Raw genomic sequence first — 56,403 nt, 5'->3', positions numbered from 1 at the left:
TTCCAGTCACGCCTGAGGACGAGGGCCTGGCCCTGCGCGTCGAGCCCGTCGGGCTCGAGACGGAGATGCAGCGCTCGTACCTCGATTACGCGATGTCCGTCATCGTGTCGCGCGCGCTGCCGGACGTACGGGACGGTCTCAAGCCCGTCCACCGCCGTGTGCTGTACGCCATGTACGACGGCGGCTACCGGCCCGAGAAAGGCTTCTACAAGTGCGCCCGCGTCGTCGGCGACGTCATGGGCAACTACCACCCGCACGGCGACTCCTCGATCTACGACGCGCTGGTCCGCCTCGCGCAGCCGTGGTCGATGCGGATGCCGCTGGTGGACTCCAACGGCAACTTCGGCTCTCCGGGCAACGACCCGGCGGCGGCCATGCGGTACACCGAGTGCAAGATGGCGCCGCTGTCCATGGAGATGGTCCGCGACATCGACGAGGAAACCGTCGACTTCACGGACAACTACGACGGCCGCTCCCAGGAGCCGACCGTCCTGCCGTCCCGCTTCCCGAACCTGCTGGTCAACGGCTCGGCCGGGATCGCGGTCGGCATGGCCACCAACATCCCGCCGCACAACCTCCGCGAGGTCGCGGCCGGCGCCCAGTGGTATCTGGAGAACCCCGAGGCCTCTCACGAAGAGCTGCTCGACGCCCTGATCGAACGCATCAAGGGCCCCGATTTCCCGAGCGGCGCCCTGGTAGTGGGCCGAAAAGGCATCGAGGAGGCCTACCGCACGGGCCGCGGCTCCATCACGATGCGCGCGGTCGTCGAGGTCGAGGAGATCCAGAACCGCCAGTGCCTGGTGGTCACCGAACTCCCCTACCAGGTCAACCCGGACAACCTCGCGCAGAAGATCGCCGACCTGGTGAAGGACGGCAAGATCGGCGGCATCGCGGACGTACGCGACGAGACCTCGTCCCGTACCGGCCAGCGCCTGGTCATCGTCCTGAAGCGCGACGCGGTCGCCAAGGTCGTACTGAACAACCTCTACAAGCACACCGACCTGCAGACGAACTTCGGCGCCAACATGCTGGCGCTGGTGGACGGCGTGCCGCGCACGCTGTCGCTCGACGCGTTCATCCGCCACTGGGTGAGCCACCAGATCGAGGTCATCGTCCGTCGTACGCGCTTCAGGCTGCGCAAGGCCGAGGAGCGCGCGCACATCCTGCGCGGCCTTCTGAAGGCCCTGGACGCCATCGACGACGTCATCGCACTGATCCGGCGCAGTGACACCGTCGAGATCGCGCGAGAGGGCCTGATGGGCCTCCTGGAGATCGACGAGATCCAGGCCAACGCCATCCTCGAGATGCAGCTGCGGCGCCTCGCCGCCCTGGAGCGCCAGAAGATCGTCCAGGAGCACGACGAACTCCAGGCGAAGATCACCGAGTACAACGCGATCCTCGCCTCGCCGGTCCGCCAGCGCGGCATCATCAGCGAGGAACTCGCCGCGATCGTCGAGAAGTTCGCCGACGACCGCCGCTCCAAGCTGGTGCCCTTCGACGGTGACATGTCCATCGAGGACCTCATCGCAGAAGAGGACATCGTCGTCACCATCTCGCGCGGCGGCTACGTCAAGCGCACAAAAACGGACGACTACCGCTCCCAGAAGCGCGGCGGCAAGGGCGTACGCGGCACAAAGCTGAAGGAAGACGACATCGTCGACCACTTCTTCGTGTCGACGACGCACCACTGGCTGCTGTTCTTCACCAACAAGGGCCGCGTCTACCGGGCCAAGGCGTACGAGCTGCCGGACGCCGGCCGGGACGCGCGCGGCCAGCACGTCGCGAACCTGCTGGCCTTCCAGCCGGACGAGGCGATCGCCGAGATCCTCGCGATCCGTGACTACGAAGCGGCGCCCTATCTCGTACTGGCCACCAAGGGTGGGCTGGTTAAGAAGACGCCGCTTAAGGATTACGATTCTCCGCGTTCCGGCGGCGTCATCGCGATCAACCTCCGTGAAACGGAGGCCGGTTCCGATGATGAACTGATCGGTGCTGAACTGGTTTCGGCCGAGGACGATCTGCTTCTGATCAGCAAGAAGGCGCAGTCGATCAGGTTCACGGCGACCGATGACGCCCTCCGACCCATGGGTCGTGCGACCTCGGGTGTGAAGGGCATGAGTTTCCGTGAGGGCGACGAGCTGCTCTCGATGAATGTTGTTCGAACGGGTACGTTCGTGTTCACCGCCACCGACGGTGGGTACGCAAAGCGGACGCCCGTCGACGAGTACCGCGTCCAGGGTCGCGGTGGCCTCGGCATCAAGGCCGCCAAGATCGTGGAGGACCGTGGATCGCTCGTCGGCGCGCTGGTGGTCGAGGAGACGGACGAGATCCTCGCCATCACGCTGTCGGGCGGTGTGATTCGTACGCGGGTCAACGAGGTCAGGGAGACGGGCCGTGACACCATGGGCGTCCAACTGATCAACCTGGGCAAGCGCGATGCCGTCGTCGGTATCGCTCGGAACGCCGAGGCCGGTCGCGAGGCCGAGGAGGTCGACGCTGTGGACGTCGACGAATCGGACGAGGCCGACACGGTCGTCGGCACGACGGACGAGGGCGACGAGTCCACGGCCGAGTAGGCGAGGAGTGAGTCATCGTGAGCGGAGCCACGGGCGCCGGATCGACCGGTACGGAGACGGACGGCGGCCGTGGCCCCGCCACGGACGCGAAGGACTCCCAAGCGTCCCATGACTCCCAGGGATCCCAGGGGGGAACCGTGACGGACACCCGAGGCGCGCAGACGCCGCAGTACGCGGCGGGCGCGGCGCCAGGCGGCGCGCCGGTGCCCCCGGCTCCCGGTTCGCCGTTGCCCGGCGAGCGGCAGCCTCAGCAGCCCGCTCAGCCGTATCACCCGCCGCAGGCCTACCCGACACAGCCGCCGCCGCCGACGGCCGGCGCCGTCCGTCGGCCGCGCACCGGGGCGCGTACGACGCCCCGTACCCGTAAGGCACGCCTTCGGGTGGCCAAGGCCGACCCCTGGTCGGTGATGAAGGTCAGCTTCCTGCTCTCCATCGCGCTCGGCATCTGCACGATCGTCGCGGCCGCGGTGCTGTGGATGGTCATGGACGCCATGGGCGTCTTCTCCACGGTGGGGGGCACGATCTCCGAGGCCACGGGCTCGAACGAGTCCAACGGCTTCGATCTGCAGTCCTTCCTGTCGCTGCCGCGCGTGCTCATCTTCACGTCGATCATCGCGGTCATCGACGTCGTCCTCGCCACCGCGCTCGCCACCCTCGGCGCGTTCATCTACAACCTCTCGGCGGGCTTCGTCGGCGGCATCGAGCTGACGCTCGCGGAGGACGAGTAATCGTCTTCGGGGCCTCTTGACGGTGTGAGCGCATCCTGGTCAGGGATGCGCTCCAACACTGTCCAGGCCGGCAGGAGGCCACCTCGGATATCGATTTTGGGACTGACCCGGAGGTGCGCTAATCTTCAGAGGTCAGCGCGCGGGACGTACACCGCAGAGCGCGGCGGGGCTATAGCTCAGTTGGTTAGAGCGCATCCCTGATAAGGATGAGGCCACAGGTTCAAATCCTGTTAGCCCCACAGCAGTTAAGTGCCAGGTCAGAAGCCCGGTGGGTCCACAGGATCTATCGGGCTTCTACGTTTATGGATCTTGTTGCCCTCGCTACTGCGCCGTAACTTGAGGCCACAGGTTGGCATGCTGCCGGCCCCACGCCACGAAGACCCCCAGGCAGTCATGGCTGGGGGTCTTTTTCGTGTCCGGTGGCGTACGCAAGTCCGCCCGGTTGTGAGGCTTGCGAGGAGTGTTCGGCGTCTACGTCAGGTCGTGCACGGGGCGGTGGGGTCCGCTTCCTCCTCGCCCTCGGACGGTGTGTCCACGTCTGCTGGCGGGCGGTGGCGGCAGCTGGGTGAGGAGCCGTGGGCCTCGGCGTGGATGCGTTGCTTCATCGTGGGAGGCAGGTTGCGGCTGAAGGACCAGGTCCAGCGGGACATCGTGGGGACCGTGGCTGTGGGGCTCGTCTTGCGGGCGGCTTCGGTCCGGTGTACCGCGGTGGTCGCATGCGCTGTGGTGACGAGTCCGAGCGTCGTGCACAGAGCGATGAAGGCGGTGATGACGGCGGTCCACAGCTTCATGACCTTGTTCCTGGCCATGGTCCCTCACTTTCGGGTTGGGCGATTTGCGTACTTTCCTCATGATGTGTATGAGGGCCGCGAAGTGGTGGACCGACGCTCGTGGCGCGTCGCTCTTCAGATGAACACCACCCGGATGGACCCAAGAGATCCGTAAAGTGGAAGCAGGCGCCGAAATTTGCAGAATGTAGCGAGTTGTCACTCTGCGGTCGGAGCCGCGGCATCCGCTTCTACGGCTGTGTGCCGGGCGGGAGTTGAGGGCCGACGCAGGTCACCGATCGGTATCGGTCGGTGTGTATAGTCGGGCGCCAGAAGTCCCCTACGTCAAGGAAAGACGAGGTCGCGCGGTGAAGAAGCTTCTCCTGGTCGCACTGGCCGCCATCGGCGGGCTCCTCGTGTACCGCCAGATCCAGGCGGATCGCGCCGAGCAGGATCTGTGGACGGAGGCGACTGACTCCGTGCCCACGGGTTCGTGAGTACCGACGACAGTCTCAGTACAGACCCCGACCGCCCTCGCGGTCGGGGTTTTTCGTTGTCTCCACGTCTGTCGCCATGTCTTCTGGTCCGCGTCTTCGAGTCCATATACAGGAAGCGCTTGTGTCGCCGAAGCGGGGATGACGCGGCGGCGGGCGGGGCAGGATGGTCGGGGCTTCGCGGTGTTCGGGGCGCGATGATGCCGGTCCGCGGAAGCCCGGTGGGTGACGATCCGGGGCTACGACGAGGGGTGGCGCGTGATGGGGCGGCGCACGGTGCGGTGGCGCGGCCGTATGGTCTTGACCTGCCTGGCGGCGCTGTGCGCGGTCGCGGTGCCCGGGCCGGCGCAGGGGCAGACACACGGCCAGGGGAGAGCGGCGGGGACGCCTGATCCATACGCCTTCGCCGAGGACGCCCAACTGGTCGAGGGCGCGTCGAACGCGACCGAGGCCGCACAGCTGGCCCCGGGCGGGACCTATCAGAGCTCCGTCCAGAACAACGAGAAGGTCTACTACCGCCTCCGGCTCGACAGCGTCTCCAACGCGTACGTCTCGGCCACCGCCCTCCCCAGGACGGGGACAAAGGTCGCCACGTCCGACGGCATCAAGGTCTCCCTTCAGGACCCCGCCGGCCGCAGCTGCTTCTCCGGAGACGCCGAAGAAGCCCGGTTCGGGCCCACCGAGAGCCCGCGCCCCCTCACCGCCTGGGCGTCGCGCAGAGTCGGCCCCGACGAGTACGCCTGCCAGACGGCGGGGACGTACTCCGTGGTCGTGGAGCGCACCAGCCGAGCCGATTCCTCGCCGGACGAGTGGAGCCTGGAGCTTCAGTACGTGTCCGAGCCCGCACTCAGGAAGACCGGCCTAACGGCCGCCCCCGAGACCTGGAACTCCGCCTCTCCAGAGCCTGTCAGCGGCACGGCGAAGCCCCGCAGGGGCGGCACGAGTTTCAACGACGCGCGCGCCCTCGATCAGGGCATCTGGAGAGACGGCATCCGGGCCGGGCAGACACTCTTCTACCGGATCCCGGTCGACTGGGGACAGCAGCTCTACGCCACGGCCGAACTGGGCGCGGCCGACGGCGACGGCTTCCTGGGCAACGCCCTCGTCATCTCGCTCCACAACCCGGTGCGTGCCTTCGTGGACGACGCTCGCACCGGATACGACGGCACACCGAAGTCGGCTGCCCTGGAGCCGCTGCCCGCGGTCGCCTACGAGAACCGGTACACCCTAGACGACCAGGTCAGCGGGATGCGGTTCGCCGGCTGGTACTACCTCGCCGTGCATCTCGGCGCCGAGGCGGCCGAAAAATTTGGTGACGGGCCGATCGACCTGATGCTGAGCGTGCGCGTGAGCGGTGCGGCGGGCGCCGAACCGGCGTACAAGGGGACGGCCAGGCCTCGCGGTGTGTTCGATGTCACGGAGGAGGACAACGAGGCGGCGGCGAGCGGAGCCGGGGCGGCTGGCGGGCGTGACGGGGATGGCAGCGACGCCACGATGAAGCTGGTGGCCGCGGGCGGGATCGGCGCGGGGAGCGTGCTCGTGCTGGTACTCGGGGTGTGGACTGTGATCGCCCGGCGGCGGGCGGGACGTACGGCGGCAATGGCCGGCGGTGCCGTCGCGCGAGGGTACGAGCCGCCGCAGGCCCGGTAGCTCGCCGAGGCCGACCACACCGGCTCAGTTCCGGGCCTCGCGGCCTGTCGGGCTCAGATCCGAGTCAGAGCCCAGAACCCGACTGCGAAGCAGACCAGCGCGAGCAGCAGTACCGGAATCGCCACCTGTGCGGGCGGCCCGGGACGCCGGAGCGCGCGCCTGCCACGGTGCCGCGCAACTGGCTGTGGCTGAGGTGGAACCTGAACGTCGCGAGCGGTGTATGAAGCAGTAGAGGCAAAGGCGTGCGGCTGCGACGCGGGGGCCGCGTCCTGGGGGGAGGTCACATGCGCGGGTCCGAACGACGGAGCGTGGGCGGGAGCCGGGAGCGCGAAGGAGCTGGGGGGAGTGGGGGCCTGCTCCGGCTGTGGCTGAGCTGGTTGCTGGGGCTCTGGGGGGCGCTGTGGGTGGGGCTGCCGCTGGTGTCGCTGCGTGTGAGAGGTGGCCGTCCGGGGCTGAGGCGGAGGCGGCAGGTGGAAGCTGCCGGTGTCCGACATCGTGGACGTCGGGGAGGGCTGTGGGGGCACGGCAAAGGGGGCGGGGGGAGGCGGTTCGGCGTCGGGCAGGGGCGTGCCGTCAGGGAGTACGGCGCCCGCGTGGTCCGCAGACGGGACGGGACCCGTCTGCGGATGCGGAGGCGCGATGCCCGCGCTGGTGTCCTGAGTCGCGCTGTCGAGGCCCGGGTTGGTGTGCTGAGGAGCGCTGTTGTGCCCCCGGCCAGGTGTCGCGTTCAGGAGCGGGCCGTACGTGCCGGACTCCGTTGCCGGCAGGCCGTCCGGCTCGGACCCTGCCGGGAGCGGACCCTCCGGGCCGAACCCCGGCGGAAGCGGGCCGAGCTGGTCGAAGATCTCGATGACTTCGTCCTCGGCGCCTGGGTCCGGCAGGAGCTCCCTGGCCGAGGCGAGGGCCTTGCGCGCCCCCGTGGCGGTGCGGAACCGCGCTTGTGGGTCCGGCTGCACCAAGGCGGCCACGACCTGCCACAGCGGCTCGGGAACGCTCTTCGGGGCACCCGGGGTGCCATGCGCCGCGAAGTACTCGATGAGTGCCTTGGCATCGGGCTTGGCGCCCTCCAGCAGATAGAGGGCGACCAGACCCACGGCGAACAGGTCGGCGGGGAAGTCCGGCTCCTCACCGAGCAGTTGCTCGGGTGCAAGGTAACCCGGCGTCCCCACCACGTAGTTGGTCTCCGTCAGCCGTGGCTCGCCCAGACGCATCGCGATGCCGAAGTCGGACAGCCGCAGCCGCGGACGGCCCGTCCCGGTCGCCTCCAGAAGGATGTTGGCGGGCTTGATGTCGCGGTGCACGACCCCCTCCGCGTGCACCGCGGCAAGTCCCGCCAGCAGCTGATCGAGCAGGGTGCAGACGAACACCGGCGGCAGGGGACCGTAGTCCCCGATCAGATGGATCAGCGAGCCTCCGCCGATCAGGTCCATGGTGAACAGAACCTTGTCGTCGTCGGCCGCCCAGCTGGCGGGAGCGAGCACATGCGGGTGATCGATCCGCAGCGCCTGCTCCCGCACGAAGCGCAACAGCGCATGCGCGTCGCTCTGTTGCAGGACCTTGGCGGCCACATACCGACGCCGCCGATGATCCCAGGCACGCCAGACCGCACCGACTCCCCCGCGTCCGATCGGATCGACCAGTTCGTACCGGCCGGCGAAGACCTCACCCATGGTCGTGCGTCGCTCCCCCTTCGGCAGTCGGCACGGCGGCCTCATCAGAGGCCCGGCTGCCTCGCTCCCCGCACCCAGCAAGCTCAACAGGCCTACGGATACGGAGTGTTCAACAGCCGGGCGGCGGGCTCAGCTCTGGTGGGACTGGTAGTGCGAGACCGCATCGGAGGTGCGGCCGGCCCCGTACACCCGGAGGAACTCTGCCAGCTCCGGGTGGCTCGGGGCGAGGGTGTCCGCCGCCTCGATGATGTCCCCCGCAGCCGCCACGGAGCGGAGCAGCGACTGTATCTCGCGTACCACTCGCTTGACCGTGGGCGCACCCGAACTGCTCGACGACTGCGTGCTGTTGCTGAGCACCGATCCCCCCTGCGACTTCTTGATCTCCTCCATGCGCTCAGTGGCCTCGGCCGCGCTCACGCTGCCGTCGGCGACCTGACCGGAGAGGTCCTGCAGCAACTGCACTCGCTGCACCACCGCCGGATTGCCGATCTTGGCGCGCTGACCACTCATCAGCTGCGACAACATCGGTGCGGACAGTCCCAATACCCCCGCCAGACGAGCCTGGTTGAGCCCCAGGTCATCTATGAGCCTACGGAAGAGCGCCCCCAGCGGCTCCCCGTACCAATTCCGCTGCAGCTCCCGCGCTCTTGCGGTTGCTTCCTGCTGTGCGGCGTCCATTCGCGTCTCCCCATCGCTTCGTACCGTGGTTCGCTGAAGCGAACCACGTCGAGCATCTTATGGAGAGTGGTCGTTCGCCGGGAGCCCAATCCTTTTGCAGGATCCTGGGGGTAACCCGGTACTCTGGGCTGCGGCGCTCTTCGGGAGAAGATTCTCCCGGCGGACGCTTCCCATCCGGGGCCTTAGCTCAGTTGGTAGAGCGCTGTCTTTGCATGGCAGATGTCAGGGGTTCGACTCCCCTAGGCTCCACACATTTGCACCCCCCTGACCTGCGGAAACGCAGTCAGGGGGGTGTTTTTGTCCCTATTTCCCGTGCTGACGTGTCAGCGCGGTGATGCTGACGTAAGCCCGCGGTGGCCTGCGGTTGCAGGGCCTGGGGCGGCCTTTGCTCCCCCGCGTGATCCCCCGGGGAGGCGAAGTGCCTTCCGGTTTCCTACTCGTTTGACACACTGGGGTCATGTCCGAGACGACGTACAGCATCGGTGAGGGGCCGGCGACCCGGGTCAGCCTGTCTCTGCCTGAGGGGACCGCGGAGGCGATCCGGGCGCGGGTCGGTAAGCGGGAGTTCTCCGCGTTCATCGCCGCGGCCGTCGAGCGGGAGCTGCGGGGGCAGGTGCTGGACGAGTACCTGGCCGACTACGAGAGCCGCAAGGGGCCGGTGTCCGAGCAGGCGCGGCAGCGGGCGCGGCAGGCGTTCGACGAGGTGTTCGCTGAGGAAGAGCAGTGGCCCGCCGCAGGTTGAGTCACAAGGGGACGTTGGTCCTGGACAGCGAGGGGCTCTCCAAGCTGATCGCCGATGACGAGACGGTGGTGGCCCTGGTCGCGGAGGCGCGCTCGCGGGGCATGGAGGTGGTGATCTGCTCGCTCACCATCATCGAGGCCGTCCACGCCCGTAACAAGGCTCGGCTGAGCTGGCTGCTGTCGGGACTGCGTGTGATCCCGGTGGGCGATGAGGAGGCGAAGGCGGCCTCGGCGCTGCTGATGGGGGCGGGGCTGCATGGTCACAAGTACGCCATCGACGCGGCCGTGGCCGAGGCTGCCCTGCGGCAGCAGCGTCCATTGGCCATGCTGACGTCCTACATCGACGACATGGCCAAGCTCTGCGGCGACCGGGTCCGACTCGTGGCTGTGTGAGGCGGCCTGGTGTGTCCTTCAACCATGGAGCTTCAGGACTTCCGAGTGCGCCGACTGGCAGGTTCCAGCAGTGACTTCGCGGCCTTCGGATGGGAGAGGGCCCGTCATAGCGACGCGCGCCGCCGCTCCCGCAAGATCTTCCAGTGCGTGGTGGACCTGACGGTGTTCTGCGTGCTGCCGCTGGCGGGGCTGGTGGTGTTCTGGGCCGGCGGACCGGGCAGCGGGTCGCTCGTCGGCCTGTCGGTGCTGGAGGCGCTGGCGGTGGCTGGCCTCGGCGTGCAGGTCGTGTTGTACGCCAGGCCGGCGCGCGGTGCGGCCTGAACCCCTACCAGTGACTTACGGCTCCGAGCGCGCCGGTGTGTGGAGCGGGGGAGGGAAGGGTCAGATGGACGAGGCGTTGCGGGCGGCGTTGCTGGCGGCCTTGGCCGAAGGCGCTGGCGGGGAGCCCGGGCGCCGGCTGGTGGAGGAACTGGTGCGGGCCTGGCACAGGACCCGAGTGCCTCCGCGCAAGTGCTTGCCGAGGCGGCTGCCCAGCCCGCCCGCAGGGGGCGGTGCGGTTGAACCGCGGGAGAAGCGGCAGGAGCACACCGCGCTGTGGTGACGGGGCCCGTGCCCCCTCGGCGCCGCCGAGATGCAGCCGGTCGACGCCGGGGACCTATAACCTTCCAGGTTTCCGCCCGTGTGCTTTCGGCAGACGATGAGCGAGCCGTCACCGCGAGGGGTGACGCAGACGGCGAGGCAAAAGGCAGCCCGCGGCGTCTCGTCGTCCCATCGGTCTTGGACAGAGGCGGCCCGGCTGACCTGCTGCTGCCTACGTTCGTAGCAGTGCCAGAACCCACCTGCTACGACGTCGAAAGGACTTCCCAATCGTGTGCCGAGAGGTACATCGATCGCAGCAGACCGCGGTGGTATCGCCTGGGCCTGCGCAGATTGCCGCTGGCACGGCCGGAGTCACGGGGTCTGGGCGCCAGGCCGGCAAACCCGGCCAGGCGGTCGGCGCTGCCGAAGGCGTCCATGTCACCGCCGGTCGCGGCGATGAACTCGGCGCCGAGTTTCGTGCCCATGCCGGGCAGGCTGCGGATCACCTCGGCGTGCGGATGCTCGCGAAACCTGGCCTCGATCAGGGCGTTGAGCTCGGCGATCTCCTCATCGAGGGCCATCACCCCCTTCGCGAGGCGGACCACCATGGCGGCGGCCAGCGTCTCACCGGGCAGCGCGGTCTGCTGGGCCTGGGCAGCCTCAACGGCCGTCCTCGCGAGCGCGGCGACGCCACGGACCTTGCGGTTCCTCAGCCAGCTCTCGATGCGCCTGGCGCCGGCACGGCGGATCGCGGCCGGGGTCTGGTAGCCGGTCAGCAGCATCACCGGGCCCTTGTTGACCAGGTCCAGCGACCGCTCCAACGCAGGGAGGATCTCCAGCAGTCGAGCCCGCAGACGGTTGATCTGGCGCGTGCGGTCGAAGACCTCGGTTCGACGGAGGTCGCGAAAGTCAACAGGCAGACCGCGGCGAGTAGCTGACGGGGCAGGGGCTGGGCCCCGCGAGAGCACGGCGCGCACCGCGCGGAACGGGCTCCTCAACTTGGGGTCACCCGGCCACCGGCGTGGAGGTTACGCAATGCACACGGGCGCTGATGCGCCAGCAACGGGACACTGTGAATCACCCAACTCGCCATCAACAACAGCTACTCGGGGGATATGACGATGCGACGCTTCACTGCGAGAGCGGCGACCGTGGCCGGCGCGGCCATCATGTTGGCAGGGGTCACCCAGGCGCAGGCCGCGGACCTTCCCACGGTCACAGAGAAGACCGTGCAGGTCTCCGGCGCCAGCATCACGGGCTGCTCCCACGCAGGCGGTTCACTCACCACCACGTTCGTGTCAGCGGTGCTGCCGGTCGGGGAGAACGGGGTCGGGTTCGGAGTGGGCAGCTACCGGTGGTCGCTGAAAGTCACCGATGAATGCGCCGAGACCGGCCAGGCCAACCTGCGAGCCCGGTACAGCGCCTACATTCCTGGCGCGGGCACCCACACCAGCGGCTGGTTCACCGTCGCCTCCTCCGGCACGCTGAACATCAGCACCGGCATTGCCCTGGGAGTAGAGTTCGCCGTCTGCGACTACACCCTCGCCGAAGGCAATCAGAACTGTGGCGCCGTCGACTGACCGTTCCACGCCGCGCTTCGCGCCGCCGACCCACCGCCGGTGGAGCGTTGGGCACATGCTCAGGTTGGCGCGATCAGGCAGGAGCGCAGTCATGACCGGATCACTGTCCGGCAGAGGTGGCCAGGGCGACCCTCTTGTGCAGCGGGCGAGCGGCGGCGGCTGGATGAGCTACGCCGCCGACGCGGCCGCCTGTTCCAAGACTTCGGGCCAGGCCGCGAAGTGGGCCCCAGCTCGGCCTCGGTGAGCCCGGGAACGGGCCAAGAGATGATCTTGAGCCTCGCCCAGCGAAAGGCACCCAGAGTTCCTGGCGCACTGCTGCCTGGAGGCACGCGGGGGTTTGAGAGGGGGGTACGTGGGGTTTGCGAGAATGGGACGCCCGGGTGGGTTCTGGCCGAGGTGCAGGTACATGCGGAGAGCGCGCTTATCACTGGCGATGGCTCCGCAGGGCAGGCGGCACGGCCGAGGTGCGAACGGACGCCGTGGTCGCTATGGAGTGCGCGACGGGCGCATGTCGACCTCGGACCCTGAGTGGGGTGCGCGGCGGCCACCCGAACGTGCGGGAACGGGCTTCCGGGATGACGGGGTTCTCTACGCACTGCGATATCCACCCCGGTGGGGTGCCGCCTTCGCCCCTGCTTGATCACCTGCGGGAGGTACCGCTCGCCGGGGCGACTCGGAGGGGCGATGACCAGCCCCACTACATCTGGCAGCGAGGCAGTCCATGAGCTGCACGCGATGCGCCGGCCCGACGAGATCCGTGACCCCACCCTTGGCCAGCCCTTCCGGTGAAGTGACGGAACGAAACCGCTCACCGCACCGTGAGGATGCGGTGTTGGCCGTGGGCGGACAGGGGGCGGGCGTCATGGATGCTGGTGACCCAGGTGACTGCCGCGTACCGGCCGGGGGCGAGCGGCGGCGTGAGGGTGATGGCCCGCCCAGAGGAGAGAGGTGGCGTGCCGAGCTGGTGGGAGACGTCGAACGGCGGCGCAGGCGAGGTGTTGTCGAAGAACGCCTGCAGGTCCTCCTCGGTGACAGCGTCGTCGGTGATGAGGTAGAGGGCGAGTTCGTTGACCTGATCGGGCATGCGGTTGACGTAGCGCACCGGCCGGCCGGGCCGGACCCGGCCATGCAGGGCGAAGTGTGGTCCGCGTCCGGGGACGTCCACGGCGATGATCGTGGCGCAGGGTGGTGCGGGCGAGGTGTCCGTACGCGGTTCGTGGACCGTCAGGCGGCGGACGTACTCCTGGCCCGGTGCCGGTTCGCGGCCCCGCTCGCCTTCGAAGTCGAGGAACTCCAGCAGCAGATACCGGCCGGCATCCAGTTCCACGGTGAAGGCGGTGTCCGTGCCGACGTGGGCGAATCCGCCGCCGTACAACTCGGCGGCGGCCATCAGGGCCTTGGTCGCCTCGATGTTCTCCCGCCCCTCGGTGCTGAAGATCCGTCGCAGCCGGGTGCGGAACACCGCCTCGCTCACGCCGGGCCGCAGCCGGGCTAGGCCGACGGCGCCGGTCGAGGTACTGGTGGTACGCAACCGGACGGCCACCGCTCCCGCGGCGGCCGTCCCGGGAGCGGAGAAGCCGTCCTCTCCGGTGACCACGTGCAGAGGCGTCCGCGGGGCACCCGTGCCTTGCGGAGCCCGTGCGTGCGCGGCGCCGCCCGCGGCCACCGTCGCGCCCAGTGCTGCCAGGCTCACGATGGCACTGCGCCTGCTCGGCTGAATCATGGGAGAGTCCTTCCCTCACTGGGCTGTTGGAGACTTCAGGAAACGGGCGTTCCTCGCTGCGTCAGCGGCTCTTGCTCGCTGGCACGATCGTATTGTTCCGGTCCAGCGGCACGATCGTCTGGTTCCGCTCCAGCGGTACGACCGTCTGGGCCGACGCGGCGCCGACCGTGCCCGCGAGCATTCCGGCGGCCATGACGCTGACGGCGATTGCCTTCTTCGTACGTGTCACTTCGACTCCTCAGATGTGTAGGCGATACAGATACCCTCGCGCCGGCGAGGACGTTTTGACCCAGTGCGTACCTTTGGAGCTGACGCACCGGTACTTGTAGCGGATCAACTGGCCCTTCTTGACCATCACCTTGATCGGTGCGTGGCGGGACATCCCTTCGCGAATGGGTGCCTTGCGCATGGTGTGCGCGTACTGGGGCCCTACGTACTCGCACTCAAACGACGGGGCCGAACCGGCGAGGGCGGGGTTCGCCGTCACCGCGAGGATTCCGGCGGCCAGGACGCCGGCGGCCAACGCCTTCTTCATGCGTGTCACTTCACCTCCTAGGTGTGGGAACGGGGCCGTCGCCGCCGGGTGCGGTTCGTCGCGCCCCCACTCGCGCGTCCCGCGGCGCCCCGGCAGCGACAGCACCGGCCGTGCCCTGTCGATTTCAGTGGCCGACCGGTTTTCTCGCACCCCACATCCGTGCTGGTAGACAAAAAGGTTGGCGGCTCGGCCCCCGCGACACCGGCGGGTTGGCGCGCGGGCGGTCTTTTCGCCGTCGCGGGGGCTGTGTTGGGCTGGGCCGGGCAGCTGTAGGTCGACGGGGAGGCTGAGCCGGGTGGGGCGTCGTGAGAAGCCGATCGATCCTGGGGCGGGGCCGGTGCAGCGGTTCGCCTTCGAGTTGCGCGAGCTGCGCCGGGAGGCAGGCAGCCCGACCTACCGGGTGATGGCCGAGGGAGCGGGCTACTCGATCGCCGCGCTGGCACGGGCCGCCGCAGGCGAGACACTGCCATCCCTGCCGCTGACGCTCGCCTATGCGAAGGCCTGCGGTGCAGACGTGCCGGAGTGGGAGGAGCGCTGGCACCGAGCCGCCAAGGAGCAGGCCGCCCTGCCGCGGGAGGACGACGGTGAGCCGGCACCGTACCGGGGCCTGGCCCGGTTCGAACCGGGCGACGAGGCGTACTTCTTCGGCCGCGGTCAACTCACCGACGACCTGCTCACGTTGGCTCGCCGCCACCGTGTCACGGCGGTCGTCGGAGCCTCCGGCAGCGGTAAGTCCTCCCTCTTGCGCGCCGGCCTCATCTCCCGTCTGCGCCACATCGACGACCCCGCCCTGCGGCCGGCGGCCCTGCGCATCATCACCCCGGGCGACCACCCGCTGCGGACCCACAGCCGGCGCCTGACCCCGAAGCCCGCCGCGGAAACGGACGCCGACACCTGGCTGATCGTCGACCAGTTCGAAGAGCTCTACACGCTCTGCCGTGACCCGGACGAGCGGGCCGCCTTCATCGACCGGCTCCTGACCGCTCAGGACCCCGGCAAGCGCCTGCGCGTGATGATCGCGGTACGCGCGGACTTCTACGGCCGCTGCCTGGAGCACCGAGGACTGACCGCGATCCTGCGGGACGCGAGTCTGCCGGTCGGAGCGATGAACTCCGACGAGCTCAAAGAGGCCGTCGTCAAGCCCGCCACGGCCCGCGGTCTGATCGTCGAGCGGGAGCTGACCGCCCGCATCCTGGACGAGGTCGACGGTGAACCCGGCGGTCTGCCCCTGATGTCGCACGCCCTGCTGGAGACCTGGCACCGCCGCCGGGGCAAGGCGCTGACCCTGACCGCCTACGACGGCGCCGGCGGCGTACACGGAGCCATCGCCCACACCGCCGAAGCCGCCTACCGCCAACTCGACCCCGGCCAGGCCACCCTCGCCCGCCGCATCCTGCTCCGGCTCATCACCCCGGGCGAAGGTGCCCAGGACACGCGCCGCCCCATCGACCGCGCCGAACTCGACCTGGGCGACCCCATCGCCACCACCGCCGTACTGGAACGCCTCACCCGCGCCCGCCTGCTCACGCTGGACGGCGACACCCTCGACCTCGCCCATGAGGCCCTGATCACCGCATGGCCCAGGTTCCGGGAGTGGATCGACGAGGACCGCGAACGGCTACGGGCGCACCGCAGGCTCACCGATGCCGCCCACGCCTGGAGCGACCTCGGCCACGACCCGGGGGCGCTGTACCGGGGTACCCGACTGGCCGCCGCGGAGGAAGCCTTCGCCGGCGCCGGCGGTGATCTCACCGCGCTGGAACGGGACTTCCTCACCGCCAGCACCACCGCCCGTGACCACGAACGGCACGCTGCCGCACGCACCACCCGGCGCCTGCGCCAGTTCACCGGCGCGCTGTCCGTCCTCCTCGTCCTCGCCCTCACCGCGGGCGTGACCGCCTGGGACCAGTACGGCACCAGCGAGCAGCAGCGCCACAAGGCGGTGACCGCACAGCGGGTGGCCCTGTCCCGGCAGTACGCCGCCCAGTCGGGCGAGGTGCGCGACCAGCAGCCCGAGGCGGCGGCGCTGACCGCGCTGAAGGGCTACCGGGTGGCACACACCGTCGAGGCCAGGGGCAGCCTGCTCAGCGCGCACGCCGCGTACTGGGCCAACCAGCTCACCGGCCACACCGCGGAGGTGAACGCGGTGGCCTACTCGCCGGACGGCCGCACCGTCGCCACCGGAAGCGAGGACCGGACGGTCAAGCTGTGGAACGCTGCCACCCACCAGCTGACCGGCACGCTCATCGGGCACGCCGCGGAGGTGTACGCGCTCGCCTTCAGCCCCGACGGCCGCACGCTGGCCACGGCCGGCGACGACTTCACCGTACGGCTGTGGGACCTGCGCACCCGCCGGACCACCGCCACTCTCACCGGGATCGAGTCCCGGGTGGTGTCCGTGGCGTTCTCCCCGGACGGCCGTACCGTGGCAAGCAGCGGGGGCAGCGTGGTCCGGCTGTGGGACGTGAGGTCCCGGCGCACGACCGCCACCCTCATCGGGCACACCGGCTACGTGGTGGCGGTGGCGTTCTCACCCGACGGCCGCACCCTGGCCAGTGCCGGCGGGGACCACACCACCCGGCTGTGGGACGTGGCGACACGGCGGACCACCGCCGTTCTCACCGGCCACACCGAGCTCGTCTCATCCCTCGCGTTCAGCCCTGACGGCCGCACCCTCGCCAGCGGGTCGGACGACCGCACCGTACGACTGTGGGCCGTCGCCGCCCGCCGCACGACCGCCACCCTCGCCACCGACGCCATCACACTGGCGTTCGCTTCCGACGGCCGCACGCTGGCCACCGGCAGCGCCGATGGCTATGTGCGCCTGTGGGACACCGACACCCGTCGAAGCACGGCTTCCCTCAGCGCGAGCATCGTAGGAGCGAGCTCACTTGCCTTCTCCCCGGACGGCCGCACGCTGGTCGCCCCCGCTGACGGCAACACCTCAGCGGTGCGGCTGTGGGACGTGACCACCCACCGTCCGGCGGCCACGCTCGGCGGAGGCAGGGCCGCGGTGGGCTCGGTGGCGTTCTCTCCGGACGGCCGCACCATCGCCACAGTCGACGACGAGCTGCGGCTGTGGTCCGCGAAGAGCCTACGGCCACTGCGCACCGTCGCCACGTCCCTCGGACCCGCCTTCGGCCTTGAGTTCTCCCCCGACGCCCGCCTGATCGCCACCGTGAGCCGGAAGGACGGCACACGGCTGTGGGACGCCACCACGGGTCGCGCGGTGGCCACACTCAAAGGCCACAGCAACACCGTCACCCAAGCGGCCTTCTCGCCGGACGGGAAGACGCTCGCCACCGCGGCCGACGACCGCACGGTGCGGCTGTGGGACACGGCCACCCACCGCACCAAGGCCGTACTGCCCGGGCCCACAGGAGGGTTGTCCACTATCGACTACTCGCCCGACGGGCGGACGCTGGCCACCACCTACAACGGCAACGACTACGGAATCCGCAGCACGGTACGGCTGTGGGACGTGACCACCCAGCGTCCCGTGGCTACCTTCTCCGGACGTGCTCCCATCATTTCCACGGCCGCGTTCTCACCGGACGGCAGGACACTCGCCACCGCCGGAGCAGACTTCGCCGTCCGCCTGTGGGATGTGGACTCCCGGCGGCCGGCCGGCACCTTGACAGGCCACTCCAACAACATCTCCTCGGTGGCCTTCAGCCCCGACGGGCGTACCTTGGCCAGCGGGAGTTACGACCACACCGTCCGTCTGTGGGACATGTCGACGCGACGGACCACAGCCGTCCTCAGCGGCCACAAGAACTGGATATGGTCCGTGGCATTCAGCCCCGACGGAGGCCGCCTCGCCACCATGAGCACCGACGGTTCGGCCCGGCTGTGGAACACGCACACGGACCGGACCGCCCGGGACATCTGCAACCTGGCCCGTGTCCATCACTGGAAACAGTTGCTCCACGCACTACCGCAGGATTCGCCCTGCGGCTGAGCTCGTTGCTACGGAACCGGTCTCTTGCACCGGGTTCAGCAGGGCGACCTTTGAGGCCATCTCCCACCTGGGGCCTCTGGTCTGCCACGGAGAGCTGGATCTCTCCGGTGCTCAGTTCAGCGGCCCGGTGACCATTGAGGCCGCAACGGCCAGCTTCCGATGCACGAGGACGCGCTGGGACTCCACAGCCACGCTGCGTCTGCGCTACGCAACTGTGGATCTCAGTGACGCCGTCATCGAGTACCCGCTGAGCGTTGCCGCCCGCCCGTCCGCCTTCACGTCCGACCGGAGGCAGGTCGATGAAATAGGTCTGGTCGGCGCCGACCCAAGCGTGCGGGTAGCCTCGCTGAGCGGTGTGGATGCGGCACATCTGGTGCTAACCGATGTCGACCTCTCCGACTGCCGTTTCACCGGCACCTTCCACCTCGACCAACTCCGCCTCGAAGGCCGCTGCACCTTCGCTCCCGCCCCCGTCGGCCTGCACCGGCGCGGCGTCCTCCCGATCCGCTGGACACCGCGCCGCACTCTCGCCGAAGAGCACCACTGGCGCGCTGCCACCGGCGCGACCGGCCGGACACCCGCACCCTCCGACAGCCACCCCGCAGAGCTGCCTGCTCTCGCCCCGGTCTATCGCCAGCTGCGTAAGTCATTGGAGGACGCCAAGAACGAACCAGACGCAGCGGACTTCTATTACGGCGAGATGGAGATGCGGCGCAACGACGGTGGCCGACCGCGCGCCGAACGCGCACTGCTCACGCTGTACTGGGCCGTGTCCGGCTATGGCCTACGCGCTTCCCGCGCCCTGGGCTGGCTACTGGGAGCCATGGCCGCCGCCGTCTTGGTCATGATGCTGTGGAGCGTCCCCGAGCACGACCCGAAGCCCGCGACAGCCGGGCACCTGACCGGGCGGGACATCTCACTGACCACCGACAAGCCCACCCCGGTGAACCCTTCCGGGCCGCTGCACACCCGACTCACATCCGAACGATGGGAGAAATCCCTGCGGATCGTCGTGAACTCCGTCGTCTTCCGCTCCTTCGGACAGGACCTCACCACCACCGGCACATATACCGAGATGGCTTCCCGCCTGACCGAACCCGTACTGCTCGGCCTTGCCGCCCTCGCCATCCGCGGACGCATCAAGCGATAGCCCACCCGGTACACGGCAGACGCACCGCACACTCGGTCAAGTGAGACGACGAGGCTTCGTTCGACTCCCCTGGGCTCCACCCCTGAAGACCCCTCCGACCTGCGGAAACGCGGTCAGAGGGGCCTCTCTGCGATTGAAACCGGTGGATACGAGCCGGCACGAACCGGCGGCGTCAGCCGCGCTTGTCGCGCTCCGCCGCCTCCGCCTCGGCCTGCTTCGCCTGAACCTCAGGGTCGAGCGCGTCCTGGCCACTGCCGTCGACCGAAGTCAGCTGACCGTTGTCCGGCACCTCCGTGGCGGCCGGCGGCTCCACCAGCCAATCGGGGTTGGCCTGCTTGTCCCACCACTTCCAGGCGGCGAAGGCACCGCCCGCCAGGACGCCAAGAGCAGCCAGACCCTTCGCGAGGCGCCCGACCCTGGCCTGCCGCTGATGCTTACGGGCCAGCTTCTCGATCTCCTTCGGCGAAACCTGGCCACGCAGCGCCGCCAGAGCCGCCGCGCTACGGGCCGCGGCCTCCTCACGGACAGGCCCTGCCGCCACCCTGGCCTGCTCGATCCTCGGCCGTGAGTAGTCGGCGGCCTGCCGAGCGGCGATACGGGCGCGCAGCGCAGCCTCGTGGGCGGCGTAGTCGACCTTCGGCGGCACATGAGTGCGCGCCTGCTCCAGACGCGGCGCGAGATGGGCGTCGTACTGCGTACGAGCCTGATCGGCGGCCTGGTGAGCGGCGGCCGACACCTTCGGCGCGAGCCGTACGCGTGCTTCATGCGCGTAGTGCGTGGCCCGGTCCTTGGCCGTGTCGGCGTAGGGCGCCACCGCTTCCGCGGCGTGCAGCACGCTGCCCTTCGCCGAGCCGGTCGCGGCGCGCACGCTGTCGATGCGGGTCACGGGATCCTCCTCCTCGGTGGCGTACGTGGGGAATTGGGGAGATCCCCCAGAAAGACACAGTTCACCTTTCCACCCTTATAGGGATCATGCCTGTCGGAGCACTCCCGGGCATTCACGAGCGAGCATCCGGGTCATGCGCGTACCGACTGCATGCACACTCAGGGCAATAAATGATCAATACGGTGCAACAAGGGCTTGCCGACGACAATGCCATGGATTCTCCTGCCATGCGCCCCTTTGGTACGAAGCAGCTCAGAACGGCGACGACGCACGACGGGCAGCGCCGACCATGCGAGGATCGAGAAGTCACAAAGGACAACGGAAGGCAGATCGTGGCCGAGCAGCTCTACGCCACCCTGAAGACCAACCAAGGCGATATCGAAGTGCGGCTCCTGCCGAACCACGCGCCCAAGACGGTCCGGAACTTCGTCGAGCTCGCCAAGGGCGAGCGTGAGTGGACCAACCCCGAGACCGGGGAGAAGACCACGGACAAGCTGTACGACGGCACGGTCTTCCACCGGGTGATCAGCGGATTCATGATCCAGGGCGGCGATCCCCTGGGCAACGGCACAGGCGGCCCCGGCTACCAGTTCGAGGACGAGTTCCACCCCGACCTCGCCTTCGACAAGCCGTACCTACTGGCCATGGCGAACGCAGGCCCGGGCACCAACGGCTCGCAGTTCTTCATCACCGTCTCCCCAACGGCCTGGCTGACCCGCAAACACACCATCTTCGGCGAGGTCACCGACGCGGCCAGCCAGAAGGTCGTCGACGCCATCGCCACGACGCAGACCAATCCGCGCACCGACCGCCCCGTCAACGACGTGGTCGTCGAGTCGGTCGTCGTCGAGACCCGCTGAGACCCGACCCTCCGCTCAGAACCGGCTTCCGCCGCCGAGGCCGGCCGCCGAGGCCAGGCCTACCCGCCCGTATCCGCGGAAGTCAGGACGCGAGTCACAGCCGAAACCAAGGCCAGGGAACCAATGTGCCCCGCCCGTCCGTAGAAGGAAGGGCGGGGCGGTGCATTGGGGTACGCGTCCCTGGGACACCGCCGTGTGCCCGTCGTACCGAGAATGAGGGGACCCCATGGACCAGGTGCCAGGCAGCCCGCAGGGACCGCAGGACGCCCAGAGCCTGCCCACCTGCTACCGGCACCCCGACCGGGAGACCGGCATTCGCTGCACCCGCTGTGAGCGCTCCATCTGCCCCGAGTGCATGGTCAGCGCCTCTGTCGGCTTCCAATGCCCCGAGTGCGTACGAGGCGGCTCCGGCACAGGCCACTCGCCAGCCGCCAGCCAGCCGCGCACCCTCGCAGGCGGCACGGTCACCGAAGATCCCCGGCTCATCACCAAGATCCTCGTCGGCCTCAACCTCGCCTTCTTCCTGGTCCAGCTCTCCGTCGGCAGCAGCTTCGAAGAGCGCTTCGAACTCCTCGGGCTCGCATACGTGCCAGGCCTCGGCAGCGTCGAAGGCGTCGCCGAAGGACAGTGGTACCGCCTCGCCACCGCCATGTTCCTGCACGGCAGCGTCATCCACATCGCCTTCAACATGCTCAGCCTCTGGTGGATCGGCGGCCCCCTCGAAGCAGCCCTCGGCCGCGCCCGCTACATCGCCCTCTACGCAACCTCCGGCCTCGCAGGCAGCGCCCTCACCTACCTGCTCGCCGAACCCAACCAGCCCTCGCTCGGCGCCTCCGGCGCCATCTTCGGCCTCTTCGGCGCAACCGCCATACTCATGCGGCGGCTCAACTACGACATGCGCCCCGTCATCGCCCTCCTGGTGATCAACCTGATCTTCACCTTCGGGTGGAGCAACATCGCCTGGGAAGCCCACATCGGCGGCCTCGTCGGCGGCGTGGTGATCGGCTACGCGATGGTCCACGCACCTCGCGGACGGCGGGCTCTGATCCAGTATGGCGTCTGCGCACTGGTGCTGGTCGCGGTTGTGGTCATGACACTCATCAGGACCGGTCAGCTCACCTGAGGAGCCGGCGTTGTCCACAGACTGTGCCGGATCTTGTGCATGCTGTGTGGGAACAGGTGTGCCCCCTGTCGCTGACCTGGGTTTCCCCAGGCAGGACAAGGGGCGAACAGACTTCCGGATCCCGGTAGGTCAGTCACACCGGCGTCAACGCCCGATGGGTTATCCACAGATCTTCGGATGTTTTCCACCGCTGCTGTGGATTGCTGTGGACGACTGTGGATAACTCTCGTGGACAGTGGGAGCCGGGACGTGCCGTACAGCTTCCCGGCACCTTGGGGCCGCGTTACTTCCACTGCGTCGAAACGGCGAATCCCGCGGCGATGAACCCGAAGCCGACCACGATGTTCCAGTTGCCGAAGGCGTCGATCGGCAGCGAGCCGTCGGTCACATAGAAGACGACGATCCAGGCGAGGCCGATGAGGAACATGGCCAGCATGACCGGGGCGACCCAGCCGCGGCTGGTCAGCTTGATATTGGTTGCCTGCTTCGCCGCGGGGGGCGTGTAGTCGGCCTTCTTGCGGATACGTGACTTCGGCACGAGGGTCTCTCCTGTCGATGCGCTGCGTGGCCGCGCAGGGAACGTTGGCTGGCTCCGGGGCAGCGTACAAGGGGACTCTTAGCGCTCCCCCGGGCGTCCGTTAGCGTAGTGCTTCCGCGGCGTCGAAGGAGATAAGGGTACGTTGAGCAATTCTGCCGACTCGCCCCAGGCGGGTTCCAGCCCTGCGCGTATGCGGCGATTTCGTCCGGTGCGTGTGCTGACGGCGGCTGTGTTCGCTCTGGCCGGGTTGATCTTCTTCACCAGTTTCAATACGGCCAAGGGCACCAATATCCGGACGGATGCCTCGTTGCTGAAGCTGTCCGATCTCATTCAGGAGCGCAGTCACAAGAACGGTCGGCTCGACGAGAGCAACGCGACGTTGCGGGAGGATGTCGAGGCGCTGGCCGAGCGTGATGACGGCAGTACGAAGGCAGAGGACGACAGGCTCGCGGCTCTGGAGGGGAACGCGGGTACGCAGAAGCTCAGGGGCAAGGCGCTCACGGTCACGCTGAACGATGCGCCGCCGAATGCCACGGCCAAGCTCCCGGGTTATCCCGAGCCGCAGCCGGACTACCTGGTCATTCACCAGCAGGATCTGCAGGCTGTGGTCAACGCCATGTGGCAGGGCGGTGCCAAGGGGATCAAGGTCATGGATCAGCGGTTGATCTCCACCAGTGCCGTGCGCTGTGTGGGCAACACCCTGATCCTTCAGGGCCGGGTCTACTCGCCGCCGTACAGGATTACGGCGGTTGGTGACCCGGAGAAGCTGCAGAGGGCCCTCACCGCGTCTCCGGCGATCCAGAACTACATGGTGTACGTCAATGTCTATGGGCTCGGCTGGAAAGTGGAGGAGGAAGGGGCAGTGACTCTTCCCGGCTACTCGGGCACAGTGGATCTCCACTACGCGAAGCCTGTGGAGTAAACGCGCCGGGAGCCGCCGATGCGAGTGATCGTCAGGACGTTAAGCGAACTGTGTATCACTGTGGGCGGCGTGATCGTGCTCTTTGTCGTTTACGTGCTGTTCTGGACGGGTGTGAAGGCCGACAGTGCGATGGACGACCAGGTCGACAGTCTTCAGGACCAGTGGTCGAAGGGGACGGTCGCGGCCGAGGCTCCCTTGGTCGAGAATCCCGAGCCGCCGGCGGCGTACGAGGATGGCAAGCCGTTCGCGGTCATGTATGTCCCGAGGCTTGGTTTCACGTGGAACAAGCCCGTGCTCGAAGGTACGAAAACCAGCACGTTGAAGAAGGGGCTTGGTCACTACGCGAGTACGGCGCAGCTCGGTCAGGAGGGTAATTTCGCTGTCGCGGGCCATCGCCGCACGTATGGGGACCCGTTCAAGGACTTCCCCAAGCTGCGCCCCGGTGACGCGGTGGTGCTGACCGATGGCACGACCTGGTTCACGTACCGGATCGACAACAGGCCGTACAAGACGCTGCCCAGTGATGTCGCGGTCATTGACCCTGTGCCTGGGAAGTCCGGGTATACGCGGCCGGGCCGTTATTTGACGCTGACGACCTGCGAGCCGGAGTGGGGGCGCAGTCACCGGCTGATCGTGTGGGCGCACCTTGATGCCACACAGCCCGTGGAGGCTGGGAAACCTGAGGCGCTGCGCCGTTAGTCTGGTGTGGTACGGCGACGGAAGGGACGGCATGTACGGCTGGATCTGGCGGCATCTGCCGGGAAACGCTTTGGTGCGGGCGCTGATTTCGCTCGTGCTTGTGCTCGCGGTGGTCTATGTGCTGTTCCAGTACGTCTTCCCGTGGGCCGAACCGCTGCTGCCCTTCAACGATGTGACGGTGGACAACCAGTGAGCGCGCGGATTCTCGTCGTCGACAATTACGACAGCTTCGTCTTCAACCTGGTCCAGTACCTGTATCAGCTGGGTGCGGAGTGTGAGGTGCTGCGCAACGACGAGGTGTCGACGGTGCATGCTCAGGACGGCTTCGCTGGTGTGCTGCTGTCGCCGGGGCCCGGCACTCCCGAGGAGGCGGGTGTCTGCGTCGACATGGTGCGGCACTGTGCTGCGACCGGTGTCCCCGTCTTCGGGGTCTGCTTGGGTATGCAGTCGATGCAGGTGGCGTACGGCGGTGTCGTTGACCGTGCGCCTGAGCTGCTGCACGGCAAGACCTCGCTCGTCGAGCACGAGGGGCGGGGTGTTTTCGCGGGGCTGCCGTCGCCCTTCACGGCGACGCGTTACCACTCGTTGGCAGCCGAGCCGGGGACCGTTCCGGCCGAACTGCAGGTCACGGCTCGTACCCATGACGGGATCATCATGGGGCTGCGGCATCGTGAACTGCCTGTCGAGGGTGTGCAGTTCCATCCCGAGTCCGTGCTGACCGAGCACGGTCACCGCATGCTGGCCAACTGGCTGGCCGAGTGCGGTGACCGGGGGGCCGTGGCCAGGTCGACGGGGCTTGCCCCGGTGGTGGGCAGGGCCAAGGCGTGACCGCCCTGCGCCCCGAGCGCGACAGTGCCGCCCCGTACGGTGAGGACACCGTCTACGGGGCCGCTGCCGCGTATGGAGGCGCTGCGGGGCCGGAGCAGGAGTGGTACGACCCCGAGGGGTATGCGCGGGACTGGTACGGGGAGCAGAGGGCCTCGTCGTACGCGGAGCGGCAGTCTTCGGCCTCGTACGACGAGCCGTCGCACGGGGAGCCGTACGGAGAGCCGTGGCAGGAGGAGGCGTACTCCCAGCGGTATGAGCCTGCTCCGACGCCCGATCCGATGCCCCCGATCGATGAAGAGACCGTCGCGCTGCGCGTACCGGACAGTGAGTCCGTGCGGGCGGCCAGGGCTGCCACGCCTGCCCGCTCCTACGCCCCTGCCCCCGCCGCCGGTGGCCGTGCGGCCCGGCGTAAGGCCGCCAAGCGGCATGGGCGGCATGGCGGGGCCGGCGGGCCGGTGCAGGAGCAGTCGGCGGAGGAGCCGGGCGCGACGCCGCTCTCGCGGGTGGAGGCGCGGCGGGCGGCGCGGGCGCGGAAGCCGGGGGCGGCGGTGATGGCCAGCCGGGCGATCGGTGAGGTGTTCATCACCACCGGTGTGCTGATGCTGCTGTTCGTGACGTATCAGCTGTGGTGGACGAATATCCGGGCGGAGGCGCAGGCGGGCAGTGCGGCGAGCAGTCTGCAGAACGACTGGGCGGCAGGTAAGCGGAAGCCGGGGGCGTTCGAGCCGGGGCAGGGCTTCGCTCTCCTGCACATTCCGAAGCTGGACGTGGTCGTGCCGATCGCCGAGGGCATCGACAAGAAGCGGGTGCTGGACCGCGGCATGGTCGGTCACTACGCGGAGGACGGTCTGAAGACGGCGATGCCGGAGGAGAAGGCGGGCAACTTCGGGCTTGCCGGGCATCGCAACACGCATGGCGAGCCCTTCCGGTACATCAACCGGCTTCAGCCGGGCGATCCGATTGTCGTGGAGACGCAGGACCAGTACTTCGTCTACAAGATGGCGTCGATCCTGCCGGTGACGGCGCCGAGCAACACGGCTGTCCTGGACGCGGTCCCCAAGGGGTCGGGTTTCACCACGGCGGGCCGCTACATCACTCTGACGACCTGCACTCCTGAGTTCACCAGCAAGTACCGGATGATCGTCTGGGGCAAGATGGTCGAGGAACGGCCGCGCAGCAAGGGGAAGCCGGATGCGCTCGTCAGTTAAGGACAGATGAAGAGTGGCAGCGACGACCGACCACGAAGAGCAGACCGCCGCGTCGGCGCACTCGCCCGCGCGGCGCCGCCGCCGCGGCCCCGGCCGGATCGCGATGGCCGTCAGCGTCTTCGGTGAACTCCTCATCACGACCGGCCTGATTCTCGGCCTGTTCGTGGCCTACTCGCTGTGGTGGACGAACGTCGTCGCGGACCGCAAGGCCGACAAGCAGGGTGACAAGGTGCGCGACCACTGGGCCGAGGACCGCGGTCCGATCGGCCTGGACACCAAGGACGGCATCGGTTTCCTGCATGTCCCCGCGATGAAGAACGGCGAAGTGCTGGTCAAGAAGGGCACCGCCGCCAAGTCCCTCAACGACGGCACCGCCGGCTACTACACCGACCCGATCAAGTCCGCGCTCCCCCAGGACAAGAAGGGCAACTTCTCGCTGGCGGCGCATCGCGACGGGCACGGCGCGAAGTTCCACAACATCGACAAGCTGAAGAAGGGCGACCCGATCGTCTTCGAGACCAAGGACGAGTGGTACGTCTACAAGGTCTACGAGATCCTCCCCGAGACCTCCAAGTACAACGTCGATGTCCTCGCCCCCGTCCCCAAGGAGTCGGGCAAGAAGAAGGCGGGCCGCTACATCACGCTGACGACCTGCACTCCGGTCTTCACGTCCACGTACCGGTACGTGGTGTGGGGAGAGCTCGACCGGGTGGAGAAGGTGAATGATGAGCGGACGCCGCCGGCGGAGCTGCGTCAGTGAGACTCTGAAGGGCGAGAGTGACGTGATGTCACTCTCGACATGAGCTGGGCCCGAAGCCGCAACTACCCTTTGCGACTTCGGGCCCTTTACGTGGGGCGCCAGCGGATCAGCTCAACGCGGACAGTTCTGTCCCCCTGCTCCATGCCGCGAGCAAGCTTCGGTCCACCGGTGTGATGCCGCCATCAGCCGCGACGTTCATCGCATCGCGAGTGAAGGTGCATGTGGCTACGTAGAGCGCCACGTCCGCGTTGTACAGGACCTTGGCCGCCCCGATGAACTTCTGGACGTGAGAGCTGGTCACGGTTACGTAGGGCGTGAATCTCTTGCACTGGACGGCGATGTGTCGTCCGTCGGGGGTACGTCCCGTGATGTCTACGCCCCGGTCTCCATGGCCGCCTCGTACGACGACAGCGGTGCAGCCGTCACGGCGCAGCAGCTGAGCGACGTGCTCCTCGAACTCACGCCCACTCATAGCGTCCATGGAGGCCATGGCGCGGGCGAGGGGCCAGTGTCGGGGGCCTTCCAGCCGCTGCAGTCGGCCGTGGTGTTGTTGGAGCCTGCGCTCGATGCGCTGGACGCCGGCGCGCAGGGCGATCAGTTCCCGGCGGTGCTCGCTCGACGGCTCAATCAGGGCGTTGAACATCGGGACGACGGTCTTGCCGAGGACGTGGCTGATGCGTTGATCGATGCGGTCGTCGAGGGAGGGGGAGGCGGCATCCCTGTGGACAGGGTTATCCACAGGCTGGGTGCGCGCGAGGTACTCCATGTCGAGGAGTACGTACGCACCTGACGTGCGACTTCGCTGTCCCGGAGGAGCATGGCGACGTTGAGGACGGCGCGGCGAGACCAGATGGCCAGGCTGGAGCGGGGTTGTGGATAACCTCCGGGATAGGAACTCAAGTTGAGTTCCTTAAAATCCCGCAGTTCAGAGCCGCGCAGAACCCGCAGGCCGTTGGACTCAAAAGCCGCTGTTGGTGCCGGCACTCGCCGTTCCCGCCGAAAGGACGGTCAGGGCACAGGCGGCCCCGAGGACGGCCATGAGTCGCTTCTTGATGATCCCCCATTTGTCAGGTTGCGCTCAACGCGACCTGACAAATGTTACTCGCCAGTACGATCTTGGCTCGCAGCCCCGGGGTGGTGCCCGTCACTACTCCTCGGACCGGGCGGAGACGCCGTCGACGCCGCCGAAGAAGCCGCCGCCCCCGTTGTCACCGCCGCCGTTGTTGTTGCCGCCGTTGTCCTGGCCGCCGGCGGTGGTCAGGTTGACTGGGGTGTCCTCGGCGACTTGTTGGCCGGCGTCCGGGTCCTGATCGAAGACCAACGAGTTGCCGTCTTGAGAGTTGACGTTGCCGACATTCAGGCCCTCGTCCTTAAGGATCTTCCTGGCGTTGTCGAGGGTCTGGCCGACCACGTTGGGCACCGTGACCACGTCCTCCTCTGCGGCCTTGCCGATCTGGATGTTCACCGTGGAGTTCGGAGCGACCTGGGAGTTGGCGGCGGGGTCGGTGGAGATGACCTTGCCGACCAGGTTGTCGTCCTCGGTCTCCACCTCGGCGCAGGTGCCTACGAGGTTGTTGGCCACCATCTGTGCCTTGGCCTCGTCACAAGTCCTGCCCGTGACGTCCGGAACGGTTTCCTGCTCCGGCTCCTTGGCGACGGTCAGGGTGATGGTCGAACCCTTCTCCTGTTCCGTGCCGCCGTCCGGATCCTGGGAAATGACGACGCCCGGAGTCCGGTCCGACTCCTCGGTCTCCCTCTGGACATCGAAGCCCTTGTCCTTGAGGTCGGCCTCAGCCTTCTCGAACTGCTGACCCTCGACGTCCGGCACCGCGACCTTGGGTGCCCCCGTCGACACCGTCAGCGTGATCGTGTCGCCTTTGTTTACCTTTTTCTTGGGGGCCGGATCCTGGTCACAGACACTGCCCTTAGGGGTGTCCTCGCAAGGCTCTTCCTTCGTCGTCACGTTCAGGTCGACGTTCTTCGCCATGTCTCTGGCGTCGGCCAAGGTCCGGTTGACGAAGTTGGGTGCCGGGAACGACTCGTCGCCCGTGCCGCCCGTCGAGCTGAACACCCACCTCCCGATCAGGATCGCGCCCACCAGGACCAGGACACCCGCGACGACCAGCAGGATCGTAGAGGCGTTGCTCTTCTTCTGGCGGCGGCGGTCGCCTCCGTCGTAGCCGTAGCCGCCGTCGTCCGGGTTCATGGGGGGGAGCATGGACGTCTGCTGGCCGCCTGGGGTGGCGCGCAGGGCCGTGGTGGGCTTGTCGTCGGGGTAGCCGCCGTAGCCGACGGAGCCGAGGGCCGAGGTGGCCGCGACGGGCTGGCCGTCGAGGCAGGCCTCGATGTCGACGCGCATCTCGTCGGCGGACTGGTAGCGGTAGTCCGGGTCCTTGACCAGGGCCTTGAGGACGATGGCGTCCATCTCGGGCGTGATCTCGGGGTCGAAGTTGCTGGGCGGCTGCGGCTCTTCGCGTACGTGCTGGTACGCGACGGAGACCGGGGAGTCTCCGACGAAGGGCGGCCGGACCGTCAGCAGCTCGTAGAGCAGACAGCCGGTGGAGTACAGGTCGGACCGGGCGTCGACCTGCTCGCCCTTGGCCTGCTCCGGTGAGAGGTACTGGGCGGTGCCGATGACCGCGGCGGTCTGCGTCATCGTCATGCCGGAGTCGCCCATGGCGCGGGCGATGCCGAAGTCCATGACCTTGACCTGGCCGTTGCGCGTCAGCATGACGTTCGCCGGCTTGATGTCGCGGTGGACGATGCCGTTGCGGTGTGAGTACTCGAGGGCCTGGAGGATGCCGATGGTCATCTCCATGGCGCGCTCGGGCAGCAGTTTGCGCCCGGAGTGCAGCAGCTCGCGCAGCGTGGACCCGTCGACGTACTCCATCACGATGTACGGGATGGAGATGCCCTCGATGTAGTCCTCACCCGTGTCGTACACGGCGACGATCGCGGGATGGTTGAGCGAGGCGGCCGACTGGGCCTCCCGGCGGAACCGGGCCTGGAAGGACGGGTCGCGCGCGAGGTCCGCGCGCAGCGTCTTCACCGCCACGGTGCGGCCGAGCCGTGTGTCATGGGCGAGATGTACCTCAGCCATGCCACCACGGCCGAGCACCTGGCCCAGCTCGTACCGGCCGCCGAGGCGACGCGGCTCTTCCATAGCTACCTACCAGCCCTCTCCGTCGGTTCCGACCGCACCCAGTTGTGTGGTCCGGCGGTGTGCTGTCCGGGCATACCGTACCCGGCTCGCCTTTACTGACCTGGCCACAACCGTCACCCGATACAGGACCGGTATCGCAACGTGCACCGATGTGAAGGGGACGTGAGCGGGGTCACTTGCTTTCGAGTACGGCCTTCATCACGTCCTTCGCGATCGGTGCGGCGAGACCGCCGCCGGAGATGTCGTCACGTTCGGCCTGGCTGTCCTCGACGACGACGGCGACGGCGACCGGCGAGCTGCCGTCCTCGCCCTTCGCGTACGAGATGAACCAGGCGTACGGAGCCAGCTCGTTGTCGACGCCGTGTTGGGCTGTACCGGTCTTGCCGCCGACCTTGACGTTCGGGATCTGCGCGCGGGTGCCGGTGCCGTCCTCGACGACCGTCTCCATCATCGACTGGAGTTTCTGGGCGTTGTCCGGGGAGAGCGGCTCGCTCATCTTCTTCGGTTCGTGCTGCTCGACGACGTCCACGTTCTGGCCCATCAGCCGGTCGACCATGTACGGCCTCATGAGGGTGCCGTCGTTGGCGATGGCCGAGGCCACCATGGCCATCTGGAGCGGGGTCGCGGCGGTGTCGAACTGGCCGATGGAGCTGAGCGCGGTCTGCGGCTTGTCCATGGCGGTCGGGAAGACGGAGGCGCTGGAGCGGACCGGTACGAACTGCTCCTTGTTGAAGCCGAACTTCTCGGCGGTCTCCAGCATCTTGTCCTTGCCGAGGTCGGAGCCGACCTTGCCGAAGACGGTGTTGCAGGAGTACCTGAGGGCATCGCGGAGCGTGGCGTCCTTACACGGGATGTTGCCCTCGTTCGGCAGCTCGGTGGTGGTGTCCGGCATGGTCCACGGGTCCGGGGAGTCCGTCTTCGCGTCGGGGTCCGTGACGAGGCCGTGCTCCAGGGCTGCGGCTGCGGTGACGGCCTTGAAGGTGGAGCCCGGCGGGTAGGTCTCGCGCAGCGCCCGGTTGAGCATGGGGTCGTCGGGGTTCTGCTTCTTCTGGAGCTTGGTCCAGGCTTTGGTGTCGGTGTCGGTGGAGTTCCCGGCGAACGTCGACGGGTCGTACGAGGGCGTGGAGGCGAGCGCCAGGATCGCGCCGGTGGACGGGTCGATGGCGGCGACGGCGCCCTTCTTGTCGCCGAGGCCCTCGAAGGCCGCCTTCTGCGCGGCGCCGTTGAGGGTGGTGACGACGTTGCCGCCCTTCTGCTTCTTGCCGGTGATCATGTCGAGGGTGCGGCGGAAGAACAGCCGGTCGTCGTTGCCGGTGAGGATGCCGTCCTCGATGGACTCCAGTTGCGTCGCGCCGAAGGCCTGCGAGGCGTAGCCCGTGACGGGGGCCCACATCTCGCCGTCCTTGTAGGTGCGCTTCCACTGGTAGTCGCTGCTCGAGGTCTCGGTGGAGCCGGTGATCGGCTTGCCGTCGACGATGATGTCGCCGCGCGGCTGGGCGTAGCGCTCGATGGAGACACGGCGGTTGTTCTCGTGTTTCTGCAGCGAGTCCGCCTGGACGTACTGGATCCAGTTGTCGCGGATGAGCAGGGCCATCACGAGGAGCCCGCAGAAGATCGCGATGCGGCGCAGGGGCTTGTTCACGGGCGGACCACCTGGGTCATTTCGGCGTCGGGGTTGGAGGCGGGGGCCGGTGCCGGACGGCGTGCGGTGTCGCTGATGCGGAGCAGGATGCCGATGAGGGCCCAGTTGGCGATCACGGAGGAACCGCCGGAAGCGAGGAACGGCATCGTCATGCCGGTGAGCGGGATCAGGCCCATGACGCCGCCTGCGACGACGAAGATCTGCAGGGCGAAGGCGCCGGAGAGGCCGGTGGCGAACAGCTTGCCGAAGGGGTCGCGGGCGGCCAGCGCGGTGCGGATGCCCCGCTCGATGATCAAGGCGTACAGCAGCAGGAACGCCATGACTCCGGCCAGGCCCAACTCCTCGCCGACGGTGGCGAAGATGAAGTCCGAGTTGGCGGCGAAGCCGATGAGGTCGGAGTTGCCCTGGCCGAGGCCGGTGCCGAGCACGCCGCCGGAGCCGAAGGCCATGATCGACTGGCCGATCTGTTCGCAGGCCCCGGAGTCCTTGTAGCAGCCGAAGGGGTCGAGCCAGGCGTTGACACGGACCTGGACCTGGCTGGCGAAGGTGGAGACGATGACCGCCCCGCCGGCGGACATCAGCAGGCCGATGACGATCCAGCTGGTCCGCTCGGTGGCGACGTACAGCATGATCACGAACATGCCGAAGAACAGCAGGGACGAGCCGAGGTCGTTCTCGAAGATGAGGATGAGCAGGCTGAGGGCCCAGAGGGTGAGGATCGGGCCGAGGTCGCGGCCGCGCGGCAGATACAGGCCGAGGAAGCGGCGGCTGGCGAGGGCGAGCGCGTCCCGTTTCACCATGAGGTAGCCGGAGAAGAAGACGGCGATGACGATCTTCGCGAACTCGCCCGGCTGGATGGAGAACCCGGCGACGTTGATCCAGATCTTGGCGCCGAAGACGTTGGCGCCGAGGCCGGGAACGAGGGGCAGGAGCAGCAGCACGATGGCGGCGACCATGGAGATGTACGTGTAGCGCTGCAGGACGCGGTGGTCCTTGAGCAGCATGAGAACCGCCACGAACAACGCGATGCCGATGGCCGAGTACAGCAGCTGTTTGGGGGCCGAAGGACTGAAGGAGCCGTAGGCGTTCTCGGCGAGTTGCTGTAGCCGCGGTGACTGGTCGAGGCGCCAGATGAGCACCAGCCCGAGGCCGTTGAGCAGCGTAGCCACCGGCAGCATCAGCGGGTCCGCATAGGGCGCGAACTTCCGTACGACGAGGTGGCCGACGGCGGCGAGCAGGCCGAGGCCCAGGCCGTAGCCGAGCAGGCCCGAGGGGACCTGGTCGTTGACGGCCAGGCCCACGTTGGCGTAGGCGAACACCGGGATGACGACGGCGAACACCAGCAGCGCCAGCTCGGTGTTGCGCCGGCTGGGCGCGCCGATGGCACCGATCGTGGACGTATGGTGCGTCGAGGGGTTCGTAGTACTGCTCATCGTGTAACGGGGCCTCTCACAGCGTGCGTTGCTTACTGCTTACCGCACAGCGAGACCAGCTTCTGCTCTTCCTCCGAGAGGCTGGGACCGGGTGTGGGAGTGGGTGCGGTGGGGGACGGGTCGGCGGACGGTGACTGCGACGGGTTCTGGGTCGGCGTCGGTGTCGCCTTCGACGCCACGGAGGTCCTTGTGGTTCCCGTGGTGCCGCCTGCTTCGCCTTCACCCGTCTGAGAGTTATTACGGCTCTCGGCCTGCCTGCGTTCGGCGTCTTTCTTGCAAGCCGACGCCTGCGTCGCCAAGTCCTCGATTTTCGACCTGGCTTCGGTGAGGCCGCCCTCGGCGATCGTGGCCTCGACCTGCTTCTGCTGATACGGCGGCAGGTACTTGAGCTCGATCTCGGGGTGGTCCTTCTCCACCTTCGACAGCGAAACCCAGGCCAGGTCCTGGCTGATACCGCGGTACAGCGCGACGTGCTCGCCCTTGGTGCCGACGTAGTACTGCGTCTGTGTCCAGCGGTAACCGCCGTACAGGCCGCCGCCGATGACGGCGAGCGCGAGCACGCTGTAGAGGGATCTCTTCAGCCACTTGCGTCCGCGGCGGGGTTTGACGAAGTCGTCGTCGGTGTAGTCGCCGAAGCCGTCCGTGGGTACGTACCCCGTCGTGTCGCCGCTGCCGGGCGGGCCGAACTCGCCGCCGCCCTCTGAGGGCGCGGGGCGGCCGAGGCTGGAGGCGCGGCCTGCGGGCGTCTGCATTGTGCCGTCGTCGTGCAACAACTGCTGCTGCTGGTTCTCGGCGACCGCGCCCACGACGACCGGGGTGTCGGACATCTGCCCCGCGAGGGTGTCCCCGCCGTCGATGTCGAGTACGTCGGCCACGATCACCGTGATGTTGTCGGGGCCGCCGCCGCGCAGCGCGAGCTCGATCAGCTGCTGCACGGTCTCCTGCGGGCCTTGGTAGCTGGCGAGGGTGTCTTCCATCGTCTGATGGCTGACCACCCCCGACAGGCCGTCGGAGCAGATCAAGTACCGGTCGCCGGCGCGGACTTCACGGATCGACAGATCCGGCTCGACATGGTCGCCGCTGCCCAGCGCACGCATCAGCAGCGAGCGCTGCGGGTGCGTGGTGGCCTCGTCCTCGGTGATGCGTCCCTCGTCGACGAGCCGCTGCACCCATGTGTGGTCCTGGGTGATCTGTGTCAGCACGCCGTCCCGCAGCAGGTACGCGCGGGAGTCGCCGACATGCACGAGGCCGAGCCGCTGCCCGGTCCACAGCAGTGCCGTGAGGGTTGTGCCCATGCCCTCGAGCTGGGGGTCCTCCTCGACCATCAGCCGAAGCTGGTCGTTGGCGCGCTGTACGGCCGTGCCGAGGGAGGTCAGGATGTCGGAACCCGGCACGTCGTCGTCGAGCGCGACGATGGTGGAGATCACCTCGGAGCTGGCGACCTCACCGGCGGCCTGGCCGCCCATCCCGTCGGCGATCGCGAGCAGGCGCGGACCGGCGTAGCCGGAGTCCTCATTGCCCTCGCGGATCATGCCTTTGTGCGATCCGGCGGCGAAGCGCAGTGACAGACTCATGCGCACCTCGCCCGTCGGCTCCGGGTACATCCGCACGGTGCCCACCCTCCGGTCGGGAGCGCGCCGGGGTCCACCCTGTGGACCGCCGCTGCGTGCTCGCTCCGCTCGCTCATTGTCGTACTACTTCCGCAGCTCGATGACGGTCTTGCCGATGCGGATCGGCGCGCCCAGCGGAACGGGCGTGGGGGTCGTCAGCCGGGTCCGGTCGAGATACGTGCCGTTGGTGGACCCGAGGTCCTCCACGATCCACTGGCCGTCACGGTCCGGGTAGATCCTGGCATGCCTGCTGGAGGCGTAGTCGTCATCCAGGACGATCGTGGAGTCGTGCGCACGTCCCAGCGTGATGGTCTGCCCCTGCAGCGCGACCGTCGTACCCGTGAGGATGCCCTCGGAGACGACGAGCTTGGTGGGCGCGCCACGGCGTTGACGGCCGCCGCCGCTCGCCTGCTGGCGTTGCTGCGGGGGCGCGGCCTGCTGCCGGGCGGCCGCTTGCGGCCGTCCGCTCTCCCGGCGCGAGCCGCGCTGTGTGACACGCGTTCCGAACAGATCGCTGCGGATGACCTGCACGGCCACGATCACGAACAGCCACAGTACGGCCAGGAAACCCAGCCGCATGACCGTGAGGGTCAGCTCTGACATTGCCCCCGCTTCACCCTTCGGCTTGCCGGTAAATGATGGTGGTGCTGCCCACGACGATCCGCGAGCCGTCGCGGAGCGTAGCGCGGGTGGTGTGCTGCCCGTCCACCACGATGCCGTTGGTGGACCCGAGATCCTGGATCGTCGAGGGCGTTCCGGTCCGGATCTCACAGTGCCGGCGTGAGACGCCGGGGTCGTCGATCCGCACGTCGGCGTCGGTGCTGCGGCCCAGCACCAGCGTCGGGCGGGAGATCTGATGGCGGGTGCCGTTGATCTCGATCCAGTGCCGTACGCGCGCACCGGGGAGCGGGCCGGGCGCCGCGGCGCGGCCCTGGGCCATCGGCGACGCGGGGCCGGGACGGCCGCCGGGCGGTGGCGCGGACGGCATGGGAGGAGCGCCGGCCGACTGGGCGGCAGCGGGCGGCGGGTAGCCGTAGCCTCCGGGGCGGGCGGCCGGGCCTCCCGCGGGAGCGCGCTCCGGAGCCTGCTGGCTGGCGGAGGAGGCGAGCGTACGGCTGCGTACCCGGTACAGACCGGTGTCGAGGTCGTCCGCCTTCTCCAGATGGACCTTGATGGGGCCCATGAACGTGTAGCGCTGCTGCTTCGCGTAGTCGCGCACCATGCCGGCGAGCTCGTCGCCGAGCTGGCCGGAGTAGGGGCTGAGACGCTCGAAGTCCGGCGTACTCAGCTCCACGATGAAGTCGTTGGGGACGACGGTCCGCTCACGGTTCCAGATCGTCGCGTTGTTGTCGCACTCGCGCTGTAGCGCGCCCGCGATCTCGACGGGCTGGACCTCGGACTTGAACACCTTGGCGAAGGTGCCGTTGACCAGACCTTCGAGACGCTGCTCGAACTTCTTCAGGACTCCCATGGGGCACCTCCTCCTGCGTCGCTGTCCTGGTACTGCTTACTGATCGTATCCACGCGCCGGGAAATCGGCTGGTTCCCCCTGTCGGCACCGTCGACGGATGTCGACACCCACTGGAGTCCCCTCCCGAAGTTCCCTTCAGAGCTCCTCTTCGAACTCCCCCTGGGCACTCCCATGGGAAGGATCGTAGAGGCGGCTTCACCACAGTGTCCCGCACCCGGCTGTGGTCCCTGTCCGCCTCCTGGGGAGATGGCCGGGACCGGTACGAGGTTGATACGTGAACAGGTTCTGGCCGATACGAACGGGGTGGGTGTGGTGGGGCGCAAGGCACTGTGAGGGGCGGCTGCGCAGGTGATGCCGGGGTCTGCCGCCTCGTCCCTGCCTCGTTGCTGCCCCCGGAAAGGGATGTGAATCCACCCTTGGCAGCGTGCTAATCTTCTGCATGTCGCCAGGCGCTCCCACCCATCGGTGAGAGACGGACGACACACCCAATGCGCGGGTGGCGGAATAGGCAGACGCGCTGGATTCAGGTTCCAGTGCCCGCAAGGGCGTGGGGGTTCAACTCCCCCCTCGCGCACAGAACAGAGAGAACCGACGGAACGGGTCTCTGCCAGTGACGAAAGTCCTGGTGGGGCCCGTTTCTCGTTGTTGCGCTGAGCTGCGGCCCGGACAGTGACGCGGCAGGGCCCCAACGGTGAGGTATCTCACGGTCGGGGCCCTGCTTTTTGTGCTGCTGGTTGTTCTCCGGTTGGTGCTGGGGGCGCTGGCCCGGGTCAGGCGGCCGGCACGAGATGGCCGGTGGGTGTCCAGCTCCTGCGGTCTTGGTCTTCCGCCTGTGGTGGGTGCGGCGGCGGGGCCGCTCGCCACAGAGCGCCAGCGTCTCAAGCCATTGCTTGATCTTTCGGCGGTTGGCGTGGGCGAGTTGGAAGGCCAGGAGGATCGTTTGGGCCGCGATGCCGCGGATGCGGCGGGAGCCCGCGGACTCGATGCCTTCGGCCAGCGGGCAGTACCAGCGGCCCTCGATGAGGATCGCGCCATGCGTCTCGGCCTGCTCGCCGAGCAGGTCTGCCCGGTAGTCGTAGACGGGCTTGTAGCCCATGGCCCGGATCGGGAGCTGCCACTCTTCGGGCTCTGAGCTGTTGTAGGCGCGGTTGCCGGCAAGGTAGCCGGGTTTGTATCCACGCTCTCGGAGACGATTGACGATCTTCAAGCCGTTGTATGCCGGGCGGTGGCCCGGCTCGTCGAGGGAGACGCCGAGGGCGAGGGTTGTTGGGAACCGAGGCCGACAGCTTGGCGGGCTTCCCGGTCCGGCATTCGCCGCCCAGGACGATCTCGCTGAGCCGCAGGAGCCTGGTCCGGTAATTGCCGCGGGTGCTCTCCCTCACGCTGGGACACCCGACTGCGATGAACCGCTCGATCGCCTCCCGGGAGAGCCGCACCTCGGCCTTCCCTGGCAGACCATCACCGTTGCAGAAGACCGCCAACCGGGCCAGCGCGGAAAGCAGTTCACGCGCTTGGTAGGGCAGCAGGGGATCGGTGAGGCGGACAACACGGCGCACTTCGTCGCCGACGCGGCTCCAGCCCGCGGGGGAGCCGGACGGGCCGTAGGAATCAATCCGCTGACTCATCACATGCCGCCATACCAACACCACGGCTCATGCCCCAAGGAGATGCCCGCCGACTGCCGCCGCGCGCCGTACTGCGCCGGCGGTGCGTGGCCTGAGGCCGTCATGGAGGAGCACCACGGGGCGCGGGTCGCCCAGGCCGTGGCTGCCCGGCTCAAGGCTGCGCTCGACCAGCGGGGCTGGTCTGTCGCTCGGCTGTGGCGCGCGAGTGGCGTCGCCCGCTACACGATCGCGAAGGTGCTGACCGGTGAGGCGTGGCCCGACCTGCTGACCATTGCCAACCTGGAAAAGGCGCTGGACTGCGATCTCTGGCCCGGCCGGAATGTATGAAACGGGCCGCTGTACAGAGCCGCCGGTATGCGGACGTGGGGCACGGAATGGCTATTGGAAGCCGAACATGGGGGGCGGTCATCCCTTCGGGCAAGGGCAGGACCATATTTCGCCGTGCGCTACCGGCCGCCCTCGGCCGCTCGTCAAATGCAACGTGACGCACTGATCCGGCACTGTGGAAGGTTCTAGGTGGGTTCGTCGCCGTTGGCCGTCACCTTGGACTGGACTCCTTGGTGGCGGCCTTCCCTCGAACGCTCTTGATCTTGTCTGCTTCGTTGAGGGAGTTGGCTACTTCCAGCGCTTTGCACTGCCGCAGAGGGTCTTGGGCCATGAGTCTGTCTCGGGCTGTCGCTGCTCAGGATGCCTGATGACCGCCACTCATCCGCGATCTGCATCTGCTTCTTTACCTGACGTACGAGGCGAAGCTCCTGGCGGACCTTGGCCGACCGGCGTCAGCGCAGCTGGTCCGCGATCTGGCGTGCCGCCTCACGGGCGGGGCGGCCGACGCCGATGAGCGTGGCGGAGGCGGGCCCGGTCCAGTCGCCGTAGCCGAGCAGGTGCAGCCGGGGTTCGTCCACTGCTCGGGTTCCCGTGGTGGCGATGTGGCCGCGCGGGCCGCGCAGTCCCAGGGGGGACAGGTGGGAGAGCGCCGGGCGGAAGCCGGTGCACCAGATGATCGCGTCGGCTTCGGCGCGTGTGCCATCGGCCCATTCGGCGCCGCCGGGGATGAGGCGGGTGAACATGGGTGTGGCCTTGAGCAGGCCGTGGTCACGTGCCGCGCGTACCGGCGGGACGGCGACGATGTCACCCAGGGACGCCACTCCACCGGTGTCGGTCCCGCCCGCGTCGAGGGCGCGGCGGCGGGCGGTGGCCGCGTCGAAGAGGGCGCGGCCGTCGATGTCGTCGGCCAGGAAGCGCGGTGGGCGCTGGGTGACCCAGGTCAGCTCGGTGTCGTAAGCGAGGTCGGCGGCGATCTGTGCGCCGGAGTTGCCGCCGCCGACCACGATCACGCGGCGGCCCGCGAAGTCCTGGGGCCTGCGGTATCCGACTGTGTGCAGTTGCTCGCCGCCGAAGTCCCGGCGCCCGGTTACGGCGGGCAGGAAGGGCCGCCACCAGGTGCCGGTCGCGCTGATCACCGCCCGCGCGTGCCACGTCCCGGAGTCGGTCTCCACGCGCAGGACTTCGCCGTCCCGGTGCACGCCCGTGACGCGCACCGGTCGCTGGATCGGCAGGTCGTAGCGCTTCTCGTAGTCGCGCAGGTACGACACGACGTGCGCCGCATCCGGATACTCCTCGCCCTCCTGGGCCGGCATGAGCCACCCCGGCAGCGAGGAGAACGCGGCCGGGGAGAACAGGTGCAGCGAGTCCCAGGTGCGCTGCCAGGCGCCGCCCGGCGTGGACTGGGCGTCGAGGATGACGAAGTCCACGCCGAGGCGGCGCAGGTGGTAGGCGGCGGCGAGACCGGACTGGCCGCCGCCTATGACCACGACCTGGAGCGATTGCTTCACGCGGCGGGCTGTTCGGGAGTGTTCCGGCCCGGCATGAAGATGAGCGCCACTAGGGCCAGTCCCACTACGGCACCGACCAGTTGCATCCCGATGAACGCCGGTACGGAACCCGGCGCGATGCCCGCGAAGGTGTCTGTGAAGGCGCGGCCGATCGTCACCGCCGGGTTGGCGAAGGACGTGGACGAGGTGAACCAGTAGGCGGCGCCGATGTACGAGGCGACGGCCACGGGAGCGAAGCGCAGCCGGTCCGTGCGTGCCAGGCCGAAGATCAGCAGGATCAGGCCGGCAGTCGCGATGACCTCGCCGAGCAACAGGTGTCCCGCCGAGCGGTCATGGGTGGACCACTTGACCAGCGGCTCGCCGAACATCGCGTCCGCAAGTACGGCACCCGCGATCGCGCCGACGATCTGGGCCGGGATGTAAACGGCCGCCTCGCGAAGGGTGACTCCGGCGCCGCCGCGCCGGGCGCTCCACCACTCGGCCAGCGTGACGGTGGGGTTGAAGTGCGCGCCGGACACCGGACCGAGCAGAACGATCAGGACGCCGAGGCCGAAGACCGTGGCGAGCGAGTTGGCCAACAACTGCACGCCGACGTCACGAGTCAGGTCGGTGGCCTGGATACCGGAGCCGACCACGACCGCCACCAGGGCCGCGGTGCCGACCAGTTCGGCAGCGGCCCGCGCGACCAGCGGCGTACGCGGCGGGGTCGCCCCGGGCTCGGGCTGAGGCTTGGCCGCGGTTATGACGGACTCCGCTGCGCTCTCGTGGGTGGCGGTCAACATGACTCCTTGGTGCAGTCGCCTCAAGCGGCGCGGGTCAGGGGCAGGATCGCTTGTTGTCTGCGGCGGTACGAGCGGACTCGGCCAGGTCGGCGAACTGGCCGGCGAGCTGGGCGATGACGTCCGGACGCACCTTGTAGTACGTGAAGCGGCCGCATGGCTCGGTCTCGACGATCCCGGCCTCGCGCAGCACTCTGAGGTGGTTGGAGAGGTTGGTCTGCCTGGCGCCGGTCTCCTCGACCAGGTGCGTGGTGCACAGCGTCTCTTTGGCCAGCAAGGTCACGATTTGGAGCCTGAGCGGGTCGGCCAGCACCCGGATCAGGTCAGTGTCGACTGACGTCATCATGGGCTGATACTGTCACATCAGCGGTGGCTGACACCATCGGGTGCTGATGTGATCCATTCCCGTCCCTGTTGCGAGACAAGAGAGACCTCTGATGTCCGACAAGCCGTCCGTCCTGTTCGTCTGTGTCCACAACGCCGGCCGTTCCCAGATGGCCGCCGCGTGGCTGACCCACCTGGCCGGAGACCGCGTCGAGGTCCGCTCCGCCGGCTCCAACCCGGGCACGGGCGTCAACCCGACCGCCGTCGAGGCCATGCGCGAGGTCGGCATCGACATCTCCGCCGAGGTCCCCAAGATGCTCACCGTGGACGCGGTCAAGGAGTCGGACGTCTGCATCACCATGGGCTGCGGCGACACCTGCCCGGTCTTCCCCGGCAAGCGGTACCTGGACTGGCAGCTCGAGGACCCGGCGGGCCAGGGCGTCGAGGCCGTACGACCCATCCGTGACGAGATCAAGACCCTGGTCGAGGGTCTGATCAAGGAGATCGCCCCGGAGAAGACGGCATGAGCACCGAAGCCGCCGCAATTCCGTCGCAGGGCGGGCCCGCCGAGGACGTACGGGACGTCATCGTCATCGGTTCGGGCCCGGCCGGATACACCGCCGCCCTTTACACCGCCCGCGCTGAGCTCAAGCCGCTGGTCTTCGGCGGCGCCATCTTCGTCGGCGGCGCGTTGACCACGACCACCGAGGTCGAGAACTTCCCCGGCTTTCCGGAGGGCGTCGACGGCCCGGTCCTCATGGAGAACATGCGGGCCCAGGCTGAACGCTTCGGCGCCGAGATGATCGACGACGACATCGTCGCGGTCGACCTGACCGGGGACATCAAGACCGTCACCGACACGGCCGGGACCGTCCATCGGGCCAGGACCGTGATCGTGGCCACCGGGTCCGGCTACCGCAAGCTCGGCCTGCCGCGCGAGGACGAGCTGTCCGGCCGGGGCGTCTCCTGGTGCGCGACCTGCGACGGCTTCTTCTTCCGTGACCGCGACATCGTCGTGGTCGGTGGCGGCGACACCGCCATGGAGGAGGCCACCTTCCTCACCCGCTTCGCCCGCTCAGTCACTGTCGTACACCGCCGCTCGGTCCTGCGCGCCTCCCAGGTCATGCAGAACCGCGCCTTCGCCGACGACAAGATCTCCTTCGCCTTCGACAGCGAGATCGCGGAGATCAAGGAAGCGGACGGCAAGCTCGCCGGGGTCGTGCTCCGTGACGTCCTCACCGGCAAGACCCGCGCCCTCGACGCGACGGGCCTTTTCATCGCGATCGGCCACGACCCGCGCACCGAACTCTTCAAGGGCCAGCTGGAGTTGGATGACTCGGGCTACCTCAAGGTCGCCTCGCCCTCCACGCGTACGAACATCCCCGGCGTCTTCGCCGCGGGCGACGTCGTCGACCACACCTACCGCCAGGCCATCACCGCCGCCGCCAGCGGCTGCGCGTCCGCCCTGGACGCCGAGCGGTACCTCGCCGCCCTGAGCGACACGGGCGCCGGGCAGATCCACGCCGAGGACGACGAGCCGGTCGCGGCCGACGTCTGACCGCCCCTCCCCACCCGCAGGAGACAAGCCCTCATGGCTCTCAAGAACGTCACCGAGGACTCCTTCGAGCAGGACGTCCTCAAGGGCGACAAGCCGGTCCTGGTCGACTTCTGGGCCGCCTGGTGCGGCCCGTGCCGCCAGCTCGCCCCCTCCCTGGAGGCGATCGCTGCCGAGCACGGCGACAAGATCGAGATCGTCAAGCTCAACATCGACGAGAACCCGGGCATCGCCGCGCAGTACGGCGTGATGTCCATCCCGACGATGAACGTCTATCAGGGCGGCAAGGTCGTCCAGACCATCGTGGGTGCCAAGCCCAGGGCCGCGCTGGAGCGCGAGCTCGCCGACCACTTCGGCTGACGAGGACCGACGAGGCCGACGAGGACAAAGACGACGTCCTGCCTGCCCGCGGCGGGGGTGCCGCGCAGCACCCCCGCCGACTCACCGCAGCAGCACACCCGTTTACAGCCTCGGCTGAGGCGGCGCCCCGAGACATCGGTGGCCAGCAAGCGCATCGTCGCGATCGGCGGCAGCGAAGCCGGTATCAGCGCGGCGCTTCGAGCCCGCGCGCTCGACCCGGACAGCGAGGTCACCGTCGTGGCGGCCGACGATTACCCCAACTTCTCGATCTGCGGCATCCCGTACTACGTCTCGGGGAGGTGACGCACTGGAGCAACCTCGCCCATCGCACAGCCGCGGATCTCAAGGCCACGGGCATGCAGGTGCGTACGAACACCGTGGCCACGGCCATCGACGCCGCCGCAAAGCGCCTCGCTGTCCGCCGTGACGATGGGCCGACGGAGGAGCTGTAGTACGACGCCCTGATCGTCGGTCACCGACGACCAGCGGCTGCGCGTCGCTGTCGTTCTCCCTGCCGCCGGACATGAGCACCGGCGACAGCCCGGCCGCCGAGATCGACGGCACCGGAAAGCTGCCGAGCGACGGAGAGTTCGACGGCACCGGCGAGTGGATCCCGCTCGCGACGGGCGACGTCTCGCACGTACCGGGCATGACCGCCGCGGAGGTGTACGTCTTCACGCGCCTGGCCGCGGACAAGGCGGGCGCCACCAAGATGGACCGTCCGGAGGACGTAGAGCCCCACCCGTACACCGGCCGCGTCTACGTCGCGCTCTCCAACAACAAGGACCGCGGCGCCGCGGGCAAGGCCGGACCGGACGAGGCCAACCCGCGCACCGGCAACAAGCACGGTCAGATCCTGGAACTGGAGGAGCGCGGCTCCGACGCCGCCGCCAAGACCTTCCGGTGGAAGCTCCTGCTGGTCTGCGGTGACCCCGAGGACCCCTCCACGTACTTCGCCGGCTTCGACAAGTCCCAGGTCAGCCCGATCTCCTGCCCGGACAACGTGGCCTTCGACGAGTACGGCAACCTGTGGATTGCCACTGACGGCGCCGCCCTGGGCTTCCACGACGGCCTCTTCGCCGTCCCGGTCAAGGGCGCCGAGCGCGGACACGTGCAGCAGTTCCTGTCGATGACGAAGGGCGCCGAGTGCTGCGGCCCCATCATCACAAGGGACCGCATCCTGGTCGCGCCGCAGCACCCGGGCGAGACCGACGGTGCCACCGCGGAGAATCCGGGTTCGCGCTGGCCCGACGGAACGGGCAGCATTCCGCGGCGGCCGTCGGTCGTGACGGTGTGGGAGCAGAAGCGCCGGTAGCCCCGGCGTGGTCGCCTGCCTGGCAGTCGTCGGCTGCCGGGCAGGGCCCGCAACGTCCCGCTGAACCACCAAGCGGCGCGGGATACCTGGCTCCCATTGCGGCGTGCCTAACGGGGACACGGTCTCCTGGCGGCGGGCCAGGCGGCCGTCGGCCATCGCGGTGCTTCAGCAGACCCAGATGCGAGGGGCTGAGCAGCCAGGCCGCTGCCACCCAGCGGCGCCCCGGTTCGCGGTCCCGGGCCGGGGCGAACAGGCCGTGCAGGACGGTGAGCTGGGTCGGCGTCCGGGGCCGGCGGGCCGCCTGTCGCACCGACCGGTCAGCGGCCGGCCACAGGAAATGCGCGACGGCGTACGGTCTCCAGCGACCCTCTGGCACCAACCCCAGCAGGGCGTTGGTCGCCGCGGGCCTCGTATGTTCACCAGCGGGAGTTCGCGCTGCAGGGCGGCGCGGATACGAGGGCCTGGGTGATGGTGAGCGTGCTCGTCAGGATAAGCAGAGGGCCGCCGCGTACCGAGGGGTGGTACGGGGCGGCCCACATACTGAGCTGCAGGGCTCGGATCAGTCGAGCGCCTTCGCGGTCTTCGGCTCCGGGTCCGGCAGGCCGTCCTTGCGGCGCCGGACGAAGTCCAGGAAGGAGTTCATCTCGCGCTTGACGATGGGGGCGAGCAGGTAGAGGCCGATGATGTTGAACACCGACAGCAGGAAGAGCGCCGAGTCGGCCAGGCTGATCAGTGTGTCGAGGGAGAGCAGGGAGCCCGCGACGACGAACAGGCTCCAGATGGCCTTGAAGATGATCTCGCTGGTCTGGCTCTTGCCGAAGAGGTACGTCCACGCCTTGAGGCCGTAGTAGCCCCAGGTCAGGATCGTGGAGAAGGCGAACAGCAGCACCGCGATGGTCAGCATGTTCGGGAACCAGGGCAGTACGGTCTCGAAGGCGTCGGAGGTGATGGTGACGCCGCCGACGTCCTCGCCCGCGCGGGCCTCGGCCCAGCTGGCCGGGTCGGCGATGGCGATGGTCAGCGCGGTCATGGTGCAGATGACGACCGTGTCGATGAACGGCTCCAGCAGGGCGACCAGACCCTCGCTCGCGGGATGCTTCGTCTTGACCGCGGAGTGGGCGATCGGGGCCGAGCCCAGACCGGCCTCGTTGGAGAAGGCGGCGCGCTGGAAGCCGACGATCAGGGCGCCGATCACACCGCCGGTGACACCGTCGGCCTCGAACGCGCCCTTGATGATGCCCTGGAACGCGTCGGGCACCGCGGTGATGTTCACCAGGATGACGGCCAGGCAGGCCACGATGTACATGCCGGCCATGGCCGGGATCAGCTTGCTGGTGACCGAGGCGATGGAGCGGATGCCGCCGAGCAGGACGAGGCCGACCAGCGCGGCGACCACCAGGCCGAAGAGGATGGCACCAGCGGAGGAGGCCATGAAGCCGTCCTCGCCGCCGAAGGTCGAAGCGACCTGCGAGTAGCTCTGGTTGGTCTGGAACAGGTTGCCGCCGAAGAGGCCGAAGAAGAGGATCATGATGGAGGCCAGGACGGCGAGCACCTTGCCGAACTTGGCGCCGCCGCTGCCGAAGCGCTCGGCGAGCCCCTTGGGCAGGTAGTGCATCGGACCGCCGGAGACGGTGCCGTCCTCGTGCTCCTCGCGGTACTTCACGCCGAGGGTGACCTCGACGAACTTGGTCGCCATGCCGAGCAGGCCGCACAGGATCATCCAGAAGGTGGCGCCGGGGCCGCCGATGGAGACGGCGACGGCGACACCGGCGATGTTGCCGAGGCCGACGGTGCCGGAGACGGCGGCGGTCAGCGCCTGGAAGTGGTTGACCTCACCGGGCGAGCCCTCCTCGTCGTACTTGCCCCGCACGACGTCGATGGCGAGCTTGAACTTGCGTACCTGGATCAGCCCGAACCATGTGGTGAAGATCAGACCCGCGATGACGAGCCAGGCGACGATGAGCGGAAGGTCGGTGTCGCCGACGGGCACGGCGTAGAAGACGATCTCGCTGACTTTGGTGGCGACGGGTTCGAAGAAGTCGCTGACGGCGTCGTCGATGGATGTGGTGATGGACTCAAGTGACATCTGGCGTACCTCGGTGGGGCGGGGACGTGTTGGTGTGGTGCAGCAGTGGGGACGGATAAGGGGACGGTGTACACATGGCAAAGGCCGCACCATGAAGGAATTGGGAAGTCGTATCACGTTCTCTACGCGGCCTCGAGTGACCCAAGTCACGCAAAGGCGCCCCTGGGGCATAAACCCCAGGGGCGGTAATGCGATCGTTATCCGGATTTGAGCGCCCGCTGAGAGAACGCAACCTGAAAACGGCTTGACGGGTCAGTAGACAAAGGTGTGGACGGTCATGACCACGTGGAGTCCCCAGGTCACGGCATGATCGCCTCCTGAAGCTCACCCGGCCACAGATGCGCCATCACCATCGGCTTGCGCGGATCGTCGTCCGGCGGCCGGGTGAGGAGGCCGGTGCCCTCCTCGCCGACGACGTCGAGCCGGGAGCCGGTCACGAGCCGCACGTCGTTGAGGGCGCCCAGCCTGGACGTTCCCCTGCCACCTGCGGACTTCCCTCGGACGAGAGGTGATCTTCCTCGCGGCTTACATTCTGTGGGTAAAGTTGACGTAAAGGTGTGAAGCGGTCGCTTACGGTGCGTTGTACCAGTACGCCCCCGCTCGTTCGGCAGAGTTTCCCTATCCCAGGGGTACCGCGGCTGCCCCGTATCGGGGTCCAATGGTGAGAGTCAAGCCCTTCGCACCCGCACCGGTCAGAAGAGGCGCCCAATGGATCTATGGCTGATCTGGTTGATCATCGCAGCTGTGTTGGCAGTTGCGGAAATCTTCACCCTTACTGCTGCGCTCGGAATGCTGAGTGCGGCGGCGTTGCTCACGGCGGGGTCCGCCGCGGTCGGGCTGCCGCTGCCCTTCCAGTTCTTGGTTTTCACCATCGTCGCCACGGTCACCGTGCTTTTCGTGCGCCCCATTGCGTTGCGCCACGTGCTCCAGCCCCAAGTGGCGCGATTCGGTGTAGATGCACTGGTGGGCAGGGCTGCCTATGTCGTCTCGGAGGTGACGGGCCTGGGCGGCAGGGTCCGTATCGACGGCGAGGAGTGGACGGCTCGCGCCTACGACGAGACGCTGGTGATTCCTGCTGGAAAGACCGTTGACGTCATCGAGATCAGCGGCGCCACCGCGATCGTCTACCCACGGGACTGAAACCATGGATACCTCGGCGTTCTTGATTGCCGGCCTGATCGTCGCGCTGATCGCGGTTTTCACCGTGGTGCGGGCGGTCCGTATCGTGCCCCAGGCGCGCGCTCGTAATGTCGAGCGACTCGGCCGCTACCACCGGACCCTGAACCCCGGCCTCAACCTCGTGATCCCTTATATCGACCGTGTTCATCCGGTGATCGACCTGCGGGAGCAGGTTGTCTCCTTCAAACCGCAGCCGGTCATCACCGAGGACAATCTGGTCGTCGAGATCGACACCGTCCTGTATTTCCAGGTCACCGACCCGCGAGCGGCTTTCTATGAGATCGCGAGTTTCCTTCAGGCGGTTGAGCAGCTCACCGTCACCACTCTGCGCAACGTCGTGGGATCCATGGACCTGGAAAAGACTCTGACCTCCCGGGACACCATCAACAGCCAGCTCCGTGGCGTGCTGGACGAGGCCACCGGCAAGTGGGGGCTGAGGGTCAACCGGGTGGAGATCAAGGCCATCGACCCTCCGCAGTCCATCAAGGACGCGATGCAGAAGCAGATGCGTGCCGAGCGGGACAAGCGGGCCGCCATTCTCGGGGCCGAGGGGCAACGCCAGTCGCAGATTCTCACCGCCGAAGGCGACAAGCAGGCCGCTGTCCTGCGCGCGGAGGGTAACCGCACCGCTGCGATCCTCCAGGCCGAGGGCCGGTCCCGGGCCATCGACGAGGTTTTCCAGGCCGTGCATCGCAACGACCCCGATCCCAAGCTGCTCGCCTACGAGTACCTCCAGATGCTGCCCCAACTCGCGCAAGGCTCGGGCAGCACTTTCTGGGTGATCCCCAGCGAGGTCACCTCCGCGCTCCAGGGCGTGTCCCGCGCCTTCAGCGAGGTGCTGCCACAATCGCCGGCCACCCGCGAGAAGCCTTCGGACGACAGCGCCGCCCAGGCCGCCGACGACACGGCTCAGGCCGCGGAAGCCGCTGCCGCCGCCCTCGCCGACGCGGCCAAGGCCGATCGCGTCGCCTCCGACGCCCTCCCGTCCCACCCCCTCGCTGACCAGGGGTGACAATTGCCGAGCATCCATAACGTCATCGGCCGCCGTAGGGCATGATCGCCTGGAGGTTGCGGGTGCCCCCGGTTCCCGGCTGCCGTGACGAGGGCCAGTCGCGGGAAGGAGTCAGGACCCTTCCGGTCGGCTGAGCAGCTGTGCCCCGAGGACGGCCCGCACTTGGTGGGCATCATCACCGCGCGGGACGTCTCCCAGATCGTCCAGCGCCACGCACTCCGCGGCACGGAGAGCCGGTGAGCAGGGCGGGCATCCAACGGGCGGCCCAGGCCAATGTGCCGCGCCCGTCGGCGTACGAGCCTGCCCACCCACCTCATGGGACGCACCGGAGTGCCGGTGGTCCGGTGCAGTGCCCGTCGAGCAGTGAACGGAGCGTAGGGCACAGGGGTGCGGGTGCCGCCGGTTTCCATGACGCAGACGGGCACATCTCCCGCCGCCTTTCGACTTGACTGGTCGATGCGGACGGTGAAGGGCTGCGGCGGGTCGCCGGGCAGCTCCGCGGCCTGCATCATGCCGAAGCCTCGGTCGATTCGCTCAGGGTGCGGTTCGGACGGCCTCGGTTAAGGTAGCCCGCTGGGTCTTGGCTGTGGATGCTGATGGATCCTTTACCGAACGTTGGCGGGGCAGGAAGGCGGGGGTGTGGCGAAACGCGCGGTGCGGATAATGCAGTCGCTCTTGGCGGCGCATCCCGCTCGTACGGTGGTCATGGCTTTCGCGGCGGTGATCCTGCTGGGGACGGTGCTGCTGATGCTGCCCGTCGCCGCAGAGGACGGCCGGAGCGCCGATGCGGTGACGGCGCTGTTCACGGCCACGTCCGCGGTATGCGTGACGGGTCTGGTCGTGGTGGACACCGGCACGTACTGGAGTGGCCTCGGCGAGGGCGTGATCCTCGTGCTGTTCCAGATCGGCGGCTTCGGCATCATGACGATGGCCTCGCTGCTGGGTCTGCTGATCTCCGGAAAACTGCGGCTGCGGATGCAGCTGACCGCACAGGCGGAGACCAAGAGCCTGGACATCGGCGATGTGCGGCGGGTGCTGCTCGGGGTCGCCGGATGCACGCTCGCGGTGGAACTCGCGGTGGGCGCGATGCTGGCACTGCGGCTGCGCTTCGGCTACGCCGAGTCCATCTGGGACGCCACATATCTGGGGTTCTTCCATGCCGTGTCGGCGTTCAACAACGCCGGGTTCGGACTGCACGCCGACAGCCTCACGAAGTACGCGCAGGATCCGTGGATGACGCTGCCCGTCGCCGCGGCCGTGATTCTCGGAGGAATCGGTTTTCCTGTGCTGCTGGAGCTGCTGCGGCACCGCAACCGGGCCCGCGCCACGGGCCGGCGGCGCTGGTCGCTGCACTTCCGGCTGACGGTGATCACCACGGCCGTGCTGTTGTTCGCCGGGACGCTGCTGACGTGTGTGCTGGAGTGGACGAACCTGGACACGCTGGGCTCGTTCGACTGGGACAAGAAGATCCTCGCGGGCTTCTTCCACTCGGCGATGTCGCGTACCGCGGGGTTCAACGGTGTCGATGTCGGGGCGATGACGGATGCGACGCTGCTGCTGACCTGCATGCTGATGTTCATCGGCGGCGGCAGCGCGGGCACTGCGGGCGGCATCAAGGTCAGCACCTTCGCGGTGCTGGGTGCGGCAATGCTCGCCGAGGTGCGCGGTGAGCCCACGTCCGCGGTGATGGGCCGCAGGCTCGCGCCGCATGTGCTGCGGCAGGCGCTGACCGTGGCGCTGGCCGGCGTGGGCTTCGTGATGACGGCGACGCTGGCCCTGCTCGCCGTGGTCGACAAGCCCTTCGAGGAGGTGCTGTTCGAGTCGGTCTCGGCCTTCGGCACGGTGGGGTTGTCCACCGGCATCACCGCTGACCTGCCGACCGTCGGCCGTCTGATCGTCATCCTGCTCATGTTCGTCGGCCGGCTCGGCCCGGTCACCCTGGTCTCGGCGCTTGCCCTGCGCGAGCGCAAGCGCCGCTACGAGCTACCCGAGGAGCGACCTGTCATTGGCTAACTTCCTGCACTCCCTGCGCCGTCGCCGCCACAAGCGCCTCGCCGAGCACGCCGCCGCCTCCGGCCACGGTGACCAGCGCGTGGCCGTGATCGGCCTCGGCCGCTTCGGCAGCTCGCTGGCCCATGAGCTGATCCGGCGCGGCTGGGACGTTCTCGGCGTCGACACCGACCCGCACCTCGTCCAGCGGATCAGCGACGATCTCACCCACGCGGCGGTCGCCGACTGCACCGACCCCGAGACGCTGCGCCAGCTCGGCGTGCACGAGTTCAGCAGCGCCGTGGTCGGCATCGGCACCGACATCGAGGCCAGCATCCTGATCGCCTCCAACCTGCTGGAGGCGAATGTGCCCAACATCTGGGCCAAGGCCATCAGCCGTCAGCACGGCCAGATCCTCGAACGCCTGGGCGTGCACCACGTCGTCCTGCCCGAGCACGAGATGGGTGAGCGCGTCGCCCACCTGGTGACCGGCCGGATGCTCGACTTCATCGAGTTCGACGACGACTACGCCCTGGTGAAGACCGTCGCCCCGGCCATCTCCACCGGCCTGCCGCTCGGCGAGAGCCAGGTGCGCAGCAAGTACGGGGTGACGGTCGTCGGCATCAAGCGGCCGGGCGAGGGCTTCACCTATGCCACCGCCGAGACGGTCATAGAAAAGGGCGATGTCATCGTCGTCACCGGCAAGATCCGCGATGTGGAGTCCTTCGCCGAACTCAGCTGAGTCCTCCTTCTGGGCAGGGGCCGTGGCGACGGCATCGCCGGACCGGCGATCCCTCCTCCGACGGCCGTGGGCGGACAGGCCGGGAGCCGGTGCGCACATGCGCACATGACCAGTCCCGATCAGCTGTCACGAGGTGATGTGGGCGGGCAGGTCGGGAGCTGCGGGTGGGCGGCCCGGGGTGCTCTTGAGGGTGAGGACCATGGTCATGCCGCCGCCGGGGGTGTCCTCGGCGGTGAGGGTGCCGCCCATGGCTTCGGCGAAGCCGCGGGCGACGGCGAGGCCGAGGCCGACTCCGGCGCCGCGCGGGGCATCCCCGTACCGTTGGAACGGCTCGAAGATCCTCTCCTTGGCCTTGTCGGGCACGCCGGGGCCGCGACCTTCTCCAGCGAGGTACGGCGGGCGGAGACCACCAGGATCGGCACCCGGGCCCGACCGCGCATGGCTCTGATGAGGTCGATGCCGTCCGTGTCCGGCAGCCCGAGGTCGAGCAGCACCACATCCGGGGGGTGGGCGGCGGCCGACCGCAGGGCCGTGGCGCCGTCGGAGGCGGTGCCGACCTCGTACATCCGCGCCTTCAAACTGAGCGTCAGAGCCCGGACGATCCGCGGATCGTCCTCGACCACGAGTACGCGGGTCATCGAGGTGCCTCCGGCTTGTGTTCCTCATCGGTATTGAACAGCGACTCGACGAGTTCCAGGCGCAGTCGCTCCATGTCCTTGCGGAGCAGCACGGGTACCTGTCCGTTCCACGCCTCCGCCGCGTCATCCAGCGCCTCGGCGAAGGCTGCGCGTGCCCGCCGTCCCATGACGGCCATGGCGACGGGGAGCAGCAGGCGGGCGAAGGAGCGGCCCGTGACTCGTACCTTGACGGTGACTCGCCAGCGCCCGTCCTTGGCCGGACGCGGTACGACCGTCGCCGTGGCGCGGGTGAGCGGGTGGTGGAGGGTACCGGTGACGGGTGGGGCCGTGGGGCGGCCGAGGCCCGCGGCGGAGGGCCACCACGTGCCGAGGTCGAGGTGAAGGCGCCCGCTGCCGCTGATGTACTTCGTCCATTTGCCGCCGCTTGCCCGCATCTTCCCTGAGAGTTCCGCCTCCCGTGGCCGTTCGACGCTGGTGAGCCTGAGCGCGCAGGCCATGTGTGTGGGGTTGGGGGAGTCGTCGCCGAGGGTGACGATCTCCAGGGCCGTCTCCCGCCGCCGGTCCCAGGCCAGCACCGTGAGCGTCGCGTCGAGATCCGGCTCCCCGTCCTCGTCGCTCTCGGGGTGGTATCGGGCGCCTGGTTGCAGATGGCGTCCCTCGCCCAAGAGCAGTTCCGGCAGCGGACGACCGTCGGGCAGCCGCAGCCGCGCCCCGTCATCTTCGAGACTCTCTGCGAGGTCGTGGAGCATGAGGACGCATGACTCGAACCAGTGGCGGGGTACGGGGGCGAGTGTCACCGTGTGCTGAAAGCGGGCCATGCGCCAAGCGTGGCCGTCCGACGGCGCCGGGTCAGGGGGGCGGCCGGGCAGCGACGAGCCCGGTTTGGTTGCCGGTTTCCGGGCCTTCGCGCCGGTGTTCCAGGTGATCCGGCGATTGTCTGTTCAGTCGGTACGGGCCGCCGTGTTCGCCGAGCCGGCGGGCGGGTTTGCCGCGTCGGCCGACCGCGCCCAGAGTGCGGGCGGGCTTCATTTCCTGGGCCGGACTGCGCGGCGCCGGTAGGTGCGTGGGTGCGTGGTGAGGCGTGTCAGGAGGGCGACGCTCGTCTCCTGGAGTTCTCCTGCATCTTGATGCGCCGGTGACGCTTTCTTAGCTGGGACCGGCATCGAGGCTCGGGAGAATACTGCCGGGTTCCGGCAATGCGGGGGCGGGTCTCCCGCAGGCAAGATGTCCCCAGGGGGAGCCACAGGCAGCCCCGGTGCTCGATACCGGCAGGGACGTCGGTCCCGGCACCGGGGCCCGGTCCTCCCCACAGGCCAGGTGTGATGACGTGATGAGCGGGGGTGGACATGCGGGCCTTTCTTGAAGCGGCTACCGGCTTTCCCACCCTCTTGTTCACCGCCGCCCTCGTCGTGGTCGTCGGATTCTGGGTTCTCGTCGCTTTCGGCGCGGCCGGCTCCGACAGCTTCGACGCGGATGCGGATGCGGACCTCGATGCCTGGGGCATGGGCGGGGTGCCGGTGGCGGTCGCGTTCTCACTGCTGACCGTGCTCGCCTGGTTCCTCAGTCTGGGTACGGCGATCCTGCTGGATGCGTACGTGCCTTCGGGCATCCTCGGCGGGCTGCTGCGCCTGGTTGTGCCGCTCGGGGTGCTGCTCGCCGCCTGGCGGCTGACCCGCCTGCTCGTACGGTCGCTGCGCCACCTCTTCCCCGACGAACCCGAGCCTCCCCGGCACACCGAGGCCCGCATCGGCGACGGCACGACATTGCCGGATGCCGCCCACGACGTCGAGGAACCCTTGCGCCCCATGCCGCATGCGGCCGTGCTCCACTCTCGAGATCGCGCCGACGCGCTCTGTCCGCGGGATCGCGCTGCCTGAGCCGCGTCGCCATCCGGAAGCGCCCCGGCGCCTTCCGCCCTCATCAATCAACTCCCTTATGCCTCAAGGACGTATGCCATGGATGCCATGACTATGGGTATCGGCGTGCTCGTCGCCGTTGTCCTGCTCGCCACGCTCGCCCTGTTGTTCGTCTTCTCCCGGCTGTTCCGCAAGGTGGAGCAGGGCAAGGCGCTGATCGTCTCGAAGATGCGGAAGGTCGATGTGACCTTCACCGGGCAGGTCGTGCTGCCCGTGCTGCACAAGGCCGAGGTGATGGACATCTCGGTGAAGACCATCGAGATCACGCGGGCCGGCCGGGACGGGCTGATCTGCCGGGACAACATCCGCGCCGACATCCGTATCTCGTTCTTCGTACGGGTCAACAAGACCGCCGAGGACGTCATCAGGGTCGCCCAGGCGATCGGCACGGCGCGGGCCAGCGACAAGGACACGCTGCAGGAGCTGTTCAACGCGAAGTTCTCCGAGGCGCTGAAGACGGTCGGCAAGCAGATGGACTTCACCGACCTCTACACCAAGCGCGAGGAACTGCGCTTCCGGATCATCGAGATCATCGGTATCGACCTCAACGGCTACAGCCTGGAGGACGCGGCGATCGACTACCTGGAGCAGACGCCGCTCTCCCAGCTCGACCCGGCCAACGTCCTGGACGCGCAGGGCATCCGCAAGATCACCGAGCTGACGGCCATCGAGCACGTGCGCACCAACGAGTTCCAGCGCACCGAGGAGAAGGAGATCACCCGGCAGAACGTCGACGCCCGGGAGGCCATCCTCGAACTGGAACGCCGCCAGGCCGACGCCGAGATCAAGCAGAAGCGGGAGATCGACACCGTACGGGCCCGGGAAGAGGCCGAGACGGCACGGGTGATGGAGGAGGAGCGGCTGCGGTCGCAGGGTGCCTTCCTGAAGACCGAGGAGCAGCTGGGCATCCAGCGCGAGAACCAGGCCCGTGAGGTGGCCGTCGCGCAGAAGAACCGCGAGCGGGTCATCGCCATCGAGAACGAGCGCATCGAGAAGGACCGTCTCCTCGAAGTCATCGCCCGGGAGCGGGAGACGCAGCTGACGCGGATCTCCGCCGAGAAGGAGGTCGAGGCGGAGAAGCGGGAGATCGCCGAGGTCATCCGGGAGCGGGTCGCGGTGGACCGTACGGTCGCCGAGCAGGAGGAGTCCATCAAGAAGCTGCGCGCCGTGGAGGAGGCCGAGCGCGGACGGCAGGCCGTGATCATCGCCGCCGAGGCTCAGGCGCAGGAGAAGCTGGTCAAGGACATCAAGGCGGCGGAGGCGGCCGAGCAGGCGGCCACGCACCGCGCGGCCGAGCAACTCACACTGGCGGAAGCAGGGTTGAAGGCCGCCGACCTGGACGCGCAGGCCAAGCTGAGGCTCGCCGAGGGCATCCAGGCCGAGGCGGCGGCCGAAGGACTCGCTGCCGTCCAGGTCCGCGACAAGGAGGCCGAGGTCATCGAGAAGGCCGGCCTCGCGGAGGCGGAGGCCACCGAGGCACGCCTCAAGGCGGAGGCCGAGGGTGCACGGGCGAAGGCCCTCGCCGAGGCCGAGGCGATCGGCGGCAAGCTGAAGGCCGAGGCGGCCGGGCTGACCGAGAAGGCCGCCGCGATGGCCGCCCTCGACGACGCGTCCCGCGGCCACGAGGAGTACCGGCTGCGCCTGGAGGCCGAGAAGGACATCCGGCTGGCCGGCCTGGACGTGCAGCGGCAGGTCGCCGAGGCACAGGCCACGGTGCTGGCGACCGGCCTGGAGAACGCCGACATCAACATCGTCGGCGGGGAGTCCGTCTTCTTCGACCGCCTCGTCTCCTCGATCGCGCTCGGCAAGAGCGTCGACGGCTTCGTCCAGCACTCCGAGACCGCGCAGGCGCTCGCGGGGCCCTGGCTGGACGGCACGTCGAGCTTCACCGACGACCTGAGCCGCGTCCTCGGCTCGGTCTCCACGGCCGACGTGCAGAACCTGACCGTCTCCGCGCTCCTGATGAAGCTGATGAACACGGGCGGAGCCAACGCCGGCCGACTGGAGCAACTCATGGACCGGGCGGGCGAACTGGGCCTGGCCGACCTGCCGCTCGCCGAGCTCAACGGCGGCGTCAAGGCCTGATCACCCGCCCCACGGGTCCGGAGCCGCCGCACAGGGGACGGCAGCTCCGGACCCCGCTCATTGAAGGGAAGCTGGACCATGGCAACCGGCCTGGACACCGGTACGTACGACGCGCTCGACACCGGCACGTACGAAGTGCTGCGCGACCGCCTCGCCGCGCAGGCCACCGAGCTCGCCCGGCGTGCCGAGGCGCTCAACGCCCGCCGCACCGAGGAGTTCGGCTCGACGCGGCTCGAACTCACCGGCACCGAGCGCATCCGCACCGAGCACAATTGCGTTCCGCGCGACATCGTCGCCGTCGGCGACCACCTGCTGTTCGGCTACAACGTGTTCCTCGGCCTCAAGCCGGAGACGACGGTGGCCGACGTCTTCGCGCTGCACGACCACGACCTGAACCGGCTGCCCGAGGACACCGTCCCAGGTCTCCTCGACGACCCGGCGTTCGTCAGGGAGTTCGCGGCCCTCTACCGCTACTACCGTCAGGCCCACCTCCTCCAACTGCGCCGAACCGACGGCAAGTTGCTGGCCGTGTTCCAGACCGGGGAGAAGGCCGGGGACATCCGTGTCCTGCGCTGGGCGCTGTCCGACGACGGCC

At 68.4% G+C, this 56,403-nt stretch carries 53 protein-coding genes, 3 tRNA genes and 6 pseudogenes (2 of these 62 cut by a window edge); 38 read left to right on the top strand and 24 right to left on the bottom strand.

Translation table 11 applies throughout. The features are described 5' to 3' along the window. From gyrA to ABD357_RS32080, 3 genes are all read left to right on the top strand, one after another. Positions 1-2,576, top strand: partial view of a DNA gyrase subunit A gene (gene gyrA, locus ABD357_RS32090; RefSeq protein ID WP_344394536.1) — the 3' portion only. 16 nt of this gene lie to the left of the window's left edge; 2,576 of the gene's 2,592 nt are visible here — the last part of the coding sequence; the start codon falls outside the window, past its left edge; it ends in the stop codon at positions 2,574-2,576. Between the two features lie 17 nt (positions 2,577-2,593). After that, complete coding sequence (locus tag ABD357_RS32085; protein WP_344394535.1) at positions 2,594-3,304, top strand: DUF3566 domain-containing protein; 711 nt, start codon at positions 2,594-2,596, stop codon at positions 3,302-3,304. 165 nt (positions 3,305-3,469) lie between these two features. Next, positions 3,470-3,543 (top strand) — tRNA-Ile (locus ABD357_RS32080). 237 nt (positions 3,544-3,780) lie between these two features. Here the strand turns inward: ABD357_RS32080 and ABD357_RS32075 are convergent. Continuing rightward, a complete protein-coding gene (locus ABD357_RS32075; protein WP_344394534.1) occupies positions 3,781-4,113 on the bottom strand; it encodes a DUF6344 domain-containing protein in 333 nt (110 codons plus the stop codon). 326 nt (positions 4,114-4,439) lie between these two features. Here ABD357_RS32075 and ABD357_RS32070 point away from each other — a divergent pair, with 326 nt between their 5' ends. Both ABD357_RS32070 and ABD357_RS32065 read left to right on the top strand, forming a co-directional pair. After that, on the top strand, positions 4,440-4,568 hold the full coding sequence (locus ABD357_RS32070) for a DLW-39 family protein (protein WP_003999697.1): 129 nt from the start codon (positions 4,440-4,442) through the stop codon (positions 4,566-4,568). Positions 4,569-4,790: 222 nt separating this feature from the next. Continuing rightward, a complete protein-coding gene (locus ABD357_RS32065) occupies positions 4,791-6,215 on the top strand; it encodes a hypothetical protein (protein WP_344394533.1) in 1,425 nt (474 codons plus the stop codon). Between the two features lie 53 nt (positions 6,216-6,268). On the opposite strand, the gene ABD357_RS32060 is transcribed toward ABD357_RS32065, so the two are convergent. Beyond that, positions 6,269-7,885 (bottom strand): serine/threonine-protein kinase, encoded by a 1,617-nt coding sequence (locus ABD357_RS32060; protein WP_344394532.1) that lies wholly within the window; start codon positions 7,883-7,885, stop codon positions 6,269-6,271. A 129-nt stretch (positions 7,886-8,014) separates the two neighbouring features. Then, positions 8,015-8,563 (bottom strand): helix-turn-helix domain-containing protein, encoded by a 549-nt coding sequence (locus ABD357_RS32055; RefSeq protein ID WP_344394530.1) that lies wholly within the window; start codon positions 8,561-8,563, stop codon positions 8,015-8,017. A gap of 176 nt (positions 8,564-8,739) precedes the next feature. Between ABD357_RS32055 and ABD357_RS32050 the strand changes: the two genes are divergently transcribed. The 4 genes from ABD357_RS32050 (at position 8,740) to ABD357_RS32035 (ending at position 10,018) form a co-directional block, all read left to right on the top strand. Beyond that, positions 8,740-8,812 (top strand) — tRNA-Ala (locus ABD357_RS32050). A gap of 208 nt (positions 8,813-9,020) precedes the next feature. After that, on the top strand, positions 9,021-9,305 hold the full coding sequence (locus ABD357_RS32045) for a hypothetical protein (RefSeq protein ID WP_344394529.1): 285 nt from the start codon (positions 9,021-9,023) through the stop codon (positions 9,303-9,305). After that, positions 9,287-9,697 carry a DNA-binding protein gene (locus ABD357_RS32040; RefSeq protein ID WP_344394527.1) on the top strand — a complete coding sequence of 137 codons (411 nt, stop codon included), beginning with the start codon at positions 9,287-9,289 and terminating at the stop codon, positions 9,695-9,697. Before ABD357_RS32045 ends, ABD357_RS32040 begins: the two co-directional genes overlap by 19 nt. A gap of 24 nt (positions 9,698-9,721) precedes the next feature. Next, entirely contained in the window at positions 9,722-10,018 is a 297-nt protein-coding gene (locus ABD357_RS32035) for a hypothetical protein (protein WP_344394526.1), read from the top strand. A gap of 551 nt (positions 10,019-10,569) precedes the next feature. Here the strand turns inward: ABD357_RS32035 and ABD357_RS32030 are convergent. Then, a pseudogene (locus ABD357_RS32030) lies at positions 10,570-11,172 on the bottom strand (transposase); the annotation flags it as partial. Positions 11,173-11,397: 225 nt separating this feature from the next. Between ABD357_RS32030 and ABD357_RS32025 the strand changes: the two are divergent. Both ABD357_RS32025 and ABD357_RS32020 read left to right on the top strand, forming a co-directional pair. After that, complete coding sequence (locus ABD357_RS32025; protein WP_344394525.1) at positions 11,398-11,856, top strand: hypothetical protein; 459 nt, start codon at positions 11,398-11,400, stop codon at positions 11,854-11,856. Between the two features lie 91 nt (positions 11,857-11,947). Further along, entirely contained in the window at positions 11,948-12,100 is a 153-nt protein-coding gene (locus tag ABD357_RS32020; protein ID WP_344394524.1) for a hypothetical protein, read from the top strand. 564 nt (positions 12,101-12,664) lie between these two features. Here the strand turns inward: ABD357_RS32020 and ABD357_RS32015 are convergent. From ABD357_RS32015 to ABD357_RS32005, 3 genes are all read right to left on the bottom strand, one after another. Further along, positions 12,665-13,579: a hypothetical protein gene (locus ABD357_RS32015; protein WP_344394523.1), complete on the bottom strand. Its 915-nt coding sequence runs from the start codon at positions 13,577-13,579 to the stop codon at positions 12,665-12,667. Positions 13,580-13,640: 61 nt separating this feature from the next. Further along, on the bottom strand, positions 13,641-13,808 hold the full coding sequence (locus ABD357_RS32010; RefSeq protein ID WP_344394522.1) for a hypothetical protein: 168 nt from the start codon (positions 13,806-13,808) through the stop codon (positions 13,641-13,643). A 9-nt stretch (positions 13,809-13,817) separates the two neighbouring features. Beyond that, positions 13,818-14,123, bottom strand: a complete 306-nt coding sequence (locus tag ABD357_RS32005) for a hypothetical protein (protein ID WP_344394521.1) — start codon at positions 14,121-14,123, stop codon at positions 13,818-13,820. A 286-nt stretch (positions 14,124-14,409) separates the two neighbouring features. Between ABD357_RS32005 and ABD357_RS32000 the strand changes: the two genes are divergently transcribed. After that, positions 14,410-18,075 carry an nSTAND1 domain-containing NTPase gene (locus ABD357_RS32000; RefSeq protein ID WP_344394520.1) on the top strand — a complete coding sequence of 1,222 codons (3,666 nt, stop codon included), beginning with the start codon at positions 14,410-14,412 and terminating at the stop codon, positions 18,073-18,075. 214 nt (positions 18,076-18,289) lie between these two features. Beyond that, positions 18,290-19,225 carry a hypothetical protein gene (locus ABD357_RS31995; protein ID WP_344394519.1) on the top strand — a complete coding sequence of 312 codons (936 nt, stop codon included), beginning with the start codon at positions 18,290-18,292 and terminating at the stop codon, positions 19,223-19,225. Between the two features lie 172 nt (positions 19,226-19,397). Here the strand turns inward: ABD357_RS31995 and ABD357_RS31990 are convergent, their stop codons facing one another. After that, positions 19,398-20,111, bottom strand: coding sequence for a DUF5324 family protein (locus tag ABD357_RS31990; protein ID WP_344394518.1), 714 nt, complete (start codon positions 20,109-20,111; stop codon positions 19,398-19,400). Positions 20,112-20,443: 332 nt separating this feature from the next. Here ABD357_RS31990 and ABD357_RS31985 point away from each other — a divergent pair, with 332 nt between their 5' ends. Both ABD357_RS31985 and ABD357_RS31980 read left to right on the top strand, forming a co-directional pair. Continuing rightward, on the top strand, positions 20,444-20,971 hold the full coding sequence (locus ABD357_RS31985) for a peptidylprolyl isomerase (RefSeq protein ID WP_344394517.1): 528 nt from the start codon (positions 20,444-20,446) through the stop codon (positions 20,969-20,971). A gap of 226 nt (positions 20,972-21,197) precedes the next feature. Beyond that, the gene (locus ABD357_RS31980) at positions 21,198-22,094 is read left to right on the top strand and encodes a rhomboid family intramembrane serine protease (RefSeq protein WP_344394516.1); all 897 of its coding nucleotides are present in this window, start codon (positions 21,198-21,200) and stop codon (positions 22,092-22,094) included. 283 nt (positions 22,095-22,377) lie between these two features. Here the strand turns inward: ABD357_RS31980 and crgA are convergent, their stop codons facing one another. Then, positions 22,378-22,632 (bottom strand): cell division protein CrgA, encoded by a 255-nt coding sequence (crgA, locus tag ABD357_RS31975; protein ID WP_344394515.1) that lies wholly within the window; start codon positions 22,630-22,632, stop codon positions 22,378-22,380. Positions 22,633-22,774: 142 nt separating this feature from the next. Here crgA and ABD357_RS31970 point away from each other — a divergent pair, with 142 nt between their 5' ends. From ABD357_RS31970 to ABD357_RS31945, 6 genes are read left to right on the top strand one after another with little or no spacing between them, the layout of a single operon-like run. Then, a complete protein-coding gene (locus ABD357_RS31970; protein WP_344394514.1) occupies positions 22,775-23,554 on the top strand; it encodes a DUF881 domain-containing protein in 780 nt (259 codons plus the stop codon). 18 nt (positions 23,555-23,572) lie between these two features. Then, positions 23,573-24,253: a class E sortase gene (locus ABD357_RS31965; RefSeq protein ID WP_344394513.1), complete on the top strand. Its 681-nt coding sequence runs from the start codon at positions 23,573-23,575 to the stop codon at positions 24,251-24,253. 31 nt (positions 24,254-24,284) lie between these two features. Then, positions 24,285-24,446 carry a hypothetical protein gene (locus ABD357_RS31960; protein WP_206440922.1) on the top strand — a complete coding sequence of 54 codons (162 nt, stop codon included), beginning with the start codon at positions 24,285-24,287 and terminating at the stop codon, positions 24,444-24,446. Further along, positions 24,443-25,081 (top strand): aminodeoxychorismate/anthranilate synthase component II, encoded by a 639-nt coding sequence (locus tag ABD357_RS31955; protein ID WP_344394512.1) that lies wholly within the window; start codon positions 24,443-24,445, stop codon positions 25,079-25,081. The genes ABD357_RS31960 and ABD357_RS31955 overlap by 4 nt, the downstream gene beginning before the upstream one ends. Further along, positions 25,078-26,289, top strand: a complete 1,212-nt coding sequence (locus ABD357_RS31950) for a class E sortase (RefSeq protein WP_344394511.1) — start codon at positions 25,078-25,080, stop codon at positions 26,287-26,289. Before ABD357_RS31955 ends, ABD357_RS31950 begins: the two co-directional genes overlap by 4 nt. Before the next feature lie 13 nt (positions 26,290-26,302). Further along, the gene (locus tag ABD357_RS31945) at positions 26,303-27,049 is read left to right on the top strand and encodes a class E sortase (RefSeq protein ID WP_344394510.1); all 747 of its coding nucleotides are present in this window, start codon (positions 26,303-26,305) and stop codon (positions 27,047-27,049) included. Between the two features lie 106 nt (positions 27,050-27,155). Here ABD357_RS31945 and ABD357_RS31940 read toward each other — a convergent pair whose 3' ends face one another. From ABD357_RS31940 to ABD357_RS31910, 7 genes are all read right to left on the bottom strand, one after another. Next, complete coding sequence (locus ABD357_RS31940; protein WP_344394509.1) at positions 27,156-27,815, bottom strand: restriction endonuclease; 660 nt, start codon at positions 27,813-27,815, stop codon at positions 27,156-27,158. Positions 27,816-28,196: 381 nt separating this feature from the next. Further along, positions 28,197-30,212 carry a Stk1 family PASTA domain-containing Ser/Thr kinase gene (gene pknB / locus ABD357_RS31935; RefSeq protein WP_344394508.1) on the bottom strand — a complete coding sequence of 672 codons (2,016 nt, stop codon included), beginning with the start codon at positions 30,210-30,212 and terminating at the stop codon, positions 28,197-28,199. A 172-nt stretch (positions 30,213-30,384) separates the two neighbouring features. Then, positions 30,385-31,854: a peptidoglycan D,D-transpeptidase FtsI family protein gene (locus ABD357_RS31930; RefSeq protein WP_344394506.1), complete on the bottom strand. Its 1,470-nt coding sequence runs from the start codon at positions 31,852-31,854 to the stop codon at positions 30,385-30,387. Further along, complete coding sequence (locus tag ABD357_RS31925) at positions 31,851-33,287, bottom strand: FtsW/RodA/SpoVE family cell cycle protein (protein WP_344394505.1); 1,437 nt, start codon at positions 33,285-33,287, stop codon at positions 31,851-31,853. Before ABD357_RS31925 ends, ABD357_RS31930 begins: the two co-directional genes overlap by 4 nt. Before the next feature lie 32 nt (positions 33,288-33,319). Beyond that, entirely contained in the window at positions 33,320-34,891 is a 1,572-nt protein-coding gene (locus ABD357_RS31920) for a Stp1/IreP family PP2C-type Ser/Thr phosphatase (protein ID WP_344394698.1), read from the bottom strand. Positions 34,892-34,981: 90 nt separating this feature from the next. Then, a complete protein-coding gene (locus ABD357_RS31915) occupies positions 34,982-35,500 on the bottom strand; it encodes an FHA domain-containing protein FhaB/FipA (protein ID WP_344394504.1) in 519 nt (172 codons plus the stop codon). A 10-nt stretch (positions 35,501-35,510) separates the two neighbouring features. Continuing rightward, positions 35,511-36,368, bottom strand: coding sequence for an FHA domain-containing protein (locus tag ABD357_RS31910; protein ID WP_344394503.1), 858 nt, complete (start codon positions 36,366-36,368; stop codon positions 35,511-35,513). 490 nt (positions 36,369-36,858) lie between these two features. On the opposite strand from ABD357_RS31910, the gene ABD357_RS31905 reads away from it, so the two are divergent. From ABD357_RS31905 to ABD357_RS31895, 3 genes are all read left to right on the top strand, one after another. Further along, a tRNA-Leu gene (locus ABD357_RS31905) sits at positions 36,859-36,942 on the top strand. A 117-nt stretch (positions 36,943-37,059) separates the two neighbouring features. Continuing rightward, positions 37,060-37,500 (top strand): hypothetical protein, encoded by a 441-nt coding sequence (locus ABD357_RS31900; protein WP_344394502.1) that lies wholly within the window; start codon positions 37,060-37,062, stop codon positions 37,498-37,500. Positions 37,501-37,996: 496 nt separating this feature from the next. Beyond that, positions 37,997-38,320, top strand: coding sequence for a helix-turn-helix domain-containing protein (locus ABD357_RS31895; protein WP_344394501.1), 324 nt, complete (start codon positions 37,997-37,999; stop codon positions 38,318-38,320). 452 nt (positions 38,321-38,772) lie between these two features. On the opposite strand, the gene ABD357_RS31890 is transcribed toward ABD357_RS31895, so the two are convergent. Genes ABD357_RS31890 through ABD357_RS31880 form a run of 3 tightly spaced genes read right to left on the bottom strand, consistent with a single transcriptional unit; the run spans position 38,773 to position 40,953 of the window. Next, the gene (locus ABD357_RS31890; protein WP_344394500.1) at positions 38,773-39,828 is read right to left on the bottom strand and encodes an ArsO family NAD(P)H-dependent flavin-containing monooxygenase; all 1,056 of its coding nucleotides are present in this window, start codon (positions 39,826-39,828) and stop codon (positions 38,773-38,775) included. Continuing rightward, on the bottom strand, positions 39,825-40,610 hold the full coding sequence (locus ABD357_RS31885) for an aquaporin (protein WP_344394499.1): 786 nt from the start codon (positions 40,608-40,610) through the stop codon (positions 39,825-39,827). The genes ABD357_RS31890 and ABD357_RS31885 overlap by 4 nt, the downstream gene beginning before the upstream one ends. A gap of 34 nt (positions 40,611-40,644) precedes the next feature. Beyond that, positions 40,645-40,953, bottom strand: a complete 309-nt coding sequence (locus ABD357_RS31880; RefSeq protein WP_344394498.1) for an ArsR/SmtB family transcription factor — start codon at positions 40,951-40,953, stop codon at positions 40,645-40,647. A gap of 91 nt (positions 40,954-41,044) precedes the next feature. Here ABD357_RS31880 and ABD357_RS31875 point away from each other — a divergent pair, with 91 nt between their 5' ends. The 6 genes and pseudogenes from ABD357_RS31875 to ABD357_RS31850 form a co-directional block, all read left to right on the top strand. Further along, complete coding sequence (locus ABD357_RS31875) at positions 41,045-41,458, top strand: arsenate reductase ArsC (protein ID WP_344394497.1); 414 nt, start codon at positions 41,045-41,047, stop codon at positions 41,456-41,458. Then, a complete protein-coding gene (gene trxB / locus ABD357_RS31870; protein ID WP_344394496.1) occupies positions 41,455-42,489 on the top strand; it encodes a thioredoxin-disulfide reductase in 1,035 nt (344 codons plus the stop codon). Before ABD357_RS31875 ends, trxB begins: the two co-directional genes overlap by 4 nt. Before the next feature lie 33 nt (positions 42,490-42,522). Next, a complete protein-coding gene (gene trxA / locus ABD357_RS31865; protein WP_344394495.1) occupies positions 42,523-42,846 on the top strand; it encodes a thioredoxin in 324 nt (107 codons plus the stop codon). Positions 42,847-42,984: 138 nt separating this feature from the next. Further along, entirely contained in the window at positions 42,985-43,149 is a 165-nt protein-coding gene (locus tag ABD357_RS31860) for a hypothetical protein (RefSeq protein ID WP_344394494.1), read from the top strand. Then, a complete protein-coding gene (locus tag ABD357_RS31855; protein ID WP_344394493.1) occupies positions 43,146-43,298 on the top strand; it encodes a hypothetical protein in 153 nt (50 codons plus the stop codon). Before ABD357_RS31860 ends, ABD357_RS31855 begins: the two co-directional genes overlap by 4 nt. A gap of 77 nt (positions 43,299-43,375) precedes the next feature. Then, positions 43,376-44,161, top strand: a pseudogene (locus tag ABD357_RS31850) (PhoX family protein); the annotation flags it as partial. Between the two features lie 559 nt (positions 44,162-44,720). Here the strand turns inward: ABD357_RS31850 and ABD357_RS31845 are convergent. Then, complete coding sequence (locus tag ABD357_RS31845; RefSeq protein WP_344394492.1) at positions 44,721-46,247, bottom strand: alanine/glycine:cation symporter family protein; 1,527 nt, start codon at positions 46,245-46,247, stop codon at positions 44,721-44,723. 299 nt (positions 46,248-46,546) lie between these two features. Beyond that, a pseudogene (locus ABD357_RS31840) lies at positions 46,547-46,711 on the bottom strand (DUF2017 family protein); the annotation flags it as partial. A 244-nt stretch (positions 46,712-46,955) separates the two neighbouring features. Between ABD357_RS31840 and ABD357_RS31835 the strand changes: the two are divergent. The 5 genes from ABD357_RS31835 (at position 46,956) to ABD357_RS31815 (ending at position 51,169) form a co-directional block, all read left to right on the top strand. Beyond that, a complete protein-coding gene (locus ABD357_RS31835; protein ID WP_344394491.1) occupies positions 46,956-47,387 on the top strand; it encodes an NfeD family protein in 432 nt (143 codons plus the stop codon). Positions 47,388-47,391: 4 nt separating this feature from the next. Next, a complete protein-coding gene (locus tag ABD357_RS31830) occupies positions 47,392-48,438 on the top strand; it encodes an SPFH domain-containing protein (RefSeq protein WP_344394696.1) in 1,047 nt (348 codons plus the stop codon). 84 nt (positions 48,439-48,522) lie between these two features. Beyond that, positions 48,523-48,678 (top strand): hypothetical protein, encoded by a 156-nt coding sequence (locus tag ABD357_RS31825; protein ID WP_344394490.1) that lies wholly within the window; start codon positions 48,523-48,525, stop codon positions 48,676-48,678. 423 nt (positions 48,679-49,101) lie between these two features. Then, a complete protein-coding gene (locus ABD357_RS31820) occupies positions 49,102-50,451 on the top strand; it encodes a TrkH family potassium uptake protein (RefSeq protein ID WP_344394489.1) in 1,350 nt (449 codons plus the stop codon). Continuing rightward, positions 50,444-51,169 carry a potassium channel family protein gene (locus ABD357_RS31815; RefSeq protein ID WP_344394488.1) on the top strand — a complete coding sequence of 242 codons (726 nt, stop codon included), beginning with the start codon at positions 50,444-50,446 and terminating at the stop codon, positions 51,167-51,169. The genes ABD357_RS31820 and ABD357_RS31815 overlap by 8 nt, the downstream gene beginning before the upstream one ends. Positions 51,170-51,295: 126 nt before the next feature. Here ABD357_RS31815 and ABD357_RS31810 read toward each other — a convergent pair. The 3 genes and pseudogenes from ABD357_RS31810 to ABD357_RS31800 form a co-directional block, all read right to left on the bottom strand. Then, positions 51,296-51,544: pseudogene (locus ABD357_RS31810) on the bottom strand (sensor histidine kinase); the annotation flags it as partial. Beyond that, a pseudogene (locus tag ABD357_RS31805) lies at positions 51,538-51,807 on the bottom strand (response regulator); the annotation flags it as partial. The pseudogenes ABD357_RS31805 and ABD357_RS31810, both read right to left, overlap by 7 nt. Further along, a complete protein-coding gene (locus ABD357_RS31800; RefSeq protein ID WP_344394486.1) occupies positions 51,804-52,625 on the bottom strand; it encodes a hypothetical protein in 822 nt (273 codons plus the stop codon). The gene ABD357_RS31800 and the pseudogene ABD357_RS31805, both read right to left, overlap by 4 nt. 528 nt (positions 52,626-53,153) lie before the next feature. Between ABD357_RS31800 and ABD357_RS31795 the strand changes: the two genes are divergently transcribed. The 3 genes and pseudogenes from ABD357_RS31795 to ABD357_RS31785 form a co-directional block, all read left to right on the top strand. Further along, positions 53,154-53,684, top strand: a complete 531-nt coding sequence (locus tag ABD357_RS31795) for a hypothetical protein (RefSeq protein ID WP_344394485.1) — start codon at positions 53,154-53,156, stop codon at positions 53,682-53,684. A gap of 78 nt (positions 53,685-53,762) precedes the next feature. Then, the gene (locus ABD357_RS31790) at positions 53,763-55,808 is read left to right on the top strand and encodes an SPFH domain-containing protein (RefSeq protein ID WP_344394484.1); all 2,046 of its coding nucleotides are present in this window, start codon (positions 53,763-53,765) and stop codon (positions 55,806-55,808) included. A 78-nt stretch (positions 55,809-55,886) separates the two neighbouring features. Continuing rightward, positions 55,887-56,403: pseudogene (locus ABD357_RS31785) on the top strand (DNA repair ATPase) (it continues 4,531 nt past the right edge of the window).

This window comes from Streptomyces vastus, from assembly GCF_039532825.1.
GTDB classification, from domain to species: Bacteria; Actinomycetota; Actinomycetes; order Streptomycetales; family Streptomycetaceae; genus Streptomyces; species Streptomyces vastus.
Note: the sequence above shows the minus strand (reverse complement) of the source record. Positions and strands in the feature narration are given on the sequence as shown.

Coding starts and splice junctions, on each gene's coding strand:
- ABD357_RS31940 (WP_344394509.1), bottom strand. CDS start 27,815: ATGGAGTACCTCGCGCGCACCCAGCCTGTGGATAACCCTGTCCACAGG.
- ABD357_RS32015 (WP_344394523.1), bottom strand. CDS start 13,579: ATGATTCAGCCGAGCAGGCGCAGTGCCATCGTGAGCCTGGCAGCACTG.
- ABD357_RS31915 (WP_344394504.1), bottom strand. CDS start 35,500: ATGTCAGAGCTGACCCTCACGGTCATGCGGCTGGGTTTCCTGGCCGTA.
- ABD357_RS31920 (WP_344394698.1), bottom strand. CDS start 34,891: ATGTACCCGGAGCCGACGGGCGAGGTGCGCATGAGTCTGTCACTGCGC.
- ABD357_RS31875 (WP_344394497.1), top strand. CDS start 41,045: ATGTCCGACAAGCCGTCCGTCCTGTTCGTCTGTGTCCACAACGCCGGC.
- ABD357_RS32025 (WP_344394525.1), top strand. CDS start 11,398: ATGCGACGCTTCACTGCGAGAGCGGCGACCGTGGCCGGCGCGGCCATC.
- ABD357_RS32075 (WP_344394534.1), bottom strand. CDS start 4,113: ATGGCCAGGAACAAGGTCATGAAGCTGTGGACCGCCGTCATCACCGCC.
- ABD357_RS31965 (WP_344394513.1), top strand. CDS start 23,573: ATGCGAGTGATCGTCAGGACGTTAAGCGAACTGTGTATCACTGTGGGC.
- trxB (WP_344394496.1), top strand. CDS start 41,455: ATGAGCACCGAAGCCGCCGCAATTCCGTCGCAGGGCGGGCCCGCCGAG.
- ABD357_RS31835 (WP_344394491.1), top strand. CDS start 46,956: ATGGATCTATGGCTGATCTGGTTGATCATCGCAGCTGTGTTGGCAGTT.
- pknB (WP_344394508.1), bottom strand. CDS start 30,212: ATGGAAGAGCCGCGTCGCCTCGGCGGCCGGTACGAGCTGGGCCAGGTG.
- ABD357_RS31885 (WP_344394499.1), bottom strand. CDS start 40,610: ATGTTGACCGCCACCCACGAGAGCGCAGCGGAGTCCGTCATAACCGCG.
- ABD357_RS31910 (WP_344394503.1), bottom strand. CDS start 36,368: ATGGGAGTCCTGAAGAAGTTCGAGCAGCGTCTCGAAGGTCTGGTCAAC.
- ABD357_RS31820 (WP_344394489.1), top strand. CDS start 49,102: ATGCAGTCGCTCTTGGCGGCGCATCCCGCTCGTACGGTGGTCATGGCT.
- ABD357_RS31925 (WP_344394505.1), bottom strand. CDS start 33,287: ATGAGCAGTACTACGAACCCCTCGACGCACCATACGTCCACGATCGGT.
- ABD357_RS31880 (WP_344394498.1), bottom strand. CDS start 40,953: ATGATGACGTCAGTCGACACTGACCTGATCCGGGTGCTGGCCGACCCG.
- ABD357_RS32060 (WP_344394532.1), bottom strand. CDS start 7,885: ATGGGTGAGGTCTTCGCCGGCCGGTACGAACTGGTCGATCCGATCGGA.
- ABD357_RS31895 (WP_344394501.1), top strand. CDS start 37,997: ATGCCGCCATACCAACACCACGGCTCATGCCCCAAGGAGATGCCCGCC.
- ABD357_RS31800 (WP_344394486.1), bottom strand. CDS start 52,625: ATGGCCCGCTTTCAGCACACGGTGACACTCGCCCCCGTACCCCGCCAC.
- ABD357_RS32055 (WP_344394530.1), bottom strand. CDS start 8,563: ATGGACGCCGCACAGCAGGAAGCAACCGCAAGAGCGCGGGAGCTGCAG.
- ABD357_RS32035 (WP_344394526.1), top strand. CDS start 9,722: ATGGAGCTTCAGGACTTCCGAGTGCGCCGACTGGCAGGTTCCAGCAGT.
- ABD357_RS32045 (WP_344394529.1), top strand. CDS start 9,021: ATGTCCGAGACGACGTACAGCATCGGTGAGGGGCCGGCGACCCGGGTC.
- ABD357_RS32020 (WP_344394524.1), top strand. CDS start 11,948: ATGACCGGATCACTGTCCGGCAGAGGTGGCCAGGGCGACCCTCTTGTG.
- ABD357_RS31795 (WP_344394485.1), top strand. CDS start 53,154: ATGCGGGCCTTTCTTGAAGCGGCTACCGGCTTTCCCACCCTCTTGTTC.
- ABD357_RS31960 (WP_206440922.1), top strand. CDS start 24,285: ATGTACGGCTGGATCTGGCGGCATCTGCCGGGAAACGCTTTGGTGCGG.
- trxA (WP_344394495.1), top strand. CDS start 42,523: ATGGCTCTCAAGAACGTCACCGAGGACTCCTTCGAGCAGGACGTCCTC.
- ABD357_RS31845 (WP_344394492.1), bottom strand. CDS start 46,247: ATGTCACTTGAGTCCATCACCACATCCATCGACGACGCCGTCAGCGAC.
- ABD357_RS31980 (WP_344394516.1), top strand. CDS start 21,198: ATGGACCAGGTGCCAGGCAGCCCGCAGGGACCGCAGGACGCCCAGAGC.
- ABD357_RS31830 (WP_344394696.1), top strand. CDS start 47,392: ATGGATACCTCGGCGTTCTTGATTGCCGGCCTGATCGTCGCGCTGATC.
- ABD357_RS31790 (WP_344394484.1), top strand. CDS start 53,763: ATGGATGCCATGACTATGGGTATCGGCGTGCTCGTCGCCGTTGTCCTG.